Annotated in this window: 52 protein-coding genes, 2 pseudogenes and 1 riboswitch (1 of these 55 running past the window's edge); of the genes and pseudogenes, 40 read left to right on the top strand and 14 right to left on the bottom strand. The window is 73.1% G+C overall.

Annotated elements, in window-relative coordinates; genetic code table 11:
- Together ACIP98_RS06845 and ACIP98_RS06840 are read right to left on the bottom strand one after the other, a co-directional pair.
- Positions 1-589, bottom strand: the 5' portion of a protein-coding gene (locus ACIP98_RS06845) for an ABC transporter substrate-binding protein (RefSeq protein WP_401974113.1). Its footprint begins 326 nt before the window's first position; 589 of the gene's 915 nt are visible here — the first part of the coding sequence; it begins with the start codon at positions 587-589; its stop codon lies off the left edge, out of view.
- A gap of 90 nt (positions 590-679) precedes the next feature.
- Positions 680-1375, bottom strand: a complete 696-nt coding sequence (locus ACIP98_RS06840; protein ID WP_401974111.1) for a glycerophosphodiester phosphodiesterase — start codon at positions 1373-1375, stop codon at positions 680-682.
- Between the two features lie 233 nt (positions 1376-1608).
- On the opposite strand from ACIP98_RS06840, the gene ACIP98_RS06835 reads away from it, so the two are divergent.
- Genes ACIP98_RS06835 through ACIP98_RS06825 form a run of 3 tightly spaced genes read left to right on the top strand, consistent with a single transcriptional unit; the run spans position 1609 to position 4894 of the window.
- Positions 1609-3027, top strand: coding sequence for a DUF6421 family protein (locus ACIP98_RS06835; protein WP_401974110.1), 1419 nt, complete (start codon positions 1609-1611; stop codon positions 3025-3027).
- 26 nt (positions 3028-3053) lie between these two features.
- A complete protein-coding gene (locus tag ACIP98_RS06830; protein ID WP_319658353.1) occupies positions 3054-3818 on the top strand; it encodes an SDR family oxidoreductase in 765 nt (254 codons plus the stop codon).
- Complete coding sequence (locus tag ACIP98_RS06825; protein ID WP_319658225.1) at positions 3797-4894, top strand: low specificity L-threonine aldolase; 1098 nt, start codon at positions 3797-3799, stop codon at positions 4892-4894. The genes ACIP98_RS06830 and ACIP98_RS06825 overlap by 22 nt, the downstream gene beginning before the upstream one ends.
- A 126-nt stretch (positions 4895-5020) precedes the next feature.
- Here the strand turns inward: ACIP98_RS06825 and ACIP98_RS06820 are convergent, their stop codons facing one another.
- Both ACIP98_RS06820 and ACIP98_RS06815 read right to left on the bottom strand, forming a co-directional pair.
- On the bottom strand, positions 5021-5299 hold the full coding sequence (locus ACIP98_RS06820; protein ID WP_319658226.1) for a chaplin: 279 nt from the start codon (positions 5297-5299) through the stop codon (positions 5021-5023).
- An 80-nt stretch (positions 5300-5379) separates the two neighbouring features.
- Positions 5380-6552, bottom strand: coding sequence for a sialidase family protein (locus ACIP98_RS06815; protein ID WP_319658227.1), 1173 nt, complete (start codon positions 6550-6552; stop codon positions 5380-5382).
- 287 nt (positions 6553-6839) lie between these two features.
- Between ACIP98_RS06815 and ACIP98_RS06810 the strand changes: the two genes are divergently transcribed.
- Together ACIP98_RS06810 and ACIP98_RS06805 are read left to right on the top strand one after the other, a co-directional pair.
- A complete protein-coding gene (locus tag ACIP98_RS06810; RefSeq protein ID WP_401974107.1) occupies positions 6840-8243 on the top strand; it encodes a peptidase C39 family protein in 1404 nt (467 codons plus the stop codon).
- Between the two features lie 155 nt (positions 8244-8398).
- Positions 8399-9001 (top strand): nitroreductase family protein, encoded by a 603-nt coding sequence (locus tag ACIP98_RS06805; RefSeq protein WP_401974105.1) that lies wholly within the window; start codon positions 8399-8401, stop codon positions 8999-9001.
- A gap of 9 nt (positions 9002-9010) precedes the next feature.
- On the opposite strand, the gene ACIP98_RS06800 is transcribed toward ACIP98_RS06805, so the two are convergent.
- The gene (locus ACIP98_RS06800) at positions 9011-9931 is read right to left on the bottom strand and encodes a hypothetical protein (protein WP_401974103.1); all 921 of its coding nucleotides are present in this window, start codon (positions 9929-9931) and stop codon (positions 9011-9013) included.
- Between the two features lie 397 nt (positions 9932-10328).
- Between ACIP98_RS06800 and ACIP98_RS06795 the strand changes: the two genes are divergently transcribed.
- Positions 10329-10877 carry a hypothetical protein gene (locus ACIP98_RS06795; RefSeq protein WP_319658231.1) on the top strand — a complete coding sequence of 183 codons (549 nt, stop codon included), beginning with the start codon at positions 10329-10331 and terminating at the stop codon, positions 10875-10877.
- 9 nt (positions 10878-10886) lie between these two features.
- On the opposite strand, the gene ACIP98_RS06790 is transcribed toward ACIP98_RS06795, so the two are convergent.
- Positions 10887-12548 carry an IclR family transcriptional regulator C-terminal domain-containing protein gene (locus tag ACIP98_RS06790; RefSeq protein WP_401974101.1) on the bottom strand — a complete coding sequence of 554 codons (1662 nt, stop codon included), beginning with the start codon at positions 12546-12548 and terminating at the stop codon, positions 10887-10889.
- A gap of 134 nt (positions 12549-12682) precedes the next feature.
- On the opposite strand from ACIP98_RS06790, the gene ACIP98_RS06785 reads away from it, so the two are divergent.
- From ACIP98_RS06785 to ACIP98_RS06710, 16 genes and pseudogenes are all read left to right on the top strand, one after another.
- Positions 12683-13453: a CoA transferase subunit A gene (locus ACIP98_RS06785; RefSeq protein WP_401974099.1), complete on the top strand. Its 771-nt coding sequence runs from the start codon at positions 12683-12685 to the stop codon at positions 13451-13453.
- Positions 13453-14136, top strand: a complete 684-nt coding sequence (locus ACIP98_RS06780; protein ID WP_401974097.1) for a CoA transferase subunit B — start codon at positions 13453-13455, stop codon at positions 14134-14136. The genes ACIP98_RS06785 and ACIP98_RS06780 overlap by 1 nt, the downstream gene beginning before the upstream one ends.
- Positions 14133-15326, top strand: coding sequence for a thiolase family protein (locus tag ACIP98_RS06775; protein ID WP_319658235.1), 1194 nt, complete (start codon positions 14133-14135; stop codon positions 15324-15326). The genes ACIP98_RS06780 and ACIP98_RS06775 overlap by 4 nt, the downstream gene beginning before the upstream one ends.
- A 10-nt stretch (positions 15327-15336) precedes the next feature.
- Complete coding sequence (gene pcaH, locus ACIP98_RS06770; RefSeq protein WP_319658236.1) at positions 15337-16119, top strand: protocatechuate 3,4-dioxygenase subunit beta; 783 nt, start codon at positions 15337-15339, stop codon at positions 16117-16119.
- On the top strand, positions 16116-16685 hold the full coding sequence (gene pcaG, locus ACIP98_RS06765) for a protocatechuate 3,4-dioxygenase subunit alpha (RefSeq protein ID WP_401974095.1): 570 nt from the start codon (positions 16116-16118) through the stop codon (positions 16683-16685). The genes pcaH and pcaG overlap by 4 nt, the downstream gene beginning before the upstream one ends.
- Positions 16672-18096, top strand: a complete 1425-nt coding sequence (gene pcaB / locus ACIP98_RS06760; protein WP_319658238.1) for a 3-carboxy-cis,cis-muconate cycloisomerase — start codon at positions 16672-16674, stop codon at positions 18094-18096. Before pcaG ends, pcaB begins: the two co-directional genes overlap by 14 nt.
- A gap of 70 nt (positions 18097-18166) precedes the next feature.
- Positions 18167-19447, top strand: coding sequence for a 4-carboxymuconolactone decarboxylase (gene pcaC / locus ACIP98_RS06755; protein ID WP_401974092.1), 1281 nt, complete (start codon positions 18167-18169; stop codon positions 19445-19447).
- 7 nt (positions 19448-19454) lie between these two features.
- Positions 19455-20636, top strand: coding sequence for a 4-hydroxybenzoate 3-monooxygenase (locus tag ACIP98_RS06750; protein WP_401974090.1), 1182 nt, complete (start codon positions 19455-19457; stop codon positions 20634-20636).
- 73 nt (positions 20637-20709) lie between these two features.
- Positions 20710-21420: a molybdopterin-dependent oxidoreductase gene (locus tag ACIP98_RS06745; protein ID WP_319658242.1), complete on the top strand. Its 711-nt coding sequence runs from the start codon at positions 20710-20712 to the stop codon at positions 21418-21420.
- Positions 21404-22012, top strand: a pseudogene (locus tag ACIP98_RS06740) (cytochrome b/b6 domain-containing protein); the annotation flags it as partial. The gene ACIP98_RS06745 and the pseudogene ACIP98_RS06740, both read left to right, overlap by 17 nt.
- Before the next feature lie 374 nt (positions 22013-22386).
- Positions 22387-22827: a phospholipase gene (locus ACIP98_RS06735; RefSeq protein WP_401974088.1), complete on the top strand. Its 441-nt coding sequence runs from the start codon at positions 22387-22389 to the stop codon at positions 22825-22827.
- 137 nt (positions 22828-22964) lie between these two features.
- Positions 22965-23174 carry an HTH domain-containing protein gene (locus ACIP98_RS06730; protein ID WP_319658245.1) on the top strand — a complete coding sequence of 70 codons (210 nt, stop codon included), beginning with the start codon at positions 22965-22967 and terminating at the stop codon, positions 23172-23174.
- Between the two features lie 2 nt (positions 23175-23176).
- Positions 23177-23749 (top strand): Clp protease N-terminal domain-containing protein, encoded by a 573-nt coding sequence (locus ACIP98_RS06725; RefSeq protein WP_319658246.1) that lies wholly within the window; start codon positions 23177-23179, stop codon positions 23747-23749.
- A gap of 268 nt (positions 23750-24017) precedes the next feature.
- Positions 24018-25643 (top strand): Na+/H+ antiporter, encoded by a 1626-nt coding sequence (locus ACIP98_RS06720; RefSeq protein WP_401974086.1) that lies wholly within the window; start codon positions 24018-24020, stop codon positions 25641-25643.
- 33 nt (positions 25644-25676) lie between these two features.
- A complete protein-coding gene (locus ACIP98_RS06715) occupies positions 25677-26363 on the top strand; it encodes a pyridoxal 5'-phosphate synthase (protein ID WP_319658250.1) in 687 nt (228 codons plus the stop codon).
- 121 nt (positions 26364-26484) lie between these two features.
- Positions 26485-26583, top strand: a pseudogene (locus ACIP98_RS06710) (IS481 family transposase); the annotation flags it as partial.
- Between the two features lie 293 nt (positions 26584-26876).
- On the opposite strand, the gene ACIP98_RS06705 reads toward ACIP98_RS06710, so the two are convergent.
- On the bottom strand, positions 26877-28142 hold the full coding sequence (locus tag ACIP98_RS06705) for a D-arabinono-1,4-lactone oxidase (RefSeq protein ID WP_319658252.1): 1266 nt from the start codon (positions 28140-28142) through the stop codon (positions 26877-26879).
- Between the two features lie 216 nt (positions 28143-28358).
- A complete protein-coding gene (locus tag ACIP98_RS06700) occupies positions 28359-28856 on the bottom strand; it encodes a peptidylprolyl isomerase (RefSeq protein ID WP_319658253.1) in 498 nt (165 codons plus the stop codon).
- A gap of 97 nt (positions 28857-28953) precedes the next feature.
- Between ACIP98_RS06700 and ACIP98_RS06695 the strand changes: the two genes are divergently transcribed.
- The gene (locus ACIP98_RS06695) at positions 28954-29592 is read left to right on the top strand and encodes a GNAT family N-acetyltransferase (protein WP_401974083.1); all 639 of its coding nucleotides are present in this window, start codon (positions 28954-28956) and stop codon (positions 29590-29592) included.
- A gap of 39 nt (positions 29593-29631) precedes the next feature.
- Here ACIP98_RS06695 and ACIP98_RS06690 read toward each other — a convergent pair whose 3' ends face one another.
- Positions 29632-30639, bottom strand: coding sequence for an aldo/keto reductase (locus ACIP98_RS06690; RefSeq protein WP_319658257.1), 1008 nt, complete (start codon positions 30637-30639; stop codon positions 29632-29634).
- A gap of 667 nt (positions 30640-31306) precedes the next feature.
- A riboswitch (cyclic di-AMP (ydaO/yuaA leader) is annotated at positions 31307-31516 on the top strand.
- 4 nt (positions 31517-31520) lie between these two features.
- On the opposite strand from ACIP98_RS06690, the gene ACIP98_RS06685 reads away from it, so the two are divergent.
- The 3 genes from ACIP98_RS06685 to ACIP98_RS06675 all read left to right on the top strand — a co-directional run bounded on the left by ACIP98_RS06685 (position 31521) and on the right by ACIP98_RS06675 (position 35832).
- Positions 31521-32654, top strand: coding sequence for a transglycosylase family protein (locus ACIP98_RS06685; protein ID WP_319658261.1), 1134 nt, complete (start codon positions 31521-31523; stop codon positions 32652-32654).
- A 203-nt stretch (positions 32655-32857) separates the two neighbouring features.
- Complete coding sequence (locus tag ACIP98_RS06680) at positions 32858-33673, top strand: SAM-dependent methyltransferase (protein ID WP_319658263.1); 816 nt, start codon at positions 32858-32860, stop codon at positions 33671-33673.
- A 2-nt stretch (positions 33674-33675) separates the two neighbouring features.
- Positions 33676-35832, top strand: coding sequence for a putative bifunctional diguanylate cyclase/phosphodiesterase (locus tag ACIP98_RS06675; RefSeq protein ID WP_401974080.1), 2157 nt, complete (start codon positions 33676-33678; stop codon positions 35830-35832).
- Positions 35833-36289: 457 nt separating this feature from the next.
- On the opposite strand, the gene ACIP98_RS06670 is transcribed toward ACIP98_RS06675, so the two are convergent.
- Positions 36290-37105 carry an alpha/beta fold hydrolase gene (locus ACIP98_RS06670; RefSeq protein ID WP_401974078.1) on the bottom strand — a complete coding sequence of 272 codons (816 nt, stop codon included), beginning with the start codon at positions 37103-37105 and terminating at the stop codon, positions 36290-36292.
- A 141-nt stretch (positions 37106-37246) separates the two neighbouring features.
- Between ACIP98_RS06670 and ACIP98_RS06665 the strand changes: the two genes are divergently transcribed.
- From ACIP98_RS06665 to ACIP98_RS06645, 5 genes are all read left to right on the top strand, one after another.
- Complete coding sequence (locus tag ACIP98_RS06665) at positions 37247-38593, top strand: PLP-dependent aminotransferase family protein (protein ID WP_401974076.1); 1347 nt, start codon at positions 37247-37249, stop codon at positions 38591-38593.
- A gap of 135 nt (positions 38594-38728) precedes the next feature.
- Positions 38729-39112, top strand: a complete 384-nt coding sequence (locus tag ACIP98_RS06660; RefSeq protein ID WP_319658271.1) for a hypothetical protein — start codon at positions 38729-38731, stop codon at positions 39110-39112.
- A complete protein-coding gene (locus tag ACIP98_RS06655) occupies positions 39109-40023 on the top strand; it encodes a transcriptional regulator (protein WP_319658273.1) in 915 nt (304 codons plus the stop codon). The genes ACIP98_RS06660 and ACIP98_RS06655 overlap by 4 nt, the downstream gene beginning before the upstream one ends.
- Before the next feature lie 80 nt (positions 40024-40103).
- Positions 40104-40496, top strand: coding sequence for a roadblock/LC7 domain-containing protein (locus ACIP98_RS06650; protein WP_319658275.1), 393 nt, complete (start codon positions 40104-40106; stop codon positions 40494-40496).
- A 116-nt stretch (positions 40497-40612) separates the two neighbouring features.
- Positions 40613-40987: a hypothetical protein gene (locus ACIP98_RS06645; protein WP_319658277.1), complete on the top strand. Its 375-nt coding sequence runs from the start codon at positions 40613-40615 to the stop codon at positions 40985-40987.
- A gap of 89 nt (positions 40988-41076) precedes the next feature.
- On the opposite strand, the gene ACIP98_RS06640 is transcribed toward ACIP98_RS06645, so the two are convergent.
- Positions 41077-41541 (bottom strand): hypothetical protein, encoded by a 465-nt coding sequence (locus ACIP98_RS06640; RefSeq protein ID WP_319658279.1) that lies wholly within the window; start codon positions 41539-41541, stop codon positions 41077-41079.
- Positions 41542-41888: 347 nt separating this feature from the next.
- Here ACIP98_RS06640 and ACIP98_RS06635 point away from each other — a divergent pair, with 347 nt between their 5' ends.
- The gene (locus ACIP98_RS06635; protein ID WP_319658282.1) at positions 41889-43067 is read left to right on the top strand and encodes an acyl-CoA dehydrogenase family protein; all 1179 of its coding nucleotides are present in this window, start codon (positions 41889-41891) and stop codon (positions 43065-43067) included.
- 73 nt (positions 43068-43140) lie between these two features.
- Here ACIP98_RS06635 and ACIP98_RS06630 read toward each other — a convergent pair whose 3' ends face one another.
- Together ACIP98_RS06630 and ACIP98_RS06625 are read right to left on the bottom strand one after the other, a co-directional pair.
- The gene (locus ACIP98_RS06630; RefSeq protein WP_319658284.1) at positions 43141-43617 is read right to left on the bottom strand and encodes a hypothetical protein; all 477 of its coding nucleotides are present in this window, start codon (positions 43615-43617) and stop codon (positions 43141-43143) included.
- Positions 43618-43844: 227 nt separating this feature from the next.
- Positions 43845-44897, bottom strand: a complete 1053-nt coding sequence (locus ACIP98_RS06625; protein WP_401974073.1) for a LacI family DNA-binding transcriptional regulator — start codon at positions 44895-44897, stop codon at positions 43845-43847.
- A gap of 149 nt (positions 44898-45046) precedes the next feature.
- Between ACIP98_RS06625 and ACIP98_RS06620 the strand changes: the two genes are divergently transcribed.
- The 7 genes from ACIP98_RS06620 to ACIP98_RS06590 all read left to right on the top strand — a co-directional run bounded on the left by ACIP98_RS06620 (position 45047) and on the right by ACIP98_RS06590 (position 54005).
- Entirely contained in the window at positions 45047-46351 is a 1305-nt protein-coding gene (locus tag ACIP98_RS06620; RefSeq protein ID WP_319658286.1) for an extracellular solute-binding protein, read from the top strand.
- A gap of 16 nt (positions 46352-46367) precedes the next feature.
- Positions 46368-47297, top strand: coding sequence for a sugar ABC transporter permease (locus tag ACIP98_RS06615; RefSeq protein ID WP_319658287.1), 930 nt, complete (start codon positions 46368-46370; stop codon positions 47295-47297).
- A complete protein-coding gene (locus tag ACIP98_RS06610) occupies positions 47297-48115 on the top strand; it encodes a carbohydrate ABC transporter permease (protein WP_401974070.1) in 819 nt (272 codons plus the stop codon). Before ACIP98_RS06615 ends, ACIP98_RS06610 begins: the two co-directional genes overlap by 1 nt.
- 47 nt (positions 48116-48162) lie before the next feature.
- Entirely contained in the window at positions 48163-50469 is a 2307-nt protein-coding gene (locus tag ACIP98_RS06605; protein WP_319658355.1) for a glycoside hydrolase family 3 N-terminal domain-containing protein, read from the top strand.
- Positions 50466-52091, top strand: coding sequence for a glycoside hydrolase family 43 protein (locus ACIP98_RS06600; protein ID WP_401974068.1), 1626 nt, complete (start codon positions 50466-50468; stop codon positions 52089-52091). Before ACIP98_RS06605 ends, ACIP98_RS06600 begins: the two co-directional genes overlap by 4 nt.
- Before the next feature lie 19 nt (positions 52092-52110).
- On the top strand, positions 52111-53082 hold the full coding sequence (locus ACIP98_RS06595; protein WP_401974067.1) for an acetylxylan esterase: 972 nt from the start codon (positions 52111-52113) through the stop codon (positions 53080-53082).
- Positions 53083-53228: 146 nt separating this feature from the next.
- The gene (locus tag ACIP98_RS06590; RefSeq protein WP_401974065.1) at positions 53229-54005 is read left to right on the top strand and encodes a hypothetical protein; all 777 of its coding nucleotides are present in this window, start codon (positions 53229-53231) and stop codon (positions 54003-54005) included.
- Between the two features lie 116 nt (positions 54006-54121).
- On the opposite strand, the gene ACIP98_RS06585 is transcribed toward ACIP98_RS06590, so the two are convergent.
- Positions 54122-54916 (bottom strand): ArsR/SmtB family transcription factor, encoded by a 795-nt coding sequence (locus ACIP98_RS06585; protein WP_401974063.1) that lies wholly within the window; start codon positions 54914-54916, stop codon positions 54122-54124.
- A gap of 242 nt (positions 54917-55158) precedes the next feature.
- Between ACIP98_RS06585 and ACIP98_RS06580 the strand changes: the two genes are divergently transcribed.
- Entirely contained in the window at positions 55159-56115 is a 957-nt protein-coding gene (locus tag ACIP98_RS06580; RefSeq protein WP_401974061.1) for an anti-sigma factor RsbA family regulatory protein, read from the top strand.
- Positions 56116-56196: the final 81 nt, after the last annotated feature.

Here is a 56196-nt window from a genome sequence, read left to right as displayed (position 1 = left end):
CGTCGTTGATCACGTCGAGGCTCGTGGTGCCGATCTGGGCACCCAGCTTCACCTTCTTCAGCGCCGCGACGCTCGTGGCGGAGGCGGCCTTGGAGCCCTTGAGGGCGATGACCGCCTGACGGACGTCGTAGTAGCCGGAGGAGAAGTCCACGGCCTTGCGGCGCTCGTCGGTGATCGAGATCTGGTTGATGTCGAAGTCGAAGGTCTTGGCGCCGGGTGCGAAGGCGTTGTTGAAGGGGACCGACTGCCAGTCGATCGCGGCCCGGTCGTAGCCGAGTCGCCGGGCCACCGCGTAGGCGACCGCCGACTCGTAGCCCTTGCCGTTGGCCGGTTCGTTGTCCTCGAACCAGGGTGCGTAGGCCGGGTTGTCGGTGCCGATCGTCAGCTTGCCCGAGGTGCGTGTGCGCAGTGCGGAAGGCGGGCACGAGGCGGCGGACGCGGATCCCGAGGGCCCGGGCGTGACGGCCTTGGTGTCGCCCGAGGCGGAGTCCTCCTGCGGCGCGCACGCCGCCGCGGTGAGGACGAGGACGGAGAGGGCCGCCGCGGCGGCGAGGCGCGAGGACGCCCGGGAGGCGGGAGCGTGAGACATGGCGGGACCTTGGCACCGCCGGGCGGGCACTGTCCACGCCAAAACGCGGCGATCCCGTATGCCGGACGTTTGTGTCCGGCGTGTTGCCGGCTACCAGTCCGTGAGGCCGGTCTCGACCGCGCGCTTGACCTCGGGGACGTCGGTGACCGCGCCGTCCAGGCCCAGGGCGTGGGCGAGGGCGAGTTCGCGCGGGGTGTTGACCGTCCAGGCGATCACCGAGATGCCGGCGCGGTGGCACTCCTGCACCAGGGCGAGGCTGATGCGCCGCAGGCTGAGGCTGACGAGGCGGGCGCCGACGGCCTGGGCGCGCGGGATGATCTCGGAGCCCATCGGGCCCTCGGCGACCAGCACGGTGCGGGCCTCCGGCAGGCAGGCGCGGATCTCGGCGAGGGCCGCGTCGTGGAAGGACAGCACGTCCACCCGCTCGACCAGGTCGCGCTCGCGCAGCACGTCCGCGAGGACACGGGCGGCGGCGACGTCCTTGATCTCCGCCTGGATGGGCGCCGCGACCGCGTCGACGACCTCCTCGAAGACCGGCACCCGCTCGCCGCGGCCCGCGTCGAGGCCGCGCAGCTCCTCCAGGGTGAGATCGGAGACGAAGCCGGAGCCGTCGGTGGTGCGGTCGACCTTCTCGTCGTGCATGACGATCAGGGCGCCGTCCTTGCTGAGGTGCAGGTCGAGCTCGATCTGGTCCAGTCCCTCCCGCTCGGCGCGGACGAAGGAGCGGAGGGTGTTCTCGGGCTCGACGCCCATGACACCGCGGTGACCGACGGTGAAGAAGCTCAAGACGGTTCGTTCGCTTCCGGTGCTGGTGCTTGCGTTTGGTCCACGGACACCGCGCAGCCTAGCGGGCCCCTGAGGCGGCGGGCCGAACGCCGGGTGAACGGCGCGCCCGCCCGCAGGAAGAATCGCGGCGAGGGCCGCCCTGAGCGGAAGATTTTCCTCCGCCTGCACTTGAACGGAAGAAGCAGGCCTATATACGGTGGCCATACAAGAGGTTCTTCTGTGAAGGAGGGGTCATGACGGAAATCCTGTCGCCGGCGACGGCGTCGAACGACAGCGCGGGCACCAGCGGGACCGGTATATCCGGCGGCGGTGTTGTCCGGCACCCGGCCTGGGCGGTCCTGAAGCAGGCGGTGGAGGAGATCCGCCCCTGGCAGCTCAAGGACGGCTCCATCGACTTCTCCGCGCAGGACGCGCCGCAGCGCGCCGTCGTCGACAACGCGCTGGACCGCGTGGTCCGCGCCGTGGAGGAACTCTCCCCGCTGCTCCCGCACGACTCCGCCTACCACGAGGCCCTGGTCAAGGATCTGCGGCGCTGGTCGGACGGCGGCTACGCGGTGCCGGACTTCCTGGACTCCCTGCTCTCCTTCCACCCCGCCGCCGAGCGCACCGACGGCCTGGAGCACCTCGTGGTGTTCCCGATGTACACCCAGAACGGCAACCCCGACCGCAACCTGGAGGCCGTCGCGCTGCGCGTGGTGTGGCCGCAGTGGCTGTCCGAGCTGGAGCGCACCCGCTACGACAACCCGCTCTTCGTGCCGATCACCTTCGAGGACTTCACGCCCGGGTACGACACGAACTCCGCGGTGCTCTTCCCCGAGACCGTCGCCGTGCGCGAGGCCCCCGAGCGCTTCACCTGGGGCGGCATCTTCTGCGACCGCGAGGCCGCCCGCTTCCGCGCCGTGAGCCGCGCCGCCGTGGACACCCTCGGCGTGGCGCTGCCCGAGGACGCCGAGGAGCTGCTGGCGGACCAGGAGCTCAGCCAGCAGACCTTCGTGCTGTGGGACATGATCCACGACCGCACCCACAGCCACGGCGACCTGCCCTTCGACCCCTTCATGATCAAGCAGCGCCAGCCGTTCTGGATGTACGGCCTGGAGGAGCTGCGCTGCGACCTCACGACCTTCAAGGAGGCCGTGAACCTGGAGGCCGAGGGCCACGGCATGGGCCGCTACCTCCAGTACGCGATCCTCTTCGACCGCCTCTTCCGCTTCCCGGTCACCGGCGACCGCGTCCGCAACTACGACGGGCTCGGCGGCCAGCTGCTCTTCGCGTACCTGCACAAGCACGACGCCGTGCGCTGGACCGACAACAAGCTCCGCATCGACTGGGAGCGCGCCCCGCAGGTGACCAACCAGCTCTGCGGCGAGATCGAGAAGCTGTACCGGGACGGCATCGACCGCCCCAAGCTCGTCCACTGGTTCGCCGCCTACGACCTCGTCTCCGCATACCTCTCCCCGCACCCCGGCTCGGTGTGGGCCAAGGGACCGGACGCCCTGGACCTCGGCCTGCCGCCGCGCAAGCTCGTCGACGAGGTGCTGCCGGACGAGTTTCCGCTGAGCATGTTCTACGAGGCCCTGGCCAAGAAGCTCCGTGATGTGATCGCCTCGACCAAGGGCATCACGGCCCACGGCACGGGTCAGGTGGCCGCGTGACCGACGCAGCGGAGGAGGCGGCGCAGATGACGGAAGCAGGCGGTACGGCCGGAGGATCCCTGGCCGGGGCCGTGATCGCGGTGGCGGGGGCCGGCGGTCCCGCCGGACGCGCGACCCTGCAGCGGCTCGCCCGCGCGGGGGCCCGTGTGGTCGGCGCGGACGCCAATCCGGAGCGGCTCGCCGAGGCCGTCGACCTGGCGCGCTTCGACGCGGGCGGCGCGGTCATCACCGGCGACGTGGTCGACCTGCTGGACCTGTCCGCGACCAAGGAGTGGGCCGGCCGGATCGAGAAGGAGCACGGGCGCGTCGACGGGATGGTCCACCTGGTGGGCGGCTGGCGCGGTTCCGCGTCCTTCCCCGAGACCGACCTCGCGGACTGGGACTTCCTGGAGAAGCTGCTGATCCGCACCGTCCAGCACACCTCGCTCGCCTTCCATGACGCCCTGCTGGCCGCGCCCGCCGGGCGGTACGTACTGATCAGCGCGGCCGGCGCCAGCCGGCCCACCGCGGGCAACGCGGCGTACGCCGCCGCCAAGGCCGCCGCCGAGGCGTGGACGCTGGCGCTCGGCGACTCCTTCCGCAAGGCGGCGGGGGAGCAGGCGCCGACCGCGGCCGCCACCGTCCTGGTGATCAAGGCCCTCGTGCATGATGGGATGCGCAAGGAGCGCCCGAACGCCAAGTTCGCGGGCTTCACCGATGTGACCGACCTGGCCGACGCCGTCGCCGACGTCTGGAGCCGGCCCGCCGAGGAAGTGAACGGAACCCGCCAGTGGCTCACACCCCGCCCGTGACCGATACCCGTACGGACGCCGTCCGCCACCACGACCCGCGGACCCGCGGCTTCGCGAGCGACAACTACGCGGGCGTCCACCCCGAGGTGCTGGCGGCGATCGCCCTCGCCAACGGCGGCCACCAGGTCGCCTACGGCGAGGACGAGTACACCCTGCACCTGCAGGACGTCTTCCGCGCCCACTTCGGCCCGCGCGCCCAGGCCTTCCCGGTCTTCAACGGCACCGGCGCCAACGTGGTCGGTCTGCAGGCGCTCACCGAGCGCTGGGGCGCGGTGATCTGTGCGGCCTCCGCCCACATCCACGTGGACGAGGGCGGCGCCCCGGAGCGCATGGGCGGTCTGAAGCTGCTCACCGTGGCCACCCCGGACGGCAAGCTGACCCCCGAGCTGATCGACCAGGAGGCCTGGGGCTTCGACGACGAGCACCGCGCCCAGCCGCAGGTCGTCTCGATCACCCAGACCACCGAGCTGGGCACCTGCTACACCCCCGAGGAGATCCGGGCGATCTGCGAGCACGCGCACGAGCGCGGTCTCGCCGTCCACCTGGACGGCTCGCGGATCGCGAACGCGGCCGCCACCCTCGGCGTGCCCCTGCGCGAGTTCACCACCGACGCGGGCGTGGACGTGCTGTCCTTCGGCGGCACCAAGAACGGGCTGCTGTTCGGCGAGTGCGTCGTGGTGCTGAACCCGGAACGGGTCCGGGCGATGAAGCATCTGCGCAAACTGTCCATGCAGCTCGCCTCGAAGATGCGCTTCGTCTCGGTGCAGTTCGAGGCGCTGCTCACGGGCGACCTCTGGCTGCGCAGCGCCCGCCACGCCAACGCGATGGCCCGCCGCCTGGAGGCGGCCGTGCGAGAGGTGGACGGGGTGACGGTCGTCCGCCCGGTCCAGGCGAACGCCGTCTTCGCGCTGCTCCCGCGCGAGGTCGGCGAGCGGCTGCAGAAGCGCTACCGCTTCTACTTCTGGGACGAGGCCACCGGCGAGGTGCGCTGGATGTGCTCCTTCGACACCACCGAGGAGGACGTGGACTCCTTCGCGGCTGCGCTGGCCGAGGAAATGGCCGCGCAATCCGTGTGAGCGGTTCCCCGGGGGAGAATTTCCCGGGGAACGAATTCCCCGGGAAAGGCCGCCGCGGAACTGCTGGAGAACGCCGAGGGGCGTACCGGACGATCCCGGTACGCCCCTCGCGCCGTTCTCGCGGTGTCAGCGGTTGACGCAGACGTTGCCGGCCACCGGGTTGAGCAGCGCGACGGCGTTGATGCCGTTGCCGCAGACGTTGATCGGGATGTTGACGGGCACCTGGACGATGTTGCCGCTCAGAATGCCGGGCGAGCCGATGGCGGCGGCCCGCGCGTTGGCACCGCCACCGCCGTGGCCGCCGAAACCGCCGCCGTGGCCGCCGGCGACGGCGCCGGTGGCGGCACCGAGCACGGTCACACCGGCGACGGCGGACAGGGCCGCGGCCTTCGCGATGCGCTTCATGGCGTTCTCCTTCGAAATTCGTTGGTGACCCCGTCCGACGACGTGCGGCGCCACCCGAATGTGTGCGCCCGCCGGTCCGGTCACGTGGTGAACCGGGTGAAGGTCAGGGTCTCGTACGGAGAAGTGGTTCCCGTCTCGTAGAGCAGCCCCACCGTGCCACCCCCCAAGTCCACCAGGTCGGAGTACGCGGCCGGGTGACTACTCGTCAGCAGGGCCGGTTCCCAGTAGATGCCGCCGTCGGCGCTGGCCCGGACCTCCATGGCGGCGCGCGCCCCCGGATCGGACGGTCCGGAGTACAGCAGCAGCCCGCCCGGCAGCTGCAGGACGCTGCCCTGCACCTCCGGCCCCTCGATGGCCTCCTGGGGCTCGAAGCTGCCCTCCACGCTCTCTCCGCCGTCGGTGCTGTAGGCGTTGGCGCGCGAGGCGTTGGAGAAGCCGCCGTCGTCACGGCTGTTGATGTAGATCCGGCCGTCCGGCAGCTCGGCCATGGTGGTCTCGTTGAGATTGATCCAGCCGCCCGGGACCTCCTCGACGAACCCGATGTGCCAGGTCTTGCCGTGGTCGTCGCTGTAGAGGGAGTGGGCGCCGTGCACCACCTCGCCGTCGACGACGGCGGTGTGGTTGGCCGGCACGAGCAGGCGTCCTGCGTGCGGGCCGTTGCGCAGCGCGATGGCGTGGCCGGGCCCGGTGGCGTACCAGCGCCAGTTGTCGGGTTTGACGCTGCTGGTGATCTGCCGGGGCGCGGACCACTTGGCCCCGCCGGAGTCGCTGTGCAGTTCCCAGACCTGCCGGGCGTCGTAGACCGCCTTGGAGCTGCCGCCGAGTTGAGCCTTCGTCAGATTGCCGACGGTGCGGCAGATCAGCAGCACGATGCGGCCGGTCTTCGGGTCGGCCACCGGGGTGGGGTTGCCGAACGTCTCACCGGCGCCGCGGGCGACGACGCGCATGGCCTGCCAGGTGCAGCCGCCGTCCAGGGAGCGGCGCAGCACCACGTCGATGTCCCCCTCGTCGTCCGCCGACGTACGGCGGCCCTCGGCGAACGCCAGCACGGTGCTCTTGCCGATCCGCAGCACGGCCGGGATACGGAAGGTGTGGTAGCCGCCGGTGCCGGAGCGGAACGGCACGGACGTGGCGCATTGGGCGGTGGGTGCCACGGCCGCCTCTCCGGCCGGCGCCTGCCAGCCCGCCGCCCCGGTGAACAGGACGGCCAGACCGGCCAGTGTGCGCTTGCTTCTGACGGCACCGAGTGTCATCAGGCTTCCTCCGGACGGCGTCGACATGGCCAGAAGCGCAAGATTCTCATCCGCCATGCGGGGTGCGTGGATGACACTCCGTTCGCGTTTTTTCCGGTAAGTCAATATGAGTAATGCGCGCGAAACGGTGCGGATATCCTTGACACTTTTTTGGCGTGTCCCTTGGCTGCATTCCATGGTATCCACCACGGACCGTGCTCCAATGTGCCGGGAAGTGATGGTCGAGAGGCGCGCGCGGGACGACAGTTGAGAAACCGGCGTCCGTGCTCATGACAGGGGGACCGTTCATGACACGACCCGCCCCACGCCGTACGATGCTGGTCGGCGCCCTCGTGGCCGCGACCGCCGCGGCCACTCCGCGGGCCCTCGCAGCGACCGGCGGGGACCGCCGCCCCTGCGAGCCCGGCCCGTCCGGCGGCCGACCCGGCCGGCACCCGTACGGCGATCACGACGAGGCCTCCGTGGACCACCACGCATGGACCCGCTGGTCCGACTGGCACAGCGGTGACGGCAGCGGCACCTGCGTCGAGCCCGGTCCCCGCCCCGGGATCGCCATCGGCAGGCCCTCGGGCGTCCTGGAGTACGCCGACCCGCACACCGGGATCACCGAGACGTGGGAGACCGCCACGTGGACGTCACCGGTCCACACCCCGCGCAGTCCCGCGACCGAGATCGTCGCCTCCTGGAACGCCCGGACCCCCGCGGACACCTGGATCCAGGTCGAGCTGTGCGCCACCTACACCGACGGCAGCATGACCCCCTGGTACGTCATGGGCCGCTGGGCGTCCGGCGACGCCGACATCCGGCGCACCTCGGTGGACGGCCAGACCGACGCCAAGAGCAGCGTCTCGACCGACACCCTCGCGATCGACGACCCCGCCTCCGGCGTGCGCCTGGCCTGGTACCGCCTGCGCCTCACCCTCCTGCGCCGCCCCGGCAGCGACGCCACCCCCACCGTCTGGCGGGTCGGCGCGATGGCCTCCGACATCCCCGACCGCTTCACCGTGCCCCCCTCCGGGCCCGGTGTCGCCCGCGGCATCGAACTGCCCGTGCCGCGCTACTCCCAGGAGATCCACAAGGGCCAGTACCCCGAGTACGACAACGGCGGCGAGGCCTGGTGCAGCCCCACCTCCTCGCAGATGGTCATCGAGTACTGGGGCCGGGGACCGGACGAGGACGACCTCGCCTGGGTCGACCCCTCCTACGAGGACCCGCAGGTCGACCACGCCGCCCGCTTCACCTACGACTACCAGTACGAGGGCTGCGGCAACTGGCCCTTCAACACCGCCTACACCGCCACCTACCGGGATCTCGTCGCGACCGTGACGCGTCTGCACGGCCTGCACGACGTGGAGCGGCTGATCCGGGCCGGCATCCCGGTGATGACGTCCCAGTCCTTCCTCGCCACCGAGCTGGACGGGGCCGGCTACGGCACCTCCGGCCATCTGATGTGCGTCATCGGATTCACCCCTGAGGGCGATGTGGTCGTCAACGACCCCGCGAGCCGGGACGACGAGGCGGTGCGCCGGGTCTACCGGCGGGAGCAGTTCGAGACCAACTGGCTGAGGACGAAGCGCTACGCCGCCGACGGCCAGGTCCGCAGCGGCACCGGCGGCGTCTGCTACCTGTCCTGGCCGCTGTGGCCGTCCCCGGCCCAGAGCCGGGTGCTGCACCGGATCGGGGTGCTCTGAGCCCGGCCCGGGCCCGGCACTGTTGCGGCCGTGTGAAATCACCGCCGCGGGCCCTGGAAAGCAGCGGAAGCGGGAATTCCGGTGCGGGTCCGGCCCGCTGAGCGGATGGGGCACCACGATGCCCCGGCCGGCTCTCTGCCGACAGGAGTCCACACATGCCGCACCGCGCCCTCACCTCGGTCCCCGTGCACCCGCTGCTCGCCGAGCGCTGGAGCCCCCGGTCCTTCGACCCCGCGCACACACTCGGCGGCGGACAGCTCGCCTCCCTGCTGGAGGCCGCCCGCTGGGCGGCGTCCGCGTTCAACGTCCAGCCCTGGCGGTTCCTCGTCGGCCGGCGCGGCGACGCCACCTTCAAGGCGGTGCACGGTGCCCTCGTCGGCTTCAACCAGCGGTGGGCCGGCGACGCGTCCGTCCTGATCGTCGCCGTCGCCGCCGAGTCCGGGGCGGACGGCGCACCGGTCCCCACGGCCGCCTACGACACGGGGCTGGCCGCCGCCCAACTCACCACCCAGGCGCACGCGGAGGGCCTCCACGCCCACCAGATGAGCGGCTTCGACGCCGGCCGCCTCGCCACCGCCTTCGGCATCCCCGACGGATTCCGTCCGCTCGCCGTCATCGCCGTCGGCGCGGTCGCCGACCCGGAACGCCTGGACGACTCCCTGCGGGCCCGCGAGACCGCCCCGCGCCACCGGCGGCCCCTGGAGGAGAGCTTCTTCTCCGGCGCCTGGGGCGAGCCGGTCGACCTGCGCCCGGCGTGACGGGCCGCGTCATCCGCGCAGGGGCAGCCGTACCAGCGGAGCGAGTTCGGCGTCGGTCGCGGGCCGGAGGGTCGACAGCACGCGGCGGGCGGCCGGGAGTCCGGACCCGGGTCGGGGGCCGGGGCCGTACAGGGTCACGGTGCAGACCAGGCCGCCGCGCCGCAGCCGCAGTTCCTGTCGTTCGTAGGCGCCCTCGTACGTGACGAGCCGTCGGCCCCCGCCGTCGTCGGTGCAGCGGATCGTCCCGCCGAAAGGGACCGGGCAGCCGCGCGCGTCCACGCGCCGGGTGTCGTGGCCGGCGCGTTCGACGGCCAGGTGCATGGCCGTCGTTCCCGGGCGTTCGTAGTCGGCGCCGAAGCCGTCCTCGCCCGCGCCGAGGACCCGCAGCGTGTAGCCCGGCGGCGGGTCGCCCACGCGCAGCAGGCCGCGGTCCACACCGTTCGCGCGGATCCACGCGTCGAGGGTGGGCAGCCGCCCGGCATCCCACGCGGTCCAGGCCCCGGCGGCCGCGAACACCGCGGCCGCCGTGACGGCGGCGATCCGGGTCCGGGCGCCGGGCAGGAGAAGCGCGGCGGCGAGGGCGTAGCAGACCCCTCCGGAGACGCAGAGCACGAAGCCGTTCCGCAGCCCGTCGACATGCAGACGCACCGCCACGGCGATCAGCACTCCGGCCGTGCCCGCACCGAACACCCCGACCGCCCATGCCCACACCCCGCCGCGCCGGCCCGTCACCGGGCTCAGCCGGCGCGCCGCGAACCCCGGCGCCGCGAGCAGCGCCACCGCGAACGGCGCCCAGCAGGCGGCGGCGGCCACCCCCGCCGCGGCGCCACCGCTGAACAACCCGAACAGCACCGCCTCGAACCCGATCGCGGTGAGCGCACAGCCCACGAACCACACCGCGGTGAGGTGCACGAGTGCCGGCGCTGCCACGTTCTTCGGGATCACGTCCTGTGATCACGCACGCCCGGCCGGCGTGGTTCCCCCGGTGCGAGGGATCTTCCACCTCTGATCCTGACCAGTGCTCCGTCCTTTGGGGCGGGGGTGAAGGCCGTCCTTGGCCCGGAGCCGCGAGGCGGCGGATGCCGCTACGGCTCCGGCGTGACGGTCAGGCAGGCCGCTTCTGGCTCTCGATGTACCGGCGTACGACGGTCGTCGTCGCGAAGGCGGCCGGACCGGCCGTATCGGCCTGCGGAGCGCGGGTAGGACCGGTACTCGTACCGGCGCAGCGCGAAGAAACAGGGACCCACCCGAGGCCCCAGCCGGTGTCCACCGGCCGGCAGGCGGGAATCTCCTTCCTTCAGGACGGAGAGGATGTCAAGGTGACGCCGTGGACCAGGGGGTGCGGCGCTACCGCTACGTGGGACCGGCGGACCTGCGGGCCGCCGTCCGGCCCGGGGGCACCGGGCGGCCGATCCGCGACGCGGCCGACCTCGCCGCCTGGGCCGAGGAACAGACGGCGGCGGACCTGGCCGAGCCCTTCACCTACGTCGTCGACGTCGCCGGTGTGCTGCGCCTGGCGCCGCGCCGCAGCGAGCACGTCGCGTGCGCGGACGGCGGGGAGGTCCTGGGCGCCGGGGAGATCGCCTTGCGCGAGACCTCCGGGACATGGGCGGCCGCCGAGGTGAGCAACCTCTCGACCGGCTACTGCCCCGACACCCCCTCGTGGTCCTCCGTCGCCCGCGCCCTGGACCGCGCGGGTCTCGGCCGCCCGTCAGGTTTCACGCACGCGGTGGTCTTCCGCCGCTGCACCGGCTGCGGGGAGCGCGGCATCGTGCGCGAGGACGACTTCGTGTGCGTCTTCTGCGGGAGCGCCCTGCCCGGCGAGTGGAACGTGGATCCGTCCCACGGGGACGGCGCACCCTCGCCCCCGTCGTGAGGCGGCCGGTCACGAGACGGCGACGCGGGCGTAGCGGCCCACCACGCGCAGATCCTCCTCGATGCGGGAGGCGGCCGCCCGGAGCGGGGGGAGGAGGTCGGCGCGGGACTGCTCGACGGTGCGGCGGCTGGCGTGCATCGAGACGTTGACGGCGGCGACGACGCGACCGGTGCCGTCCCGGACGGGGACCGCGATGGACCGCAGGCCCTCCTCCAGTTCCTCGCTCACCAGCGCGTGGCCGTCGGCGGCGACCACGTCGAGGACGTCGTTCAGGGCCCGCGCGTCCGTGACGGTGTGCGGGGTGAGCGCGGCACGATCGGTGTGCGCGAGGAGCCCGGCGCGCTCGTGGGCGGGCAGGCCCGCGAGCAGGACCCGGCCCATGGCGGTGGCGTAGGCGGGGAAGCGGGTGCCGACGGTGATGTTGACGCTCATGATGCGGACGGTGGGGACCCTGGCCACGTACTGGATGTCCGCGCCCGACAGCACGGCCATGGAGGCGGAGTCGTGCACGCGCTCCACGAGGCCGACCAGGTGCGGCCCGGCGATCTGGGACAGGGTCAGCCGGGACAGGTGGGCGCAGCCGAGCTCCAGCACGTGCGGGGTGAGCCGGAAGAGCCGGTCCTCGGAGGCGACGTAGCCCAGGTGCTCCAGGGTGATCAGGGAGCGGCGCGCGGTGGCCCTGGCCAGGCCGGTCGCCTCGGCGACGGCGGTCAGGGACAGTGCGGCGCGGCCCTCGCCGAAGGCGGTGAGCACGGTGAGCCCGCGCGCCAGGGACTCCACGAACTCCGGTCCGAGTTCCTGCTTGGAGGCCCGCGTCCATGCCGCCGGGGTGGGGCCGGCCGGCACGGCGGCGGGCCGGCCGGCGGGGGCCGCGAGGGAGCGTTCCATCGCGGCGACGGTCTCGCGCAGCCGGGGCAGCACCGCTTCCCGCAGCGACGCGGCGCTGTGCCGGCTGGTGTGGCTGACCACGCTCACCGCGCACACCGCGGCGCCGGCCGGGTCGCGCACCGGTACCGCGACGGCGATCAGACCGGGCTCGATGAGCTGGTCGTCCGCCGACCAGCCGTGCTCGCGGGCGGCCCGGACGCGTTCCTCGAAGGAGTCGGCGCCCTCGCCGTGCCCGTCGGGCAGCGCGGGGAAGCCCGCGCCGTGCGGGTCGGACGCCCGGCGCAGCCGCCAGCCGTCCCACTCCGCCTCGCCCCACCCGGAGGCGAACAGCGCACCGGGGGCGCCCCGTTCGGCGGGCAGCAGATCCCCCAGCCGGAAGGTCAGCGACATGGCGCGGCGCCGGGTGACCTGGTGGACGAAGCGCACCCCGTCCCCGTCGGGCACCGCGATGGACACCGACTCGTCCAGGCCGTCCGCCAGCGCGTCGGCGAGCGGTCCCAGGACCTCGGGCAGCCGGCTGGCGGCCAGGTAGGCGTTGCCCAGTTCCATCAGCCGGGGCGCGAGGACCGCGTCCCGGCCCTCCAGGCGCAGGTAACCGGTGCGGGTGAGCGTGCTGACCACCCGGTCCACGGTGGAGCGGGCGAGCCCGGTGTCGCGTACCAGGTCGCCCACCGAGCGCCGTCCGTCGGCCGCCGCGAGCCCGCGCAGCACGGCGAGCCCCCGGATGAGGGGGCCCACGGCCTCCTGCGGCGGGGGAGCGGTCACGAGTGCGGGGGATGTCATCGGCGCTCCAGCATGGAGATATGTCGTCGAAACCGTACCGCCCCGAAACGTTGACAGAGCGGGCACCGAGGATCAGACTCGGCCACGGAAGATTGTGAACTTAAGTTCACTGGACGAACAAGAGGTGGCACAGGATGGACAAGGTGGTCGCCTCGGCCGCCGAGGCCGTGGCGGACGTCCATGACGGGGCGTCGCTGGCCGTCGGCGGTTTCGGGCTGAGCGGTGTGCCCGACACGCTCATCCAGGCCGTCCACGATGCCGGGACCGGCGGCCTCGCCGTGGTCTCCAACAACTGCGGCGCCCTGGAGTCCGGCCTCGCCGTCCTGCTCGCCGCCGGGCGCATCGCCCGGGTCACCGGCAGCTACATCGGCGCCAACAAGGAGTTCGCCCGCCAGTACCTGGCCGGCGAGCTGGAGCTCGAACTCATCCCGCAGGGCACCCTCGCCGAGCGGCTGCGCGCCGGAGGCTGCGGCATCCCCGCCTTCTACACGCCCGCCGGGGTCGGCACGCAGGTCGCCGACGGCGGACTGCCCTGGCGCTACGACGGCGACGGCGGGGTGGTGCTGGCCTCCCCGCCCAAGGAGGTCCGCGAGTTCGACGGCGTCGAGTACGTCCTGGAGCGCGGCATCACCACCGACTTCGCCCTGGTCAGGGCCGCCAGGGGCGACCGGCACGGCAACCTGGTCTTCGCCAAGTCCTCCCGCAACTTCAACCCGCTGGCGGCCATGGCCGGCCGGATCACGATCGCCGAGGTGGAGGAACTGGTCGAGCCCGGTGAACTCGACCCCGACCAGGTGCACCTGCCGGGCATCTTCGTCCAGCGGGTGGTGGCCCTCACCGCCGAGCAGGCCGCCGACAAGAAGATCGAGTTCCGCACGGTCACCGCGAGGGAGGCGTCGGCCTGATGGCCTGGACACGCGACGAGATGGCCGCCCGCGCGGCGCTGGAACTGCGCGACGGCGAGTACGTCAACCTCGGCATCGGCCTGCCGACGCTGATCCCCAACCACCTGCCCGCCGGTGTCGAGGTCGTCCTGGAGTCGGAGAACGGCATCCTGGGCACCGGCCCCTTCCCGTTCGAGGACGAGGTCGACCCCGATCTGATCAACGCCGGCAAGGAGACCGTCACCGTCCTGCCCGGCGCCTCGTTCTTCGACTCCGCGCTGTCCTTCGGCATGATCCGCGGCGGCCACATCGACACCGCCGTGCTGGGCGCCATGCAGGTCTCCGCCCGCGGCGACCTGGCCAACTGGGCCATCCCCGGCAAGCTGGTCACCGGCATCGGCGGTGCGATGGACCTGGTGCACGGCGCCCGGCGCGTGATCGTCACCATGACCCACACGGCCAAGGACGGCAGCCCCAAGATCCTCCAGGAGTGCGCCCTGCCGCTCACCGGCAAGGCGTGCGTCGACCGGATCATCACCGACCTCGGCGTCCTCGACGTCACCGACGACGGACTCGTCCTCGTCGAGACGGCCCCCGGCGTCGCCGTGGAGGAGATCCTGGAGAAGACCGCCGCCCCGGTCCGCACCACCCGAGGCGCCGGCAACGCCGCCGTCGCCGCCACCGGCCAAGGAGCCCAGTCATGAGCCAGCAGCTGCGCGAGGTCTACATCGTCGACGCCGTCCGCACCCCGGTCGGCAAGTACGGCGGCGCCCTGTCGGGCGTGCGTCCGGACGACCTCGCCGCGCACGTCGTCGGCTCGCTCATGGCCCGCACCCCCGACCTGGACCCGGCCCGCGTCGACGACGTGTTCTTCGGCGACGCCAACGGCGCCGGCGAGGACAACCGCGACGTCGCGCGCATGGCCGTCCTGCTGGCCGGACTGCCCGTCACCGTCCCCGGCACCACCGTCAACCGGCTCTGCGGCTCCGGCCTCGAAGCCGTCATCCAGGCCGCCCGCGCGGTCGCCGTCGGCGACGTCTCCGTCGCCATAGCCGGCGGCGTGGAGTCCATGAGCCGCGCCCCGTGGGTGCTGCCCAAGCCCGAACGGGCCTTCCCCGCCGGGCACCAGGAGATGTACTCCACCACCCTCGGCTGGCGCATGGTCAATCCGCGGATGAACCCGCAGTGGACGATCCCGCTGGGCGAGAGCGCCGAGCTGATCGCCGACCGGCACGGCATCACCCGCGAGCAGCAGGACGCCTGGTCCGTCGCCAGCCACGAGAAGGCCGCCCGGGCGTGGAAGGACGGCCTGTACGAGGCCGAGGTCGTGCCGCTCGACGGCGTGGACCTCGCCCGTGACGAGACCATCCGCGACAACACCTCCATGGAGGCGCTCGCCCGCCTGAAGCCCGCCTTCCGCAAGGACGGCGGCACGGTCACCGCGGGCAACTCCTCGCCGCTCAACGACGGCGCGGCCGCCCTGCTGATCGTCGACGAGGAGGGCCTGCGGGCCACCGGCCGCGAGCCGCTCGCCCGCATCCGCTCCTCCGCGGTCACCGGCATCGAGCCCGACTACTTCGGCCTGGCGCCCGTGGAGGCCGTGCGCAAAGCGCTGGCCAAGTCCGGCAAGGGCTTCGGCGACCTCAGCACCGTCGAGCTCAACGAGGCCTTCGCCGCCCAGGTGCTGGGCTGCCTGGCCGGCTGGCCGGAACTCGACCCGGCGCTCGTCAACCCGCGCGGCGGCGCCATCGCGGTCGGCCACCCGCTCGGCGCGTCCGGCGCCCGCATCGCCGGCGCCGTCGCCCACCAGCTCGCCGCCCGGGGCTCCGGCACCGGCCTGGCGGCCCTGTGCATCGGCGTCGGGCAGGGCCTGGCCCTGGTCCTGGAGAGGTAGGAGCCCCCGCATGGCCACCCCGCTCACGCAGGACGAGATCTCCCGCGAGATCGCGGAGGCGCACGCGGCGTACGCCAAGCGCCTCGCGGACGGCGCGGCCGCCGAGCACCACCCCAGGCGTGGCTACGCCCCCTACCGCAGCAGCGCGCTGCGGCACCCCAAGCGCCCGCTGGTCGCCGCCGGTCCGGCGGGCGGCGACCCCGAGGCCGTCGAGCTGTCCGGGCCGGTCTTCGGCGTCACCGACATCACCGCCCTCGACCACGACCTCACCCGGCAGCACCAGGGCGAGCCGCTCGGCGAGCGGATCCGGGTCACCGGGCGCGTGCTGGACCGGCGGGGCCGGCCCGTACGCGGCCAGCTCGTCGAGATCTGGCAGGCCAACGCCTCGGGCCGCTACGCCCACCAGCGCGACGACCACCCCGCCCCGCTCGACCCCGGCTTCACAGGGGTCGGGCGCACCCTGACCGGCGACGACGGATCGTACGAGTTCGTCACGATCAAGCCCGGCGCCTACCCCTGGCGCAACCACGTCAACGCCTGGCGCCCGGCGCACATCCACTTCTCGCTCTTCGGTACCGCGTTCACCCAGCGCCTGGTCACGCAGATGTACTTCCCCGGCGACCCGCTCTTCGCCCGGGACCCGATCCTGCAGTCGGTGACCGACGACTCGGCACGGCAGCGGCTGGTCGCGGCCTACGACCACGGGCTGTCCACCCCGGAACGGTCGCTCGGCTACCGCTGGGACATCGTCCTGGACGGCCCTGCCGCCACCTGGACCGAGGAGGGCCGATGAGCTCACCCCTGGCTCCCACCCCCTCCCAGACCGTCGGCCCCTTCTACGGCTACGCGCTGCCCTTCGCCAAGGGCGGCGAGCTGGCGCCAGCCGGGCATCCCGGCACGATCACCGTGCACGGGTACGTGTACGACGGCGCCGGGCGGCCCGTGCCCGACGCGCTGATCGAGATCTGGCAGCCGGCCCCCGACGGTTCCCGGCAGGGCGCACCCGGATCACTGCGCCGCGACCCGGTGAACGGCGCGGTCCTCGGCCGCGACGGACTGGTCTTCACCGGCTTCGGCCGCGTGCCCACCGACGCCGACGGGCACTACGCCTTCCGTACGCTGCCGCCCGGCGGCGTCCCGTACCTGTCGGTGATCGTCTTCGCCCGCGGCCTGCTGCACCATCTGCACACCCGCGTCTATCTGGACGACGCGGCAGACGACGCGCTGCTCGGCTCGCTGGAACCCGGGCGGCGTGCCACGCTGGTCGCCACTCCGGACGGTGAGGGCGTCCACCGCTTCGACGTCCGACTGCAGTACGACGGAGCGCACGAGGAGACGGTCTTCCTTGCCTTCGACTGAACCCTTCGCGGACACCGGCCTGCTCTCCCCGGGCCGGGCCGGCACGCCCGTGGAGGAGGCGACCGGCGACGCGGCGTTCGTCCGCGGCATGCTCGACGCCGAGGCCGCGCTGACCCGCGCGCAGGCCACGCTCGGCCTCGCGCCCGCTTCGGCGGCGGCCGCGGTCACCGCCGCCGCGGCCGAGACCGGCAGGTACGACGCGCGCGACCTCGCACTGCGCGCCCGCTCCGGCGGCAACCCCGTCATCCCGCTGGCCGCCGACCTGACGGCTGCCGTGGGGGAGCGGGACGAGGCCGCCGCTCCCTATGTGCACCGCGGCGCCACCAGCCAGGACATCGTCGACACCGCCGCCATGCTGGTGGCCTTCCGCGCGCTGGAGCCCGTGCTCGACGACCTCGCCCGCGCCGCCCGCGCGCTCGGAGCGCTCGCCCGCGAGCACCGGACCACGCCCATGGCCGGGCGCACGCTCACCCAGCACGCCGTCCCCACCACCTTCGGGCTCAAGGCGGCCGGCTGGCGCGCCCTCGTCCTGGACGCCCACGACCGACTGACGGCCGTTCGCCGCACGCTGCCCGCACAACTGGGAGGCGCCGCGGGCACGCTCGCGGCGTTCCACGCCTTCGCCGAGGCGGACGCAGCGGGCGGGGGTGGCGGCGCCGAGGGGGTGCCCGACCTGGGGGAGCGGCTGACGGCCGCGTACGCCGCCGAGACCGGGCTCGCCGAACCCATGCTGCCCTGGCACACCCTGCGCACGCCGGTCGCGGACCTCGGCGGAGCGCTCGCCCTCACGGCGGGCGCGCTCGGAAAGATCGCGGCTGACGTCCTGGTGCTGAGCCGCACCGAGATCGGGGAGGTCACCGAAGGCGCCGGCGGGGACTCCTCCGCCATGCCCCACAAGGCCAACCCCGTGCGCGCCGCCCTGATCGCCGCCGCGGCCCGCCAGGTGCCGGCGCTCGCCTCCGTCCTGTACGGCTCCCTGGCCGCCGAGGACGAACGGCCGGCCGGCGCCTGGCACGCCGAGTGGCAGCCGCTGCGCGAGGCCCTGCGCCTGGCCGGCGGCGCGGCGCGGGGAGCGGCGGAACTCGCCGAGGGACTGCGCGTCCACCCGCACCGCATGCGCGACAACCTCGACGCGACCGGCGGCCTGGTCGTCAGCGAGCGCCTGGCCGCCGCCCTCGCCGCCCTGATCGGCCGCGGCGAGGCGAAGGCCGCGCTCTCCCGGGCCTCGCTCCGGGCCGTCGAGGAGGGCATCGACCTCGACGACGTCCTCGCCGAGGACCCCGGCCTCGCGGCCCTCCTCCCCAAGGAGCGCCTGCGCGACCTCACCGACCCGACCCGCTACACCGGCTCCGCGGCCGCTCTCGTCGACCGGGCCCTGCGCCGCCCCGACCCGCCGGGCACCGCTTCGTGACCCTCCGGCCGCCGGAGCCCACCCGTACGCCCGCGCAGAGCCCGCACGAAGCCCGCACAGAGGAGGACGCATGAGCGGCAGCACATCGGCCGGCGGCGCGGAGCCGCGGCTGCTGCATCACCGGGTGGACGGGGCGGCCGGGCGGCCCGCGTTGCTGCTGGGGCCGAGCCTGGGGACGTCGCTGGCGGTGTGGGACGCCCAGGTGCCCGCGCTCGCCCGCGACCACCGGGTGATCCGCTGGGACCTGCCGGGACACGGCGGCACGCCGGCCGGGCTGCTGCCATCGGACCCGACGACGGCGGACCTGGGACGGCTGGTGCTCGAACTCGCCGACGCGCTCGGCGTCGAGCGCTTCGCGTACGCGGGCATCTCGCTGGGCGGCGCGGTCGGGACCTGGCTGGCGGTCCACCACCCGCGGCGGGTGACCTCGCTGGCGGTCCTGTGCGCCGCGGCCCGTGTCGGGACGCCCGGGCGCTGGCGGGACCGGGCCGCGCTGGTACGGGCGAAGGGCACCGGGCCGGTCGCCGACACCACGGCGGCACGCTGGTTCACGTCCGGCTCCGTACCGGGCCCCGCGGCCGAGGCGCTCGTGGACGATCTGCGGGCCGCCGACCCGGAGGCGTACGCGCGGCTGTGCGACGTGCTCGCCACGCACGACGCGCGGGCCGGACTGGCCGCGATCAGCACACCGACGCTCGTCGTCGCGGGCCGGGAGGACCCCGTCGTACCGGTGGCCGACGCCCGGGCACTCGCGGACGGCATCCGCGGCGCGAGCCTCACCGAGGTCGGGCACGCCGCGCACCTGGCCAACGTCGAGCGGCCGGCACCCGTACTGGCCGCGCTGCTCGGGCACTTGACACCCGGCCCCGCCGCCGACGACGGCTCCCGGCACGCCGCGGGCACGGCCGTCCGGCGCGCGGTGCTCGGTGACGCCCACGTGGACCGGGCGGTCGCGCGGACCACGGCCTTCACGGCGCCGTTCCAGGACTTCATCACCCGCTACGCGTGGGGCGAGATCTGGACCCGTCCCGGGCTCGACCTCAGGACCCGCAGCTGCGTCACGCTCACCGCGCTCGTGGCGCACGGCCACCACGAGGAACTGGCGCTGCACGTCCGGGCCGCCCGGCGCAACGGACTGACCCGGGAGGAGATCCAGGAGGTCCTGCTCCAGTCGGCGGTCTACTGCGGCGTGCCCGCCGCGAACACGGCGTTCGCCATCGCGAACCGCGTCCTCGAAGAGGAAGAACCAGAAGAACCAGAAGAGCCCGAAGTACCGGAAGAAGCACGGGAACACGTACGGGAACGAGTACGGGAAGAAACACCGGTAGCAGTACCTGAAGAGGGGGAGTAGCCCACCCATGCAGCCCCACACCACCGTCGGCATCGTCGGCGGCGGCCCCGCCGGCCTGCTGCTGGCCCGGCTCCTGCACCGCTCCGGCGTCGACTGCGTGGTACTGGAGAGCCGGGAACGCGCCTACGTCGAGCACCGTCAGCGGGCCGGCATCCTCGAACAGTCCACGGTCGACGTGCTGCGGTCCTCCGGTGCGGCCGGCCGGCTGGATCGCGAGGCCATGGTCCACGACGGCATCGAACTGCGCTGGAACCGGCGCACGCACCGACTGGACTTCCCCGCGCTCACCGGCGGCCGCCGTGTGTGGGTGTACGCGCAGACCGAGGTGGTCAAGGACCTCATCGCGCTGCAGATCGAGGACGGCGCCCCGCTGGTGTTCGGCGCCCAGGTGCGTGCGGTCGAGGGGGCCGACACGGACCGTCCGGTGATCCACTACACCCACGAGGACCGCGACAAGACCCTGACCTGCGACTACGTCGTGGGCTGCGACGGCTTCCACGGTGTGACCCGCCGCGCGGTCCCGCGGGGCGCGATCCGGACGTACGAGCGGGTCTACCCGTACTCCTGGTTCGGCATCCTCGCCGACGTCCCGCCGTCCTGCGACGAGTTGATCTACGCGCACTCGCCGCGCGGCTTCGCCCTGCACAGCATGCGCTCGCCCGAGGTCAGCCGGCTGTATCTGCAGGTGCCGAACGGCACCGACACGGACGACTGGCCCGACGAGCGGATCTGGGACGAGCTGGACGCCCGCTTCGCGATCGACGGCGACTGGAAGCTGGAGCGGGGGCCCATCACGGCCAGGGCAGTGCTGCCGATGCGCAGTTTCGTCACCGAGCCGATGCGCTGGGGCCGGGTGCTGCTCGCCGGGGACGCCGCGCACATCGTGCCGCCCACCGGCGCCAAGGGGCTCAACCTGGCCGCCGCCGATGTGGTCGTCCTGGCAAGGGCGTTCGCCCACCTGAGGGCGACCGGGTCGGAGGAACTCCTGGAGGCGTACTCCGCCACCTGCCTGCGCCGGGTGTGGCGGGCGGAGCACTTCTCCTGGTTCATGACCACGACCCTGCACACCGACCCCGCGCACAGCGACTTCGACGCCCGGCTGCAGATCAGCCAGCTCGACCGCATCGCTGCCTCCCGGCACGCGGCGGCGGAGCTGGCGGAGAACTACGCGGGCCTGGAGATCGGCTGACCGACCTATTACGCGTTGCTTACGGGGGGACCAGGCACTCTGTGGGCAGCGTCCACGGGATTACGGTGAGGACATGGAAAGCAAGGGCACGCCGGTCGGGCGGCGCGTGGTGCTCGGCATGCTCGGGCTGGGTGCCCTCGGCGTGGCGGTGGGCAGCCGGGTGCAGGACGGCCTGGACTCGGCGCTGTCGCAGGTGACGAGCAAGGACCCCACCGGTCTGACGGGACTGCTGCCAGGCGGCGGGGGGTTCCGCTTCTACAACGTGACGGGCTCGGTCCCGCACCGCGACGCCACGGACTACCGGCTGACCGTCTCCGGACTCGTCGAGCGCCAGGCCGGTTACACCCTTGCCGACCTGCGGGCCATGCCGCAGACGCACATGGTGCGCGATGTGCAGTGCGTGACCGGGTGGCGGGTGGACGACACCGCCTTCGAAGGGGTGCGGCTGTCCCATCTGCTCGACCTCGCGGGCGTACGGGACGGGGCCGGCGCCATCCGCTTCACGTGCTTCGACGGCGCGTACACCGAGAGCCTGACTCTCGAACAGGCCCGCAGGGACGACGTGCTGGTCGCGCTGAAGATGCAGGGCAAGCCGGTGACCCCGGCCCACGGCGGTCCGGTGCGGCTGTACGTCGCGCCGATGTACTTCTACAAGTCCGCCAAGTGGCTCTCGGGCATCGAGGTCACCGAGGCGGTGCAGCCCGGCTACTGGGAGCACTACGGCTACGACGTCGACGCCTGGGTCGGCCGCTCGAACGGACGCGACGATGCCCCGACTTCCTGAGTCCGTACGCCGTTTCACCCGGGCCGAGCGCTGGGTGCACCGCAGTACGGCGACGCTGATGATGATCTGCCTCTTCACCGCGGCGTGCCTCTACCTGCCCCCGCTCGCCGAGATCGTGGGCCGCAGGCGCCTGGTCGTCACCGTCCACGAGTGGTCCGGCATCGCGCTGCCGGTTCCGGTGCTCGCCGGCCTGGCCTCCCGGGCGTTCCGGCACGACCTGCGGCGGCTCAACCGCTTCGTTCCGTACGACAGGAGCTGGCTGCGCGCCGCGTTGCGCGGCCGGCTCTACCAGGGGCGCCCGGCGGGCAAGTTCAACGCGGGGCAGAAGCTCTACGCGGCCTTCGCGGCCGGAGCGGTGCTGGTGATGCTGGGCACCGGGCTGATGATGATGTTCCCGCGGCTGACGGCGGTCGTGTGGCGTACGGGGGCCACCTTCGTCCACGACTGGCTCGCGCTGGCCGTCGCGGTCGCGGTCGCGGGCCACTGGTGGATGGCGGCCCACGACGCCGAGGCGCGGCTGGGGATGCGCACGGGCTTCGTCACGCCGAACTGGGCGCGGCTGCACCATCCGCACTGGGACCACGCCGAGGACGCCGCGGACGGGGACACGGCGGTCGCCGGGCGGACGGCGTCCGCCGCCGTCCCCTCCGCCGGTTCCTCGGATGCCTCCGGTTCATCGGGTTCCTCGGGTTCCTCGGGTTCCGGTGGCCCGGCGGGCGGCCAGGACTCCTGATCCGCGGGCCGCGGGGCCGTTCCCCGCGCTCCTGAACCGTTCGTGATGCGCCGTCGACGATTGACGCCGACGGCGCTTAGGCATGTTCATGCAAATTTTGCCGTCCCAGGTCTACTCGCATAGACCCTCCCGGCGCGATTCTGATCCGGCACGTCCGCACCACCCGTGAGATTCCGCATCCGGTGCCACCCCCGTACCCGCGCGCCGCCCGCGCGCCCGTCTCAGGAGACCCCATGCGCCGAATCACCACCGGCTTCGCCGCCGCCGCGGTCGCCACCGTCGCCCTGACCACGCCCGCCAACGCCGTCCCCGCCGACAAGGCCCAGGTGCTGTCGAGCTGGACCCAGACCAGCGCCTCCAGCTACAACGCCTGGTCGGCCGCGCGCCAGAACCAGGCCGCCTGGTCGGCCTACGCCTTCGACTGGTCCACGGACTACTGCAGCACCTCCCCGGACAACCCCTTCGGCTTCCCGTTCGCGACCTCCTGCGCCCGGCACGACTTCGGCTACCGCAACTACAAGGCCGCCGGCACCTTCTCGGCCAACAAGAGCCGGCTGGACAGCGCCCTCTACGAGGACCTGAAGCGCGTCTGCGCGGGCTACAGCGGTGCCACCGCGACCGCGTGCAACGGCACCGCGTGGACCTACTACCAGGCGGTCAAGGCCTTCGGCTGACCGGCGCCCCCCGCCGCAACCCGCTCCGGCGCGCGCCCGGCCCTCCGTCGACACGGAGGGCCGGGCGCGTTGTCGTCGCCCCGCGCCCCCGTCAACTCTGGTTGACGTGCGGCGTCTGTCAACGTAGATTGACAGGCATGACCGAGGCAACCGATCTCGCCGAGCGTGCGGGAGACCGTGATCCGCGGATCGGGCTGCGGGCCGTCGCCGCACTGCGGCGGCTGCTGGAGCAGCTCGAGGCCGTGCAAGTCAGGAGCGCGCGGGCCAAGGGGTGGTCCTGGCAGGAGATCGCCCACGAACTGGGCGTCAGCAGGCAGGCCGTGCACAAGAAGTACGGGAGGAATTGACGATGTTCGAGAGGTTCACCAAGAGCGCTCGCGACGTGGTGGAGGGCGCGCTCGCGCGCGCCGACAAGGTGCGGGACGAGGCGGTCGCCGAGGAGCACCTGCTGTTCTCGATCCTGGACGCGGACGGTACCCGGGCCTCCGGCGTGCTCGCCGCGCTGGGCGTGGACCGGCGTCGCGAGGAACTGGCGCAGGCACTCGCGCAGACCCGGCGCCGCGGCGGGGTCTCACGGGCGGACGCCGAGGCGCTTGCCGGGCTCGGCATCGACGTCGCCGAGATCGTCGCCCGCGTCGAGGACGCCCACGGGGCCGGAGCGCTGGCCGTCGGCCGCAAGCCCCGGCGGTGGCGCCCGGCCGGGCGCCCGCCCCTCACCCGCGGCGCGAAGACCGTGCTGGAGCGCTCGCTGCGGGCCGCGCTCGCCCGCGGCGACCGCCACATCGGTGACGAGCACCTGCTGCTGGCGCTCGCCACCGGTCCCGGCGTGGTGGCCGACGTGCTCGCGGAGTTCGGGGCCTCGTGGGCCGACATCGAGCGGGTGCTCGGGGAGGGCGACGAGGGCCGGGCCCGGGCGAGCTGACGGGCCGCGGGCGTGGCCGCGGTGCCGTCCGCGACCGCGTACGACCGCGTACGACTGCGTTGACGTGCCGAACGCACCCCGGGCGCGCCCAGGACGCCCTGATCCGCGGGGTGCGCACGTTCGGCCGAAGGCCCGGGGGAGGGCGGTCTTCGGGGGCGCCTCCCAGCGGGGGCCGGGCAGGCGCCTCCCTCGGACGGCGCCGCCTGCGGGCAGCAGGTCGCGCGGGGCGAGCCGATGCCACGGCCCTGAGCACCGCCACGGTATGACGGTGCTTCGGACGAGCTGGGCGGAGGTGGCCTCGGTGCGGGGCCTGGAGATCGTCGTCGTGGTCCTCACGGCGGTACTGGTACTGACCTGGGTGGCGCGGCGGCTGCGGCTGAGCGAGCCGCTGCTCCTCGTCGCGGGCGGCTGCGCCATCGGGTTCGTCCCGGCCCTCGGATCGGTGGAACTCCCCTCGGACGTCGTGCTGCTGCTGTTCCTCCCGGCGCTGCTGTACTGGGAGTCGCTGTCGACGTCGCTGCGGGAGATCCGGACCAACATCCGCACGATCTTCATGCTGTCGACCGTCCTGGTGCTGGCCACCGCCGCCGCGGTCGCCTCCGTCGGCAACGCGCTGGGGCTGTCCTGGGCGATGGCGCTCGTCCTGGGCGCGGTCGTGGCCCCCACCGACGCCACGGCGGTCGCCGCGGTCGCCAAGGGCCTGCCGCGCCGCACGGTGACCATCCTGCGTGCGGAGAGCCTGGTCAACGACGGCACGGCACTCGCCCTGTTCGCGGTCGCGGTCGGCATCGCCACCGGCGCGCACCCCTTCGGCTGGGGCAGCGCCCTCCTGCGATTCGCCGTGGGATACGTGGGCGGCGTGGCGGTGGGACTGGCGGTCGCCGCCCTGGTCGTCGTCGTGCGCGGGCGCGTACGGGACCGGCAGGTGGAGACCGCGCTGAGCCTGCTGACCCCTTTCGCGGCCTACCTGCCGGCCGAGGCGCTGAACCTCTCCGGTGTGCTGGCCGTGGTCGCCTGCGGGCTGGTCCTCAGCCAGGCGGGCCCCCGGCTGATCCCGGCCGGGACGCGGATTCGGACCGAGGCGTTCTGGGAGACGACGACCTTCGTGCTCAACGGGGCGCTCTTCGTGCTGGTGGGCATGCAGGTGCCCGGCGCCGTCCGGGGGATCGCCTCGGTGCGTCCCGTCGAGGCGCTGCTCGGGGCGCTGGCCACCGGCGGGGTCGTGATGGCGACCCGCCTGGTGTGGACGTACACCGTGCCCTATCTCATCCGGCTGATCGACCGGCGGGCCGTGCAGCGCACCCTGCGCATGGGCGCCCGCGAGCGGATGCCGCACGCCTGGGGCGGCATGCGCGGCGCGGTGTCGCTGGCGGCGGCTCTGGCCGTACCGATGACGGCCGTCGACGGCAGCCCGCTGCGCGGCCGTGACGCGGTGGTCTTCGCCACGGTCGTCGTGATCATCGTGACGCTGCTCGTGCAGGGCCAGACCCTGCCGCACGTGATCCGATGGGCGCGCCTCGCCCCCGACACCTCGGTGGCGGACGAGGAACTGCTGGCCCGCCGGGAGATGACCGACGCCGCCCTGCACGCCCTGGAGGGCGCCACGGACCGGCCCAGTGCCCACGCCGAGGTCGCCGAGTCCCTGCGGCAGGAACTGCTCGCGCAGCGCGACGCGTTGTGCGACGACAGCGTCGGCCGCTCCTCACCCCGCGCGGTGCTGCGCGCCGACCGCGAGCTGCGCCGCCTGGTGGTCGGCGTCAAGCGGACCACCGTCGTGCGCCTGCGCGACAGCGGCCGCATCGACGACATCGTCCTGCGCCGTGTGCAGGCCGCCCTGGACGCCGAGGAGATGCGCCTCGACATCGCCGAGGCGGCCTCGACGCGGGAGCCCTGACGCCAGGGCACGCCGACCGTGTACGTTCGGCACGTGAACGATCACGAGGGTGACAGCACGTCCGGCGCGGCCGGTGTGCGTGAACTGCTGCGGAGCATCGAGGTCTTCGCGGGGGACCTGCCGGGCTTCGACCCCGCGGCCGCTCCGGAGGACCCGGTGGCCCTGTTCACCGAATGGCTGCTGGCGGCGGTACGGGCCGGGGTGCGGGAACCGCACGCCATGACGCTGGCGACGGTGGACGCGGACGGGAATCCGGCCGCCCGGGTGCTCATCCTCAAGGACGTGGGCGAGCGGGGCTGGCAGTTCGCCTCCGACGCCGGCAGCGCCAAGGGCCGCGACCTGGCCGCCCGCCCCAGCGCGGCGCTCACGTTCTACTGGCCCGCGCTCGCCCGGCAGGTCCGGGTCCGCGGTCCCGTCGTGGCCGAGGACCCGGAGCGCAGCGCGGCGGACTTCCTGGCCCGCGGTCCGGGCGCGCGCGCCGAGGCCCTGCTCGGCCGGCAGTCGCAGCCGCTGGCCGACCTGGCCGAACGGGACGCGGCCGTGCGGGAGTCCTCGGCACGGCTGGCCCGCACGCCGGGCCTCGTGGCGCCGGGCTGGACGCTGTACGCGCTGCGCGCGGTCTCCGTCGAGTTCTGGCAGGGCGACAAGGAACGACGGCACACCCGTCTCGTCTACCGCGCGTCCGCCCAGGGGTGGACGAAGCAGCTGCTCTGGCCCTAGGTGTCCTGTCCGGGGAGGTCGTGGACGGTGAAGCGGACCCCGGTCGAGGGATCTCGACACGGGTGAGGGCCTTCGGGCCGGTGGTGGATCGCGACTCCGCACCGCGACCGGAAAGGCCTTCGTGCCCCACCGGAACGCACCCCTGACCGAGACCGGGCGGCCGCGCCCGGCCCGTTGTGCCGCGGACGACGGCCGGCTGCGCACCCGCGGCCACGACCGCGGACACACCGCCCCGAACGGCACACCACCAGCGGGCCGTAGCGGCATGCGCGCCGCGGCCGCGGGACGTGTGCGTCGACGTGGCCGGGCGTGCGGGCGGGCTCGAGCGGGCGTGCATCCCGTCGGCGCCGGCCGGCCCGGAGGCGCTTCGCGGTGGGACGCCGCGGCCTTCCGGCGGCCGGTGGGGGATGTGGGCATCGCCCCCGGACCGCCGGGAGGCCCACGGCACGTGTCCCACCGACGTCCCGGGACGGCACACCTCAGCCCGGCGGCCCCGGCCGGGCCGCCTGCCGGTCAGCGGCCGGGGAAGAACTCCCGCAGGTAGTCGTTGCGGAAGGTGCCGTTGGGGTCCCGGCGCGCGGCGAGCGCGCGGAAGTCGTCGTAGCGCGGGTAGAGCGCCGGGAGGTCGGCGGCCGGGGTGGTGAAGAGCTTGCCCCAGTGCGGGCGGGCGGAGAACGGGCGCAGCGCCTGCTCGATCGCCTTGAGGGCGGGCAGGACCGCCGCGGTGTCGGGGATCCAGGTGAAGTGGAAGGCGACGCTGTCGCGCCCGAACGCGGGGCTCAGCCACAGCTCGTCGGCCGCGATGGCGCGGATCTCGCCGATCTGCACGGCGGGCGCGAAGTGCTCGCGCACCTCCCACAGGGCGTCGAACGCCGCCGGGGCGTCCGCGCGGTCCACGAAGTACTCCGACTGGATCTCCTCGCCGCTGCTGGGCGTGAACTCCATCCGGAAGTGCGGCAGCCGCTCGTACCAGGAGCCGACGTCGCCGTTCTGCGGAGTGCAGTGCGCGGCGGGCATGCCCGGGACGGGATGGCGGGGGCCGTCGGCCAGGACGGCGCCGTACCACTCGCGTGGCGCCGGGGCGGGGGGCGCCGAGGGGTCCTCGACGCGCTCCTTGAGCCACACCTGCTCCAGCACGGGGTCCTGCCAGCGCGTGAAGGCGGACACGCTGTACCCGGCGGACATCACCTCGGCGAAGTTCCGCCCCAGCTCCTCGCGCGGCATGTCGTCGTACACCCACTGCCGCACGGAGAAGGCGGGCAGCAGGTCCAGCGTCAGGTGCGTGACGATGCCGAGCGCGCCGAGGGAGACGACGGAGCCCTCGAAGTCCGGGTCGCCGCGGCGGACCTCGACCTGCTCGCCGTCGGCGGTGACCATGTTGAGCGCGCGGACGGCCCCCGCCAGGCACGCGTTCGCGGTCCCCGAGCCGTGGGTGCCGGTGGCGCACGCGCCGGCCACGGAGATGTGCGGCAGCGAGCCGAGGTTGTGCAGCGCGAAACCCGCCCGGTCGATGGTCCCGGCGATCTCGCCGAAACGCAGGCCCGAGCTCACGGTCGCGGTGCGCGCGGCGCTGTCGACGTCGACCACGGGCGGCAGCGCCGCGGTGGAGACGTGGTCGCCGTCCGTGTCCGCGACGGTGCTGAAGGAGTGCCGGGTGCCCAGCGGCCGGATGCGCTCGGAGCGGGCCACGATCTCCTGCAGTGCGCCGACGGACTCCGGGCTGTGGAGCCGCCGCGCGTGGAAGGCGATGTTGCCGCCCCAGTTCCTCTCCGCGGACATCGTGGTCGTTCCTTTCCGTCGTACGGCGCCCGGCGTGCCGCCAGGCGCCCGGACTGGTCGGCGCGCGCACCAGCGGTGAGCAGCGCCGATGGGGATCGTACGCCGCCCGCGGTTCGGCCGGGACGGGGGCCGGTCGCGGACCGGGACCGGGAAAGCCGGGCGCCCGGCACCGGAGGCCGCGCGGGGCGGCCCGGGTGCCGGGCGGCGGGACGTGGGTCAGGCGACGGTGCCGGACTTCGCGATCTCGATGCGGGCACTGGTGGTGCCGCTGCGCGAGCCGAGCGACTCGATCTTCTTGACCACGTCCATGCCCTCGACGACCTCGCCGAAGACGACGTGCTTGTTGTCCAGCCAGTCGGTGACGATGGTCGTGATGAAGAACTGCGAGCCGTTGGTGTTCGGGCCCGCGTTGGCCATCGACAGCTGGCCCGGCTTGGTGTGCTTGAGCTGGAAGTTCTCGTCGGCGAACTTGGCGCCGTAGATGCTCTTGCCGCCGGTGCCGTTGCCGGCGGTGAAGTCACCGCCCTGGAGCATGAAGTCCGGGATGACGCGGTGGAAGTGCGAGCCCTCGTAGCCGAAGCCGTTCTCGCCGGTGGCGAGCTCGCGGAAGTTCCGCGCGGTCTTGGGCACCACGTCGTCGAAGAGGGTGAAGACGATCCGTCCGGCGGGCTCGCCGTCGATCGTGATGTCGAAGTACACGTCGTTGTTGCTCATGCCGACATTTTCACATCCCCGCTCGCCACTCCCGACCGCGCCCCGCGCGGGACACGCAGTTGACCAGCCGCGCGGCGGTGCGCATAGCATCCGGGGCATGCCGGAAACCGTGACCTTGCGAGGCGGGTACGTCCGCCTGGAGCCGCTCACCGCGGACCACGCGGACGGGCTGCTGCGCGCCGCCCAGGAGTCCCGCGACACCTATGGATTCACCTTGGTGCCGGACGACCTGCCCGCGATGGAGCGGTACATCCAGGGGGCACTGGCGGACCAGGCCACCGGCGCCGCTCTCCCGTTCGCCGTGGTCGACATCGCGGGCGACACCCTGATCGGCTCGACGCGCTTCCTGGACCTCGACTACTGGACCGCCACGCCGGCCTGGCCCGCGGGGCGCACCGCACCGCGCCCGGACGGGGTGCCCACGGTCGCCGAGATCGGCAGCACCTGGCTGTCCGCCTCCGCCCAGCGCACCCCCAGCAACACCGAGGCCAAGCTCCTGCTGCTCACGCACGCCTTCGAGACCTGGGGCGTGCTGCGCGTCACGCTCAAGACCGATGCCCGCAACGCCCGCTCGCGCGCCGCGATCGAGCGCATCGGCGGACGCTTCGAGGGCGTCCGCCGCGCGCACGTTCCCGCGACCGACGGCACCGTGCGCGACAGCGCGTACTACTCCGTCCTCCAGGACGAGTGGCCTGGCGTCAGGGCGGCTCTGGAGGAGCGTCTCCGGAGGTCCTGACGGCGGCCAGGACCTCCGGGGCGCCGAGGCCCGGGGGACCTACGGGATCTCGACGCCGGCCTGCGCCGACAGGCGGTCGATCTCGGTGAGTTCGGCCTCGGTGAGGGGCGCGGCGTCGAGGGCGGCGAGGTTCTGGTCGAGCTGGGCCACGCTGCTCGCGCCGATGAGGACGGAGACGACGCGCGGGTCGCGCAGGACCCAGGTGAGGGCCAGCTGCGCGAGGGTCTGGCCGCGTTCGCCGGCAAGCTTGTTGAGGGCGTGGAGCAGCGTGAGCTTCTCGTCGGTGAGGGCGTCGCGCTTGAGGAAGTGGCCGAGGGCCATACGGGAGTCCGCGGGGACGCCGTCGAGGTAACGGTCGGTCAGCTGGCCCTGGGCGAGGGGTGAGTAGGCGATCAGGGCGGTCTCGGTCTCGCCGACGGCGTCGAGGACGCCGGCCTCGGGGCTTCGCTGCAGGAGGCTGTAGGCGGCCTGGTGGATCAGCAGCGGGGTGCCGAGCTCGCGCAGGATCTCGGTGGCCCGGCGGTGGGCGTCCGCGGGGTAGTTGGAGATGCCGGCGTACAGCGCCTTGCCCTGGCGGACCGCGGTGTCCAGGGCGCCCATGGTCTCCTCCAGGGGCGTGTCGGGGTCGAAGCGGTGGGAGTAGAAGACGTCGACGTAGTCCAGGCCCATGCGGCCGAGGGACTGGTCGAGCGAGGCCAGCATGTACTTGCGGCTGCCCCACTCGCCGTACGGGCCGGGCCACATGTCGTAGCCCGCCTTGCTGGCGATGAACAGCTCGTCGCGGTACGGGCGCAGGTCCTGGGCGAAGAGGGTGCCGAAGTTGGCCTCGGCCGAGCCGGCGGGCGGCCCGTAGTTGTTGGCGAGGTCGAGGTGGACGACCCCGCGGTCGACGGCACGGCGCAGCACGGCGCGCTGGGTCTCCAGCGGCGAGGTGTCGCCGAAGTTGTGCCACAGGCCCAGGGAGACGGCGGGGAGCAGGACCCCGCTGCGGCCGGTGCGGCGGTACTGCATCGAGGCGTAGCGGTCTTCGGCGGCGAGGTAGGGCACGCGGGGGCTCCCGGTCGAGGTGTCGATGTAAGAAAATGTTCGGGATTGGGAGGCTACCCCTGGGGCTTGGCCGTGTCACCCGGGTTCCGGACCGTCCCCTGCCCCTGCCCGCGGGGCAGGTCGGACCGCCCGGGAGGTGCCGCCGGACGCGGGGTCGGCCCGTGCCTTCGCGGTGCGGCCGAGCGCGGAGCGAGAGCCGCGGTCACCGGTCCCGGAGGGCGGCGACGCCGTCGGGAATCGACGCGGGCCGGTCGTCGGTTGTCCTGCTGGACACGACGACGTGTGCGGGCGCCACGACGCCTTCCTGGAAGGCGGGTTGGAACGCCCCATGTCATGCCTTATCCGGCATCGAAGGTCGTAAGCGGACATATGTATCCACAGTGCATGCGTAGGCAATAGGCACGTGATGGGTGTCACGCGGCGAACACGCTCCGGCAGGTTTGAACCACCGAGCGTCGATTTATCTTCCCCGTATTCACCGCCTGTGCAATGCCGTTCGCCCGGGGTCATTATTTCGCCTACGCAGAGCGGACACTTCTCACGTAACGTCACGGAATTCATTGATCGACTTGCCGGTCCGGGATTGCTGTGATTCGGGACCTTGCCGGGGCGCGATTGCGTCGTCTAGCTTCCAAGTCCCGCAGGCCGGATGCCGGCGGGAATTCTTCCGAGTGGAACGCCTAATCCTGCCGCCACTCGTAAGCCGGATGACAAGACCGCACGGCAGGAGCGGGGGACCCAGGTAAGTGCCGTTCCGTGTCACGGGACGGCTTGGGGTGAAGTCGCAGCGACGTGCCTTTAGTCGGCATGCCTCGAAGCGGCCGGGCATCTCCAGCCCGAACCCGACAGCTCACCTCGTAGGCGTCGGAGAGGAATTCCCCATGCCCGCAAAGGGAAAGCACCGTCGTCAGCGGACCAATCGATTCGTCCGTCTCGGCGCATTCGCCGGCACCACGAGTGCCGCGATCGCCCTCCCGGTCGTCGGCGCCACCGGCGCCCATGCCGCACCGGTGAGCGTCTGGGACAAGGTCGCCAGCTGCGAGAGCACCAACAACTGGGCCATCAACACCGGTAACGGTTTCTACGGCGGGCTGCAGTTCACCCAGAGCACCTGGGCCGGTTTCGGCGGGACCAAGTACGCCGCGCGTGCGGACCTCGCCACCAAGTCCGAGCAGATCGCCGTCGCCGAGAAGGTGCTGGCCGTCCAGGGCCCGCAGGCCTGGCCGGTGTGCGGCCCCAGGGCCGGTCTGACCAAGGCGATGGCCGACACGTCGGCCACCCCGGAGAGCGTCGCCGGTACCGGTACCACCACCCCCAAGCCCGCCACCCCCGCCACCCCGGCGAAGGACACGCAGGCCTCCAAGCCCGCCACCGGCGACACCTACAAGGTCGTCGTCGGCGACACCCTCTCCAGGATCGCCGACGCCCAGGACGTGACCGGCGGCTGGCACGAGCTCTACGCGGCCAACCGGTCCGTCATCGGCGCCGACCCCAACCTGATCCGCCCCGGACAGGTCCTGGCGCTGAGCGGCAAGGCCACGGTCGCGCTCCCGGACAAGCCCGCCGCGAGCACGCCCGCCCCGGCCAAGCCCTCCTCCTCGTCCGCCTCCGGCTACACGGCCCCGCTGGACCACGTCACCCTGGGCACCCCGTACCACCAGGCGGGTTCCATGTGGTCGAAGGGCTACCACACCGGTGTCGACTTCATCGCCTCCACCGGTACCAAGGTGAAGGCGATCGCGTCCGGCACCGTGGTCTCCGCGGGCTGGGGCGGCTCCTACGGCAACCAGGTCGTCATCAAGCACGCCGACGGCAAGTACTCGCAGTACGCCCACATGTCCTCGCTGTCGGTCTCGGCCGGCCAGACCGTCTCCGAGGGCCAGCAGCTGGGCCTGTCGGGCGCCACCGGCAACGTCACCGGCCCGCACCTGCACTTCGAGGTGCGCACCACCGCGTCGTTCGGTTCCGACATCGACCCGCTGGCCTACCTGCGCGCGCACGGCGTCAGCATCTGAGCCCACTGGTCACCCGTCATCCGGCGGTAGCATGTGCCCTGTTCCCCGCATTCCGGGGGCAGGGCACTTGCCGTTGGCGAGTGACCGAAACGGATCGAATATTTCCATTTCTGGTTTCCTCTCGAACGAACGATCAGTAGCCTCTGAGCCACGCGGCCGTCCGCACGGCCCGCTGTCCTGATCCCGACGAGCTGGAGTCGTTGATGGAGCGTCCTGCCTGGGCCCCCCACGGAATCGACCTGTCCGTGCCGAGCGTGTCCCGCATCTACGACTACTACCTGGGCGGCTCGCACAACTTCGAGGTCGACCGGGAGGCGGGGCGACGGGCGATCGAGGCCTTCCCGGGCCTGCCCAAGATCATGCAGGCCAATCGCGCCTTCATGCGCAGGGCCGTGCGCTTCGCGGTGAACGAGGGCGTCACCCAGTTCCTCGACATCGGCTCCGGCATCCCCACCTTCGGCAACGTCCACGAGGTCGCCCAGGCCGCGAGCCCCGGCGCCCGCGTGCTCTACGTCGACAACGATCCGGTCGCGGTCGCGCACAGCCGCGCCGTGCTGGACGGCAAAGAGGACGCCGTGGTCGTCGCCGCCGACCTGCGGTCCCCGCGCGACATCCTGGACAGCGAGGAGGCCGGCCGGATGCTGGACCTGGACCGTCCGGTGGCGCTGCTGCTGGTGGCCGTCCTGCACTTCCTCGAGGACGCCGACGATCCGGCCAAGGCCGTCGCCGAACTGCGCGACGCCCTCGCTCCGGGCAGCCTGCTGGTCCTCACCCACGCCTCCATGGAGGGCGGCCCGCGCCGGCCCGAGGAGGGCGAGGGGGTGCAGAACGTCTACCGCAGCGCCAGTTCACCCTTGATCATGCGGTCACGGGACGAGGTGGAGACGTTCTTCGACGGCTTCGACCTCGTCGAACCCGGTCTGGTCCCGGCACCGCTGTGGCGGCCGGACGGCGCGGACGACGACGAGCCCGACCCGGTCGTCTTCAGCGGGTTCGCGGGCGTCGGCCGCAAGGCGTGACCGTGGCCACGGAACCCGACCCGGAACCGGACCCGGAGTCCGCCGACAGCCTGCGGCGCTTCGCGATCATCTGGAGCCGGGCGATCTATCCGGCCACCGCCACCTCCATGACCCGCGGCGAGTTCGAGGAGTACCTGCTCCCGCTCGCCGCGCGGCTGGAGGCGGCCCTGCACGCCCAGCCCTTCGACCCGCGCGCCGGTGCGGAGATCGGCGCGGCGCTGGTGGCCGCGCACTGCACGGACCCCGAGTCGCTGCCCCGCATCCTCGGCGTCGTGGACGCCTACCTGCTGCTGTACTCGCCGCTGGACCCGTCGCTGCCGGCCGACGAGGGCCGCACCCGCTCCGCCCGGCTGCAGCACTGGATGGCCTCCGGCTACGCGCGCGCCCTGCAGGAGCGGACCAGGACCGAGCAGGAGGCACTGTCCCGGGCCGCGCTGGCCGCCCGCATCGCCGTCGAACAGGCCCTCCACGAGAGCGAGGTGCGGTTCCGCGCCGTCTTCCAGGGCGCCTCCATAGGCATCGGCATCGCCGACATGGAAGGCCGCATCCTCGACGTCAACGACGCCCTCACCGCCATGTTCGGCGGCATGGAACGCCGCATCCTCAGCAGGAACGTCTACGACTGGGTGCACCCGGAGGACGCCCCCGAGGTCTGGGAGATGCAGCGCCAGCTCAACCGGGGCGAACGCGACCGCTACAGCGTGGAGAAGGCGTACTACCGCCCCGACGGCACCGCCCTGTGGACCAATCTGACGGTCTCGCTGCTCCGCGACCACGCCGGCGTCCCGCAGTACATGCTCGCGCTCACCGAGGACATCACCGAGGAACGCCTGCTCAACGAGCGCCTGCGGTACGAGGCGACACACGACGCGCTCACCGGGCTGGCCAACCGGAACCTGTTCTTCGAGCGCCTGGAGCAGGTGCTCGGAGGCCCGGACGGCTCGCGCGTCGGGGTCTGCTACCTCGACCTCGACGGGTTCAAGGACGTCAACGACAGCCTCGGCCACGCGGTCGGCGACCGGCTGCTGGTGGCCGTGGCCGAGCGGCTGAAGGCCTGCGTCACCTCGTCCGACCAGCTCGTCGCCCGGATCGGCGGCGACGAGTTCGCCGCGCTCGTGGTCAACCCGGCGAGCCGCGCGGACGTCACCGGCCTCGCCGACCTCGTGCTCGCCGCGCTCGCCGACCCCATCCGCGTCGACGACCGCGAACTGTCCGTGCGGTGCAGCATCGGCATCGTCGAGGGCCAGGCCGGCAGCCTCGGCCCGGCCGAGGTGCTGCGCAGCGCCGACATCACCATGTACCGCGCCAAGGCCGCGGGCGGGAACCGCTTCGAGCTCGCCGACCCCGACTCCGACGCCCGCGCCATCACCCGGCACGGACTCACCAACCGGCTGCCCATCGCCCTGGAGCGCGGTGAGTTCTTCATCGAGTACCAGCCGCTGGTCCGGCTCGCGGACGGCAGCGTGCGCGGCGCGGAGGCGCTGGTGCGCTGGTGCCACCCGGTGCACGGGGTGCTCGGTCCCGACCGGTTCATCCCGCTGGCGGAGAGCACCGGGCTGATCGTGCCGCTCGGCCACTGGGTGCTGGAACAGGCCGCCTGGCAGGCCCGCGACTGGCAGTTCCCGCGCAGCGATGGCCACCCGCTGCGGATCAACGTCAACCTGTCCCCGGCGCAGTTGAGCCACCGCGGGCTGGTCCCGGAGACCCTCGCCGTCATCAAGGACGCGGGGCTGGAGCCGACCGCCCTGTGCCTGGAGGTCACCGAGAGCGCCTTCATCGGCGCCGACGAGGAACTGCTCCGACCGCTGCGGGAGTTCGCCGACCTGGGCATGGCCATCGCGCTGGACGACTTCGGCACCGGCTACTCCAACCTGGCCGCGCTGCGCCGGCTGCCGATCACCACGCTCAAGCTGGACCGCTCCTTCACCCGCGGCATGCAGCAGCACCCGGCCGACCCGGTCGACGTGAAGATCGTCGAGGTCGTCGTCGACCTCGCCCACACGCTCGGCCTGTCGGTGACCGTCGAGGGCGTCGAGACCGGCACCCAGGCCGAGTACCTGCGGGCCCTCGGCTGCGACACCGCCCAGGGCTGGTACTACGCCAGACCCGGCCCGCCCGACCGCCTCCACTCGCTGTCGCTGGTCGACGCGACGGCCTGAGCCCGGGCGCTGCCGCGGGCCGTGAGGTCGCGCGGGGGTGCCGCGCGATCGCCGCCCTTCGCTGCCGCTGGACGACGCGACGGCCTGGGCGCGGGAGGTGGGGCGGGGGGCACGCGCCGGCGGAGTCCCTGTCGGGGAGCGTGCGGTTCGCGGTGCGGTGGGTTGTGCCGTGGTGGGGCCTCTGGATGTGATGGCCCGGACGAGGGTGGGACGGCCGCTGGGGGCCCCTGTGGTGGTGCTGCGGGCTGTGAGGGGGTGCGCGGGGCCGCCCGATCGCCTTCCCCTCGCTGTGCCCGGTGGACGCGAACGGGGTCGTGAGCGGCGGTGCGGTGGCGGCCGTGCGTGGTGCCGTGGCGTGTGACGCCGTGCAGGCCCGTGCCCGTGCGGCAGCGGCCGGGTCTGGCGGCGAGGGTGCCGTTCCCGTCGCAACCCGGCCCGGGACGTGGCGGATGCGCTCCTATTCGTCCAACTCGCCGAGAAAATCGCGCAGTACGCCCTCGAAGGCCTCGGGACGTTCCAGGTTGGGCAGATGCCCGGCCTCCTCCACCACCGCCAGCCGCGAACCGGCCACGGCACGGTGCATCGCCTCGGCCTCGGCGACGGGGGTGAACACGTCGTCCCGGCCGACCACGATCAGGGTGGGCACGCGGACGGCGGCGAGCACGTCGCCGTAGTCCGGACGGATGGCGCGCCCGCGCAGCGCGGCGGCGGCGCCCCCGGGCGGGGTGCCGCGCATCATGCGCAGCACATGGGCGGCCACTTCGGGCCGCCCGCTGACGTTGTACGGCGCGAGCATCCGGTCCAGCACCTCGTCGGCGTACCCCGCCATGCCCTCGCCGAGCAGGCGCTCGGCCATCGCCTCGCGGGCCTTCCTGCCGTCCTCGGTGTCGGCGCTGGGGAAGGTGTCCGCGAGGACGAGCGCGGCGACCCGTTCCGGGAAGCGCCGCTGGAACTCCATCACGATCTGGCCGCCCATCGACAGCCCGCCGAGCACGACCCGGGCGACTCCCAGGTGGTCCAGCAGGGCGGCGAGGTCCTGCGCGAAGGTCCCCAGCGGCGTGATGCCGGGGACCACTTCGCTGGCCCCGTAGCCGCGCAGGTCGGGGGCGATCACCCGGCGCCCGGACGCGGCGGCCGCGGCCAGTTGGGGGGCCCACATGGTGCGGTCGAAGGGGTGCCCGTGCACGAGCAGCAGCGGGAGCGCGGCGCCGTCCCCGTGCCCGCCCTCGTCCTCGTAGGCGACGGTGATGCCGTTGACGTGCGCGGTCGCCACAACCGTGCCCCTTTCCCGCCGGAGGATTCCCCGATCGCCCGACGGTGCCGGGCCGTTGGCCGTGATGCTAGGCGCCCCCTCTCGCTCCGAGCAATAAGCTCTTTGCTCTCGGTGCAATACGGGCTTCGCTCTGGAGGGGACATGCCGACGGAGGACTACCGCACGGTCGCCGACGCCGTGGCGGCCGACATCGCCGCGGGCCGGCTGCGTCCGGGTGACCGGCTCGCGCCGCAGCGCGCCTTCGCGCGGCGGCACGGCATCGCCAACTCGACGGCCGTCCGCGTCTACGCCGAACTCGCCCGCCGCGGGCTGGTCGTCGGCGAGGTGGGCCGCGGCACCTTCGTCCGCGCCACCGCACCGGCGGCGGGCCCCGCGCTCGCCGAACCCGCGCGGCAGCGCGTCGACCTGGAGCTCAACTACCCCGTCGCCGAAGGCCAGTCGGAACTGCTGGCCGCAGGCCTCGCCCCACTCCTGCGGCCGGACGTCCTCGGCGCGGCCCTGCGGCCGCTCACCGCCGACGGCACGCCGGCCGCCCGGGAGGCGGTCGCCGCGCTGCTGTCCGGCCCGGCGTGGCGGCCGGACCCGCGGCGGCTGCTGTTCGCGGGCAACGGGCGCCAGGCCATCGCCGCGGCCGTCGCCGCCCTGGTCCCGCCGGGCGGCCGGCTCGGCGTCGAGCCGTTGACGTACCCCGCGATCGCCTCCGTCGCGGCACGGCTCGGAGTGAGCCTCGTCCCCGTTCCGTGCGACGAGGAAGGCGTGCGGCCCGACGCGCTCGCCGCACTCCACGCCGCCGCTCCGCTGCACGCCCTCTACCTGCAGCCCACGCTCCACAACCCGCTCGGCGTCACCATGTCCGGCGACCGCCGCGCCGAACTCGCCGCTACCCTCGGCCGGCTGGGCCTGCACGCGGTCGAGGACGCCGTCTGGGCCTTTCTGCGGCCCGACGCACCGCCCCCGCTCGCCGCGTACGCGCCCGGGCACGTGATCCTCACCGACAGTCTCTCCAAGCGGCTGGCCCCCGGCCTCACCGCGGGCTTCGCCCTCGTCCCCGGGGCACTGACCGCCCCGGTCGCCGCCGCCCTGCGCTCCGCGGGCGGTCTCGCCACCGGCTTCGCCCTGGAGGCGGCCACGCGGTGGATCGGCGACGGGACGCTCGACACCGTGATGAGGGCCAAGCGGCACGACGCGGCCGCCCGCGCGCGCCTGGCCGCCGAGCGGCTGGCCGGCTTCGCGGTGTCCGCCGACCCGCACGCCTACTTCTGCTGGTGGCGGCTGCCCGGCCGGTGGCGGGCCGACACCTTCGTCGCCGCGGCCGCCCGGCACGGCATCGCCGTCACCCCCGCCGCCGCCTTCGCCGCCGGGAAGGGCGGTGCCCCGCACGCCGTGCGGATCGGCCTCGCCTCACCGTCCCCGCAGGTCCTCGGGCGTGCGCTGGACACGCTCGCGGTGATCGCCAAGGGGGCACCGGAGGACAATTCCGCCGAGTGAGCGCAAGCGGTTCGGAATCCTAGCGAGTCCGTCGCACGTGCCAATGGAAAATGCCGTAACTCACCTGATTCGCGTACGGCTTGAGTAACGTTCCGTGCTGTTCCGTATACCAGACGTGGCGGCGAAGGGGTGCGCGTGCCCGGCATCGACGAATGCCTTTCCGAGGCGTTGGCCATACCCGGTGTGCTCGGGGCGAGCGTGGTCGACTGGAGCAGCGGCCTGATCCTCGGGGCGGTCGGGCAGGAACCGGGCCACGGCCACGAGGCCGCGGCCGCGGACACCACCGAGGCGGCCCGGGCGGTCGTGGAGGGCGCCACCTTCACGGCGAAGGAGCCGGGGCGCATACCGGTGGAGGACATCATCATCACCGCGCCGGGGAGCTATCACCTGATCCGCTTCCTGGACACGTCCTTCGACAGCGACGTCATCCTGTACATCTGGCTGGACCGGGCGATCGCCAACCTGGCCGTCGCCCGGATCGGGCTCCAGTCCATCGCCGACCGGCTGGTGCTCGTATGACCGGGGCCGAGGCCGCGCGGCCTCCGCTTGCGCTGCGTTCGCTGCCCCGCCGGACGCCGTCCCGCGGAGGCGTCCCGGCTCCGGACCCGGTCGCCGGCGGCCCCGGCCGGTTCGGGGCGTACGCCTTCGGCGCCGCGCTCGCCCGGCTCGCCGACGCGGGGGCCAGCGGCGCGCTGTACGGGTCCGCGGGCGCGGTCTACCTGCGCGACGGCGCCGTCGTGCACGCCGAGAGCCCGTGCGCCCCCGACCTGGGGGTGCGGCTGATGGCCTGCGGCCGTCTGACTCCCGACCAGTGGCGTGAGGCGGTCACCACCGCGGACGTCGGCCGCGGCGTGGGCCCGCACCTGGTGGACACCGGCCGGGTGGCCCGCGGCGAACTCGAACTGTGCCACCTGCTCGCGCTGTTCGACGCCGCGTACTTCACCCTGCTGCCCGATTCGGAGCCCGACCGGTTCCAGCCGGGCGCCACCTCCCGGCTCGGCCCGATCTCCCGGCCGGTCCCGGCACAGCGGATCGCCAGGGAAGCCCAGCGCAGGCGCACCCAGCTGGAACGCGCCTGGCCGTGGGACGACACCGACGCGGGCCCCGTCGTCCCGCGCCCCGGGGAGGAGTTCCGCGGCGGGCGGGCCCGCGCCCCCACCCGGGGTCAACTGGCCGTGCTCGCGGCGGCGGACGGCTGCCGCACCCCCGTCCAGATCGCGTGGCACCTGGGCCGCTCCGCCTTCGCCACGCTGCTGGACGTCCGGCGGCTGGCCGCCGGGGGCCGGATCGCCACCGCGGCCCGGGCCGAACCGTCCACCCTCGCCCCACCCCCGGCGGCCGCCGGACCGCAGCCCGCGGCGTCGGCGTCCACCGATCCCTCCGTCGCCCTCTTGCTCCGACTACGTGCCGCCCTGGAGGCCCGCCTGTGAGCGCCCTGCCGACCCGCCCGGCGCCTGCCGACCGACCGTGGAGGAAGGCTCTGCGGCAGCTCGCCGGAAGGAGACAGCTCGTGGCACTCGAAGCCGATGTGCTGGCCGAACTCCGGAGTCTGCGGACGAGGGTGCCGCACCTGACGGGCGGGCTCGTCGCCAGTGCCGACGGCCTGGTCGTGGCGCACGACCTCAGCGGGCCGGAACCGGAGGGCGTCGCCGCGCTCACCGCCGCCGCGCTGGGCGTGGCGGCGAGGATCACCGAGGCGACCGAACGGGGTGCCTTCCGGGAGCTGATCGTCCGGGGGGACAGCGGATACGTCGCGGCGTACGCGGCGGGCAGCGCGATGGCCCTCGCCCTGGTCGCGGGTCCAGGTTCGAACGTGGGCCGGCTGCACCTGGAGGCCCGCCGATCCAGTCGACGGATCGAGGATCTCGTCGACCTCGCGCTCCAACGTCAGGAGCGGAAGTGACCGTACGACCACCTTCACCAGCCGACAAGCCGTCGGGCACCGGACGCGGCCGCGCCGCCACGGGTCCCAGGCATTCATCACGCAACAGAACTCAACGACAAGGAAGCGAGACCGTCATGGCCAACACCGAGACCGCGCTGAAGGATGTAATGACGTCGATCGAGGGCGTCCTGGGCGTCGCTCTCGTGGACTACGGCAGTGGCATGGCCCTGGGCACCCTCGGTGGTTCCAAGGACCTCGACCTGACCGTCGCGGCCGCGGGCAACACCGACGTCGTCCGCGCCAAGATGCGCACGATGGAGATGCTCAACCTCAAGGAGCACATCGAGGACATCCTGATCACGCTCAACACCCAGATCCACATGATCCGGCTGCTGACCGGTCGCTCGGGCAAGGGCCTCTTCCTCTACGTCGCGCTGGACAAGGACCGCGCGAACCTGGCGATGGCCCGCCACCAGCTCAAGCGCATCGAGGCCGACCTGGAGATCTGACCCCGTCCGACCCGACCACCCCGCGGCCGGTGACGGCCCGGCACACGGCGGCGACGCCACGTGTGCCGGGCCGGTCCCGTGGGGGGAGATCAGCCCTTCGGCGAGTCCGGGGACGCCGAGGAGGAAGAGGGGGCGGAGGGAGCCGAGGCGCCGGGGTGGGAGGCGTGCCCCCCGTGGTGCTGCCCCTCCTCGACCGTGCCGCCGAGCTCCTTGCGGACCGGCTCCAGGGCGTCGGGCTCGGCCTCGACCACCCAGCGCTCGCCGACCAGGTACGAGCCTCCGTACGGCTGCGCCTCGTCCAGCCAGGACTGCTGCCCCGCGGCGCTGGTGAAGGTCACCATCACGTACGCCCCGCGCTCCGTCGTGCACGCCCCCTGGCGCAGCTCGTCGACATCGGTCTGCACCTGCGGGGTGCAGCCGATCGCCCGGCCGATCCGTTCCAGCGCCACCGGGCCGTCCGGCGTCCCGGAGCCCTGGCCGCCACAGGCCGTCACCAGCAGCGCCACCGCCGCGGCGGCGGCCGCCCGCGGACCCCACGTACGGATCACGGACACCCGCATCACCCTTCCCCAGCGTCTGTGCCGGCCGCACGGATCGCACGGCCCTCGACGCGCACCGCGCGCCCGCAGACGGTATCCCGGACCCCGCGCAACCCGTGCGGCCTTGCGAAAGCCGTGCCTGGGCGGCGCGCGATATGACAAAATCCGCCGCTCCCGCTCAGCCGACCGGCAACCCGTGACGCCGGCACCTCCGATCGGGCATACTCCATCGCGCCGAAGCCGCAGGTCGGACCATGCCGTGACCCGGCGGGAGACCATGGGCGGAGGGTACGTATACCGGTAGCGCCGCCACATCCTGGGCGGACGCCACCGCCGCGCCCGACAGGGAGGAGAGCGCCGCCATGACCCACGACGGCCCCCAGCCGGTGGAACGCCAGCTACCCACCGAGGAGGCCCGCGACCTGCTCGCGCTCGTGCGTGAGCTGGCCCAGCGGGAGATCAAGCCCAAGGCGGCCGAGGAGGAGGACGCGGGGATCTTCCCGCGCGACACCTTCCGCCTGATCGGAGAGGCCGGACTGCTCGGCCTGCCCTACCCCGAGGAGTACGGCGGCGGAGGCCAGCCGTACGAGGTGTACCTGCAGGTGCTGGAGGAACTGGCCGCCGCCCGGCTCACGGTGGGGCTCGGCGTCAGTGTGCACACCCTGGCCAGCCACGCGGTCGCCCACTACGGCGCCAAGGAGCAGCGCACCGAGTACCTGCCCGCGATGCTGGAGGGCTCGCTGCTCGGGGCCTACTGCCTGTCCGAGCCGGCCGCCGGTTCCGACGCCGCCGCGCTGCGCACCCGGGCCACCCGGGTGGGCGAGGGCTGGCGTATCGAGGGCACCAAGGCGTGGATCACGCACGGCGGCGTCGCCGACTTCTACACCGTGCTCGCCCGCAGCGGCGTCGAGGGTGCGCGCGGCATCACCGCCTACCTGGTCCCGGGCGACGCCGAGGGGCTGTCGGCGGCGGCCCCGGAGAAGAAGATGGGCATGAAGGGCTCGCCCACCGCACAGGTGCACTTCGACGGGGTCACCGTTCCCGACGCCCGCCGGATCGGCGAGGAGGGGCAGGGCTTCACGATCGCGCTGTCCGCCCTGGACTCCGGGCGCCTCGGCATCGCCGCGTGCGCGATCGGCATCGCACAGGCGGCCCTCGACGAGGCGCTGGCGTACGGCATGAACCGGCAGCAGTTCGGCCGGCCCGTGGTGGACTTCCAGGGCCTGCGCTTCATGCTCGCCGACATGGCGACCCGGATCGAGGCGGGCCGGGCCCTGTACCTCGCGGCGGCCCGGCTGCGCGACGCCGGCCGGCCGTTCTCCCGGCAGGCCGCCATGGCGAAGCTGTTCTGCACCGACGCCGCGATGCAGGTGACCACGGACGCGGTCCAACTGCTCGGCGGCTACGGCTACACCGCCGACTTCCCGGTCGAGCGGTACATGCGCGAGGCCAAGGTCCTGCAGATCGTCGAGGGCACCAACCAGATCCAGCGGATGGTCATCGCCCGCAGCCTCGCCGGGCCGGAGAGCAAGGCCCCCTGAGCGGCACCCGGTGGTGCTCCGGTGCCGCGCCGCTCCTCACGGGTGGCGCGGCACCGCGGCCGGCGGGGCGCGGTCAGGCGGCGCGCTGGAACGGCAGCCGGATCGGCTGCGAGCCCGGGCCGCCGACGTGCGAGAAGGGCTGCGTGCGCCAGTCGAGGCTGTCCGGCAGCGTGAGCAGCTGCCCCCAGTCCTGGTCCTCGGCCGCGTCGTCCCCGTCGGCGGACGTCGCGTCCGCGGCGGGCCGGCCCGAGCCGGGGCAGACCGTCAGCCCGAAGGGATTCCAGGGCGAGGAGCACAGCGCGTGCTCCGGCAGCAGGTCCTCGTCGGCGAGCAGCGCGATCGGGCGGGCACAGTCGGGGCAGTGCACGCGGAAGATCTCGTAGCCCTCTTCGTCGAAGGCGTCGAGGCCGTCGGCGGCGTCATCGGTGGAGTCCGGAGCGGCGTCGGAGTCGTCCGCCGCCAGGAGCGCGAGCACCTGAGTGCGTTCGTGCTCCTCCCCGAGCGCGGCTGTCGTGCGCTCGCCGCGACTGTGTCGTGCGTGGGTACGCATGGGTGCATCTCCCCCTCAGAAGAACGCCCATCAGTGGGGCCGGCCAGGGCTCTCGGCCGCGGCCATAGCGAGCATTTCCCGCCACCCGCCCGTGGTAATCGCCGCCGCTCCGAAGACCGTTGACATTGGGTGTGGCCTTCGTCACACCTCCCCGCCGGAGGGTCCTCCGTGCTCACGCCGACGCTGCCGTGCGCCCGCCGTGCGCCCTGCCAGCGGCCGCCGCCGGCTCAGCCGGCGCCCGGACCTGTGGAGTCGCGGGGCGGGGCGGTGCTCTTCCTGACGACCAGTCGGACCCCGAGCTCCACGCGCATGGTGCCCGCGTCCGCGGTGTCCCCGGAGTGGGCCATGCGCAGCAGCATCTGGGTCGCCTCCTCGGCCATTTCGAGCAGCGGCTGATTGACGGTGGTGAGGGCCGGGCTCGCCCACTGCGCCAGCGGGATGTCGTCGTACCCGACGACGGACAGGTCCCGGGGCACCTGCAGCCCCTTCACCCGGGCCGCCTCCAGGACGCCGAGCGCCTGCAGGTCGCTGCCCGCGAAGATCGCGGTCGGCGGGTCGGGCCGCTCCAGCAGGTCGAGCGCGCCGTCGTGGCCACCCTGGACGTGGAAGTCCCCGTACCGGATGAGATCGGGGTCGACCGCGAGCCCGGCCATGCCCATGGCCGAGCGGAAGCCGTCCAGGCGGGCGAGGGAGCAGAGCATGTCGTCCGGGCCGGTGATGATCCCTATGCGGCGGTGGCCGAGCTCGATCAGGTGCCGGGTGGCGGCGACCCCGCCGGCCCAGTTCGCCGAGCCCACGGAGGGCACATCGGGTTCCGGGTCGCCCGCGGGGTCGATGATCACGAAGTTGATGGCCCGTGACCGCAGTTTCCGCTTCAGGTCGTCCGGGAGCGTGGAGAACACCAGGACGACGCCCAGCGGGCGGCGGCGCAGCACCCCCTCGATCCACTCCGGGCCGGGGGCGTGCCGGGTGCCGCTCTCGGTGAGCACCACGCTCATGTTGCGGCTCTTGGCGACGTTCTCCACACCGCGGATCAGCTCCATCGCCCAGATGCTCTCGAGCTCGTGGAAGACGATCTCGATCAGCCGGGACTCGGGCTGGGTGGGCGCCGGGCGCTGGTAGCCGTTGGCCTCCAGCAGCCGTTCGACCTTGCTCCGGGTCGGGGCGGCGACATCGGGACGGCCGTTGAGGACTTTCGAAACTGTCGAAAGTGACACGCCGGCTTTCGAAGCCACGTCGGCCAGCGTGATCCGGCCGCCCGCGATCTCATCTTCATGCATGGCGCACAGGATAGGGCACCGGGAGCGCCGCCGTTCGATAACGGTTTGGTCCCGGCGATTCCACCCTGTTGACCCCGGGCTGAGGGAAGCCTACGGTCCGTCGTCAGGCGAATTTCGGCAAAGTGGCCGAAACTTTCGAGAGGTCGAAGATGAAGAAGCGTGCGTGGTTTCCCCGTGCCGTCGCCGGCGGTGCGGCACTGGCACTGGGCCTGACCCTGAGTGCCTGCGGCGGCAGTGACTCCTCCGCGGGCGGCGGTTCCGGGACGATTCACGTCCTGGTGTACGGCGACTCCGCCAACAAGGTGGAGAAGGCGCTCGTCGCCGAGTTCAACAAGACCTCGAAGGTCAAGGCGGTCCTCGACACCATCCCCGGCGCGGACTACCAGCAGAAGCTGCAGACCGTCATCAACACCAAGCAGGCCCCCGACGTCTTCTTCAACTGGGGTGGTGGCAGCATCCAGCCGTTCGTCAAGGCCGGTCTGCTGCTCCCGCTCGACGACTTCATCCAGAAGGACCCGGGCCTGAAGGACAACTTCCTGCCCTCGGTCTTCAACACCGCGGTGATCGACGGGAAGGCCTACGGCGTGCCGATGCGCGGCACCCAGCCGGTGCTGATGTTCAACAACAAGAAGGTCCTCGCCGACGCCGGCATCCAGCCCCCGCAGACCTGGGACGAGCTCGTCGACGCGGTCAAGAAGCTCAAGGCCAAGGGCGTCACCCCGATCGCGCTCGGCGGCGGCGACAGGTGGCCGACCCTGATGTGGTTCGAGTACCTCTACGACCGCGTCGCGGGCCCGGAGCTGTTCTCGAAGGCGCTCAGCGGCGACAAGAGCGCCTGGGAGAGCGAGGACAGCAAGAAGGCGCTCGACATGCTCAAGCAGCTCATCGACGCCGGCGCCTTCGGCACCAACTACGACTCGGTGAAGTTCACCGACGGCGGCTCGCCCGCCCTGCTGGCCGCCGGCAAGGCAGGCTTCGAGCTCATGGGCTCGTGGGAGTACTCCACGCAGCAGGACGCCAACCCGGACTTCGTCAAGAACGACTTCGGCTACACCAGCTTCCCGACGATCCCCGGCGGCAAGGGCGACCCGGCGAACGTCGTCGGCAACACCAACAACTTCTACTCGGTGCTGAAGAAGACCGAGCACCCGGACGCGGTCGCGGACTTCCTCAAGCTCATGTACTCCGACAGCTTCGTGAAGCAGCAGCTGGCCATCGGCAACCTGCCGACCACCACGAACACCACCAAGTTCCTCGACACGACCGACCACCCCGAGTACCTGAAGTACCAGTTCGATCTGGTCCAGAAGGCCCCCTCGTTCCAGCTGTCGTGGGACCAGGCCTACCCGCCGGCGGCCGGCACGCCGATCCAGCAGGCCGTGCAGCAGTTCTTCAACGGCCAGCTCGACGCCGACGGTTTCATCAAGGCCATGCAGGCCCTGCCCGCCTCCTGAAAGCGACGTCCCCCGCATGGCTTCCCTCGCCGCCACCGTGACGGGCAAGCGACAGACCCAGCGCCCGGCCGGCCGCACCGTCGGCCGGCCGGGCCTGGCCTGGGCGCTCCCCGCCACCGTGTTCTTCGCGCTGTTCGCCCTCGTTCCGCTGGTGATGGTCGCGGTCCTGTCCTTCACCGCCTGGAACGGCCTCGGCTCGCCCGAGTACGCCGGCTTCGACAACTGGGTCCGCCTCTTCCAGGACCCGGTGATGATCAAGAGCCTGTGGCTGAGCGTCCTGCTCACCGTGCTCGGCGTCGTCGTCCAGACCCCGCTGAGCATCCTGCTCGGCGTCTGGGCGGCGGGTCCCGAGCGCAACCGGGCCGTGCTGTCCGCGATCTTCTTTGTACCGCTGCTGCTGTCGGCCACCGCCGTGTCGGTGCTCTGGCGGGCCCTGCTCGACCCGAACTTCGGCGTGCCTTCGCAGGCGCGCTGGCTGTTCGGCGACGGCAACCTCTTCGGCACGCAGACCGCCGCCATCGGGGTGCTGGTGTTCGTCAGCACCTGGCAGTTCACGCCGTTCCACGCCTTGATCTACCAGGGCGCCACCCGGGCCATCCCGCAGGTGCTCTACCAGGCGGCGGAGATCGACGGGGCGGGCACCGTACGGAAGTTCTTCCACATCACACTGCCGCAGCTGCGCAACTCGATCATCACCTCGGTGATCCTCATGGTCGTCGGCGGCCTCACGACCTTCGACACCGTGCTGATCCTCACCCAGGGCGGGCCCGGCACCGACACCACCATCAGCGCCTACTACATGTACGACAAGGCCTTCAAGGGCTTCGACTTCGGCGCGGGCGCCGCCATCGCGCTGATGCTCGTCGTCGTCGCCACCGTGATCTCGCTCGTCGTGGTCAAGGTCTCCGGTTACGACAAGATGGCCGGCACCAAGGAAGGGCTCTGATGAGGCGCCGCCCCAATTACCTCGCGGGCCTCGGCGCCCTGGTGTGGCTCGCACTGGTCGGCCTGCCGCTGTACGTGATGCTGGGCGCGACCGTGCAGTCCCGCTCGGCGTACAGCGCCAACGGCCCGCTGTCCTTCCCCAAGTCCTTCACCCTGGACAACTACGTCCAGGACTTCAGCAACGGCTTCGGGCAGTACTTCCTCAACACCGTGGTCGTCACCGTCAGTGTCGTCGCCATCGTCGTGCTGCTCGTGCCGCCGCTGGCGTTCACGATCGTCCGCAACCGGGGACGCGGCACCTCCGGGGTGTTCCGGCTCTTCCTGCTCGGACTCGCCATCCCCGCCCAGGCGGTGATCGTCCCGATGTTCTACGTGATCAGCAAGGCCGGGCTCTACGACAACCTTGTCGGCGTCATCCTGCCCACGGCCGCGTTCTGCCTGCCGGTCTGCACGCTGATCCTCACCGGCACCATGCGCGACATCACCACCGAACTGTTCGAGGCGATGGCCGTCGACGGCGCCTCGGTGCGCCGCACCTTCTTCCAGCTGGTGGTGCCGCTGTCCAAGAGCGGGCTGTCGACGATCGTCGTCTTCTCCGCGCTCCAGGCGTGGAACGGATTCCTCTTCCCCCTGGTGCTCACCCAGTCCGACGAGACCAAGGTGATCACGCTGGGCCTGTACAACTACCGGACCCAGTACGGCATCAACATCCCCGGCCTGCTGGCCGCCGTGGTCCTGTCGACCATCCCCGTCCTGCTCGTCTACCTGTTCGCCCGCCGTGCCCTCGTCCAAGGGCTGATGGGTGTCGGAGGAAAGTGAACGACAACGTGACCGCCGACTCCCGCGTCGAGGCGCTGATCCGCGACATGACCCCGGACGAGAAGATCGCGCAGCTGTACGGCCTCTGGGTCGGCGCGTCCAACGAGGGCGCCGAAGTCGCCCCGCACCAGCACGACATGGACCAGCCCCCCAGCCTCGACGACCTTCTTCCGTCCGGCCTCGGCCAGCTCACCCGGCCCTTCGGCACCGCCCCCGTCGACCCCGCCCTCGGCGCGCTGTCCCTGATGCGCACCCAGGAGCGGATCGCCGCCGCCAACCGCTTCGGCATCCCCGCCATGGCGCACGAGGAGTGCCTCGCCGGCTTCGCCGCCTGGGGCGCCACCACCTACCCCGTACCCCTGTCGTGGGGCGCCTCCTTCGACCCGGACCTGGTCCGGGTCATGGCCGCCGCCATCGGCCGCGACATGCGCGCCGTCGGCATCCACCAGGGCCTGGCCCCCGTCCTCGACGTCGTGCGCGACGCGCGGTGGGGCCGTGTGGAGGAGACGATCGGCGAGGACCCGTACCTGGTGGGCACCATCGCCACCGCGTACATCCAGGGACTGGAGTCGGCCGGCATCGTCGCCACCCTGAAGCACTTCGCCGGCTACTCGGCCTCCCGCGCCGGGCGCAACCTGGCGCCCGTCAGCATGGGACCGCGCGAGCGCGCCGACGTCGTCCTGCCGCCGTTCGAGATGGCGGTCCGCGAGAGCGGCGTCCGGTCGGTGATGCACGCCTACACCGACACCGACGGCGTGCCGTCGGCCGCCGACGAGGAACTGCTGACCGGACTGCTCCGCGACACCTGGGGCTTCGACGGCACCGTGGTGGCCGACTACTTCGGCATCGCCTTCCTCAAGACCCTGCACGGCGTCGCCGCCGACTGGGCCGATGCCGCCGGCACCGCGCTCACCGCCGGTGTCGACATCGAACTGCCGACCGTCAAGACCTTCGGGCAGCCGCTGCGCGACGCCGTCGCCGCCGGCCGGATCGACGAGAAGCTGATCGACCGGGCCCTGCGCCGGGTCCTGACGCAGAAGGCGCAACTCGGGCTGCTCGACCCCGAGTGGAGCCCGGTGCCGCCCGCCCTCGCCGGTTCCGACCTCACCGACCCCGAGAGCCTGCGCGGCACCGTCGACCTGGACTCCGCGGCCCACCGCGAGCTGTCCCGGCAGCTCGCCGAGCGGTCGGTGATCCTGCTGAGCAACGACGGCACCCTGCCGCTCCACCGGCCCGCCAGGATCGCGCTCGTCGGCCCCCAGGCCGAGACCCCGGCCGCCGTCCTGGGGTGCTACTCCTTCCCCGTCCACGTCGGGTCGCAGCACCCGGGCACCCCGCCCGGCATCGACCTGCCCACGCTCCGCCAGGCGCTGGTCGCGGAGTTCCCCGGCGCCGAGATCGTCACCGTCGCGGGCTGCGGCATCGACGACCCCGACACCAAGGGCTTCGCGGCGGCCGTGCGCGCCGCGCGGGACGCGGACGTCGTCATCGCCGCGCTCGGCGACCGGGCCGGCCTGTTCGGGCGCGGCACCAGCGGCGAGGGCTGCGACGCCGAGTCGCTCACCCTCCCCGGCGTGCAGCAGCAACTCCTCGACGCGCTGCTCGACTCGGGCACCCCCGTGGTGCTCACCCTGCTCGCCGGACGGCCCTACGCCCTGGGCCGGGCCGTCACCGAGGCCGCCGCGATCGTGCAGTCCTTCTTCCCCGGCCAGGAGGGGACTCCGGCGCTCGCCGGCGTCCTGGGCGGCCGCATCGCCCCCTCCGGGCGCCTGCCGGTCAGCGTGCCCGCACACCCGGCCGTGCAGCCGTCCACGTATCTGGCCGCACCGCTCGCGCGGGCCAGCGAGGTCTCCAACATCGACCCGGCCGCCGCGTTCGCGTTCGGCCACGGGCTGACCTACACGGCCTTCGAGTGGGGCGATCTCGACGTCGCGGGAGCGGGCGCCGCGCAGGACGGCCGGGCCGTCACCGGCACCGACGGCGAGGTCGAGCTGTCCTTCACCGTCCGCAACACCGGTGCCCGCGCGGGCAGCGAGGTCGTCCAGGTCTATCTGCACGACCCGGTCGCCTCGGTCGTGCAGCCCGTGCAGCGGCTGGTGGGGTACCTGCGGCTCCCGCTGGAGGCGGGCGAGGCGACCCGCGTCCGGGTGACCGTCCCCGCCGACGTCGCGGCGTTCACCGGCCGGGACGGCCGGCGCGTCGTGGAGCCCGGCGCGCTGGAACTGCGACTGGGTGCCTCCAGTGCCGATGTCCGGCTCACGGCACGGGCCGAACTCACCGGCCCGGCACGGCAGGTGGATCACACCCGCAGGCTGCACGCGCGGGTCACGGCCGCCTCCGGGGCGACCGGGTGAAGCCGTCCGACGGTACGGGGGAGGTGGCGGGCGGCTGTGACCAGGCTGCCGCCCCCGCCGCCCCCGTACTGCCGGGCTGCCACCCCGACCCGAGCGTCTGCCGGGTCGGCGACGACCACTACCTGATCACCTCGACCTTCGAGTACTTCCCCGGCATCCCCGTCTTCCACAGCCGCGACCTGGTGCACTGGCGGCCGATCGGCCACGTCCTGGACCGCCCCGCGCAGGTGGACCTCGGCGGCGTCGCCTCCTCCGAGGGGATCTTCGCCGCCACCATCCGGCACCACGACGGGCTCTTCTGGGTCATCACCACCCTGGTCGGCGGCACGGGCAGGAACGGCACCTTCGTCGTGACCGCCACCGACCCCGCCGGGCCGTGGAGCGACCCGGTGTGGCTCGACGACGCCCCCGGCATCGACCCCTCCCTCTTCTTCGACGACGACGGCCGCGCCTGGTGCACGGGCACCCGGCTCGCCGAACCGGGGGAGTGGGACGGCCAGACCGACGTCTGGCTGCGGGAGTTCGACCCCGTCGCGGTCGCCCTCACCGGGCCCGAGCACCTGCTGTGGCGCGGAGCGCTGCACGGCGCGGTGTGGGCGGAGGGGCCGCACCTGTACAAGGTCGACGGCCGCTACTACCTGCTCGCCGCCGAGGGCGGCACCGAGCACCGGCACGCCGTCAGCGTCGCCCGCGCCGACCACGTCACCGGGCCCTGGACCGGCAACCCGGCCAACCCGGTGTTCACCCACCGGCACCTGGGCCGCGACTTCCCCGTCGTCGGCGTCGGCCACGCCGACCTCGTGCACACCGCGGCGGGGGAGTGGTGGGCGGTGCTCCTCGGCAGCCGCCCCTACGGCGGCTACCACCCCAACCTCGGGCGGGAGACCTTCCTCGTCCCCGTGACGTGGGAGGACGGCTGGCCCCTCTTCGCGCCCGGCGTCGGCACGACCCTCGGGCCGTTCGCCCCGCCCGCGGTCGCGGGCCCGCCGGCCGAGCCGTACCGGGAACCGGCCCGCGACGACTTCGACGGCCCCGCGCTGCGCCCGTCCTGGAACCAGGTCCGCACCGGCCCGCCGTTCTGGTCGCTGACCGCACGGCCCGGCCACCTGCGGCTGCCGCTCGGTGCGGCGTCGCTCGCCGACACCGCCACGCCCTGCTTCCTCGGACGGCGGCAGCAGCACCAGCGCGTCAGCGTCTCCGCGCTGTTCGACGTGGCGCCGCGGTCGCCCGGCGAGTGGGCGGGCCTGGCCGTCCGCCAGTCCGAGGCCGACCACCTCGTGCTGGCGGTCGCGGGCGACGGCCGCGGCGGGCGCCGCGTGCTCGCCGCCGTCCGCGAGCACGGTGTGCAACGCGTCGTCGCCGAGGCACCGCTGCCCGCGGGCGGTCCTGTGGTGCTGCGCATCCACGCCGAGGGCCAGCGCCTCGGGCTGCGGTACGCCCCGGTGGACGGCCCCGAGCCGGTGGAGACCGAACTGGCCGCGGTGGACGGGGGATTCCTCAGCTCCCCGCGCGCCGGGGGCTTCCTCGGCGTGTGGTTCGGCCCCTACGCCACCGCGCACGAGGCCGCCTCCGCCGGCGTCGCCGACGTCGACTGGTTCGACTACCGGCCCCTCACCCCCTGACCACCCTGGAGCCACAGCCGTGTTCACCGATCTGCCCGAGCCGGAACTGCGGGCCCACCGCAGCACCCAGACCGCGCCGGACGACTTCGACGACTTCTGGGACGGCACGCTCGCCGCGGCGCGCGCCGCCGCGCCGCCCGGCGCCGTCACGGTCGAACCGGTCGACACCGGCCTGCGCACCGTGCACGTCTTCGACGTCACCTTCCCCGGGTACGGCGGCGAGCCGGTACGCGCCTGGCTGCGGCTCCCGCGCGGCGCGGAGGGCCCGCTGCCCGCCGTCGTGTCCTACGTCGGTTACGGCGGCGGCCGCGGGCACGCCCTGGAGTCGCTGCTGTGGGCGTCCGCGGGCTTCGCCCACCTCCACATGGACACCCGCGGCCAGGGCTCCGGCTGGAGCCGCGGCGACACCCCCGACTCCGGGTCCGCCGGCCCGCAGGCACCCGGCATGATGACCCGCGGCATCGAGGACCCCCACCGGTACTACTATCGGCGGCTGTTCACGGACGCCGTGCGCGCCGTCGACGCGGTACGCACGCTGCCCTCCGTCGACCCCGACCGCGTGGCGGTGCTCGGCGCCAGCCAGGGCGGCGGCACGGCCCTCGCGGTCGCGGCCCTCGTCCCCGACGTCTCGGCCCTGGTCGCGCACGTGCCGTTCCTGTGCGACTTCCCCCGCGCCGTCGTCGTCACGGACGCCGACCCGTACCGCGAGATCGGCCGCTACCTCGCCGTGCACCGCGACCGCGCCGCCCGCGTCCACCGCACCCTGGCGTACTTCGACGGCGTCAACTTCGCCGCCCGCGCCCGCGTCCCCGCCCGCTTCTCGGCGGCCCTGATGGACGAGATCACCCCGCCCTCGACGGTCTTCGCCGCGTACAACGCCTACGCGGGTCCCAAGGACATCGCCGTCTGGCCCTACAACGGCCACGAGGGCGGCGCGATCGACGACGACGAGGCCGCCCTGGCGTTCCTGCGCACGCGGCTGGGAGCGTAGCCCCGCGCCCTGTGCCCCCGGTGTCGCCGGTCCACCTCGCGGCAGTCCAGCCGTCGGACCCGAACCCGTGCGCGGCGCCCTGAAAGCACGGTAGCTTCCAGCGGTCCGCAGCCGCGGGTCGCAGGTCACGTCTCGAGGAGAAGCCGGTGGAAAGACGACCCACGTCCGGTCCGTTCACGCCTGTCCTGCAGGTGCTGACAGGCCTCCTGGGTGCCCTGTCCTTCGGGACCGGGGTGTTCGCCGTCTTCGTGACGCAGAACGGCACGGGCACGGCTGTGCTGTTGACCTTCGGCGGTGTGCTGCTGGTGTTCGGGCTGCTCGGCAATCGCGTCGAGAGCTTCGAAGTCGGGGGATCAACCCTCAGGCTGCGCGCCGCGGCAGCGGAGAGATACGCGTTGGCGGAGGAGTCGGAGCAGCGCGGCGATACCGCGGAGGCGGCCCAACTGCGCCTGGAGGCAGAGGCGCTGCTCCAGGCGGCCGGTCCCATCGCGGCGGACTACCGGTCCGTCCGCGGTTCGATGCGCCCCGGCCGGGAGCGCACGCGCGCGATGGAAGCGGTGATGAGTCAGGCGCGGCGACTCGCCGCGGAGCAGGAGTTCGAGCCCGGCCAGGTGCTGCGCTGGCTCCAGGAGGGAAGTGACGAGGAGCGCATCACCGCGTTGGCCATGATGCAGGCCAGGCCGGAACTGCGGAACTTCGACGCGGCGCTCGGCACCGTCGCGGACTCGCACAGCGCCTTTGAGCAGTACCAGGCGATGTGCCTGGTCGAGGAGATGGTCGACGACCTTGACGCGGTGCAGCGGCAGCGGCTCGCCGGCGTCATCAGGGCCGGACAGCGGACGCGCCTCGTCCGCGACTCCGACAGGTGGCGGCTCGGCGAGGCCATCCTTCGCCGCGTGGACGCACACGCGGACGCCCGGTGATGCGTCGCGGACCCGGGACGGGGCGTCCCGTCCCACGGCGCGGCGACGCCTGACAGGCCCTGTCGTCACATTCCTGCCCGCCCTCCGGGCGGCCGGCGGCCATGTGACGACCGGGCCTAGCGCGGCTCGGGAAGGGTCTCGCCCGTCTCCAGGAGGGTCTTGAGGCCCGAGACGAGGGCGGGCCAGCCGTGCCGGACCATGTCGAGCGCGGTACTGCCGGGGTCGTGGGCCTCGTGGATCACGGTCAACTTGACCGTGTCGCCGAGCGGTTCGATCTCGAACGTCACGTGGGACCGCTGTTCGCGGGCCAGCCGGGCGAGCACGTCCGCGTCCACGCCGGCGTTCGCGGCCCACTGGGGGGTGAAGGCGTGCCAGGTGTACGACAGCCGCCGGTACGGTTCGGACTCCAGGACGACCTGGTCCGGGTCGGCGGTCCGGGCGCCCTTCTCCTCCCAGACCATGGCCGACCCCGGGCGCCAGTCGGTCTCGAAGGCCACGCCCCAGTAGCGGCGCGTGAAGGCCGGATCGGTCAGCGCCTGCCAGAGGCGTTCCGGCGTCGTGCGGATGTAGGTCGTGTAGACGAACGCGCTCTCGCTCATCGCCGGCAGCTCCCATGCCCTGTGCAGGTCCGCGAGCGCGCGGGCGCGTTCGCGGTCGTACTGGCCGATCCATCGCTCGGCGATGGCGTTGACGGGGGCGGCGTCGAGGAAGTGCAGCTTCTCGCGGCCGCGGCGGGCGGTCGTCACCAGGTGCGCCGCCTCCAGGACGGCGAGGTGCTTGCTGACCGACTGCCGGGCCATGTCCAGTCCGGCGCACAGCTCCCGCAGGGTCTGCCCGTTGCGGGCGTTGAGGCTGTCGAGCAGCGTGCGCCGGCTCGGGTCCGCCAGTGCCTTGAAGATCGCGTCGTCCATTCCCCGCCGTCCCGGACAGGCAGCCGGGCGGCTGCCTGTGCCATCGACGATAGGCAGCCGTCCGGCTGCCTGTCAACGCGGGATCCGGGCGTGCCCGCACAAGCGCAGGCCGTCCGGCCGGGCAGGACGCGCACGTCGCGCCGCACGCCCCGGGCACGGGCGGCTTCCGCCGGACCCGCGCTGCCGCGCCCGCGGCGCGCGAGCGGTTGGTAGGGTCGCCGGGGGCGGCGGAAGGTGGCAAGGTGCGGGACGAGGTGCGGAGCGAGGCTTCCGGCGCCGGGCCGTTCGTGCACCCGGCGCTGTTCTACCGGAGCATGCGCGAGTACATGGAGGGCACGGTCCCCTTCGTCCTGGAGGGGCTCTACAGCGGGGAGCCGGTCGCCGTCGCCGTGCCCGGGGCCCGACTGGAACTGCTGCGGGCCCAGTTGGGAGCGCGGGCCGACCAGGTCCAGTGGCACGACATGCAACGGGCCGGCCGCAACCCGGGCCGCATCATCCCCGGCGTGCTGCGGGCCTTCGCCGACGAGCACCCGGACCGCCGCGTCCGCATCATCGGCGAGCCCGTCTGGCCGGGACGCACGGCCACGGAGTACCCCGCCTGCGCCCAGCACGAGGCACTGATCAACCTGGCCTTCGCCGACCGCCCCATGACGATCCTGTGTCCCTACGACGCCGCCCGCCTGGACGCCACCGCGCTCGCCGACGCCCACGCCACGCACCCGGTCACCGTCGGCGGCGGACGCCTGTCGCGCAGCGCGGCGTACGCGCCGGACCGCGTGGTGGCCGCGTACAACACCCTGCCGCCCCCGCCGCCCGACACCGTCCCCGACCCCTTCGACGCCGAGCACCTCGCCGACGCCCGCCACCTCGCGACCGAGCGGGCCCGCCGGCTCGGCCTGAGCGGGGAGCGGCTCGGCGACTTCTCTCTGGCCGCCGGGGAGCTGATCACCAACAGCGTGGTGCACGCGGGCGGTTCCGGGAGCGTAGGGGTCTGGACCGAGGACGGCCATGTGGTGTGCGAGGTCGCCGACGCCGGTCGCCTGGACGACCCGCTCGCGGGGCGCCGCCCGGCGGTCCGCGGTATGCCGCACGGACGCGGATTGCTGATGGTGCACCACCTCGCCGACCTGGTCCGTACGCGGACCGGCGCCGACGGCACCCGGGTCCGCTTCTACCTGCGGCTGCCTTCCCCGGCATAGCCGTGGGGGGGGGGGGCGCCCCCCCCCCCCGGGCCCCCCCCCCCCCCCCCCCCCCCCCCCGCGGGGGGCGGCCGCGCAGGG

Origin of the sequence: Streptomyces sp. NPDC088354 (assembly GCF_044753585.1) — a bacterium.
Lineage (GTDB): Bacteria > Actinomycetota > Actinomycetes > Streptomycetales > Streptomycetaceae > Actinacidiphila.
Note: the sequence above shows the minus strand (reverse complement) of the source record. Positions and strands in the feature narration are given on the sequence as shown.

What these genes read in the sequence shown, in the direction of transcription:
- ACIP98_RS06835 (WP_401974110.1), top strand. Translation starts at nt 1,609, where the DNA reads ATGACGGAAATCCTGTCGCCGGCGACGGCGTCGAACGACAGCGCGGGC.
- ACIP98_RS06830 (WP_319658353.1), top strand. Translation starts at nt 3,054, where the DNA reads ATGACGGAAGCAGGCGGTACGGCCGGAGGATCCCTGGCCGGGGCCGTG.
- ACIP98_RS06820 (WP_319658226.1), bottom strand. Translation starts at nt 5,299, where the DNA reads ATGAAGCGCATCGCGAAGGCCGCGGCCCTGTCCGCCGTCGCCGGTGTG.
- ACIP98_RS06815 (WP_319658227.1), bottom strand. Translation starts at nt 6,552, where the DNA reads ATGACACTCGGTGCCGTCAGAAGCAAGCGCACACTGGCCGGTCTGGCC.
- ACIP98_RS06810 (WP_401974107.1), top strand. Translation starts at nt 6,840, where the DNA reads ATGACACGACCCGCCCCACGCCGTACGATGCTGGTCGGCGCCCTCGTG.
- ACIP98_RS06805 (WP_401974105.1), top strand. Translation starts at nt 8,399, where the DNA reads ATGCCGCACCGCGCCCTCACCTCGGTCCCCGTGCACCCGCTGCTCGCC.
- ACIP98_RS06790 (WP_401974101.1), bottom strand. Translation starts at nt 12,548, where the DNA reads ATGACATCCCCCGCACTCGTGACCGCTCCCCCGCCGCAGGAGGCCGTG.
- ACIP98_RS06785 (WP_401974099.1), top strand. Translation starts at nt 12,683, where the DNA reads ATGGACAAGGTGGTCGCCTCGGCCGCCGAGGCCGTGGCGGACGTCCAT.
- ACIP98_RS06780 (WP_401974097.1), top strand. Translation starts at nt 13,453, where the DNA reads ATGGCCTGGACACGCGACGAGATGGCCGCCCGCGCGGCGCTGGAACTG.
- ACIP98_RS06775 (WP_319658235.1), top strand. Translation starts at nt 14,133, where the DNA reads ATGAGCCAGCAGCTGCGCGAGGTCTACATCGTCGACGCCGTCCGCACC.
- pcaH (WP_319658236.1), top strand. Translation starts at nt 15,337, where the DNA reads ATGGCCACCCCGCTCACGCAGGACGAGATCTCCCGCGAGATCGCGGAG.
- pcaG (WP_401974095.1), top strand. Translation starts at nt 16,116, where the DNA reads ATGAGCTCACCCCTGGCTCCCACCCCCTCCCAGACCGTCGGCCCCTTC.
- pcaC (WP_401974092.1), top strand. Translation starts at nt 18,167, where the DNA reads ATGAGCGGCAGCACATCGGCCGGCGGCGCGGAGCCGCGGCTGCTGCAT.
- ACIP98_RS06750 (WP_401974090.1), top strand. Translation starts at nt 19,455, where the DNA reads ATGCAGCCCCACACCACCGTCGGCATCGTCGGCGGCGGCCCCGCCGGC.
- ACIP98_RS06745 (WP_319658242.1), top strand. Translation starts at nt 20,710, where the DNA reads ATGGAAAGCAAGGGCACGCCGGTCGGGCGGCGCGTGGTGCTCGGCATG.
- ACIP98_RS06735 (WP_401974088.1), top strand. Translation starts at nt 22,387, where the DNA reads ATGCGCCGAATCACCACCGGCTTCGCCGCCGCCGCGGTCGCCACCGTC.
- ACIP98_RS06730 (WP_319658245.1), top strand. Translation starts at nt 22,965, where the DNA reads ATGACCGAGGCAACCGATCTCGCCGAGCGTGCGGGAGACCGTGATCCG.
- ACIP98_RS06725 (WP_319658246.1), top strand. Translation starts at nt 23,177, where the DNA reads ATGTTCGAGAGGTTCACCAAGAGCGCTCGCGACGTGGTGGAGGGCGCG.
- ACIP98_RS06705 (WP_319658252.1), bottom strand. Translation starts at nt 28,142, where the DNA reads ATGTCCGCGGAGAGGAACTGGGGCGGCAACATCGCCTTCCACGCGCGG.
- ACIP98_RS06700 (WP_319658253.1), bottom strand. Translation starts at nt 28,856, where the DNA reads ATGAGCAACAACGACGTGTACTTCGACATCACGATCGACGGCGAGCCC.
- ACIP98_RS06695 (WP_401974083.1), top strand. Translation starts at nt 28,954, where the DNA reads ATGCCGGAAACCGTGACCTTGCGAGGCGGGTACGTCCGCCTGGAGCCG.
- ACIP98_RS06685 (WP_319658261.1), top strand. Translation starts at nt 31,521, where the DNA reads ATGCCCGCAAAGGGAAAGCACCGTCGTCAGCGGACCAATCGATTCGTC.
- ACIP98_RS06680 (WP_319658263.1), top strand. Translation starts at nt 32,858, where the DNA reads ATGGAGCGTCCTGCCTGGGCCCCCCACGGAATCGACCTGTCCGTGCCG.
- ACIP98_RS06665 (WP_401974076.1), top strand. Translation starts at nt 37,247, where the DNA reads ATGCCGACGGAGGACTACCGCACGGTCGCCGACGCCGTGGCGGCCGAC.
- ACIP98_RS06655 (WP_319658273.1), top strand. Translation starts at nt 39,109, where the DNA reads ATGACCGGGGCCGAGGCCGCGCGGCCTCCGCTTGCGCTGCGTTCGCTG.
- ACIP98_RS06645 (WP_319658277.1), top strand. Translation starts at nt 40,613, where the DNA reads ATGGCCAACACCGAGACCGCGCTGAAGGATGTAATGACGTCGATCGAG.
- ACIP98_RS06635 (WP_319658282.1), top strand. Translation starts at nt 41,889, where the DNA reads ATGACCCACGACGGCCCCCAGCCGGTGGAACGCCAGCTACCCACCGAG.
- ACIP98_RS06630 (WP_319658284.1), bottom strand. Translation starts at nt 43,617, where the DNA reads ATGCGTACCCACGCACGACACAGTCGCGGCGAGCGCACGACAGCCGCG.
- ACIP98_RS06625 (WP_401974073.1), bottom strand. Translation starts at nt 44,897, where the DNA reads ATGCATGAAGATGAGATCGCGGGCGGCCGGATCACGCTGGCCGACGTG.
- ACIP98_RS06620 (WP_319658286.1), top strand. Translation starts at nt 45,047, where the DNA reads ATGAAGAAGCGTGCGTGGTTTCCCCGTGCCGTCGCCGGCGGTGCGGCA.
- ACIP98_RS06615 (WP_319658287.1), top strand. Translation starts at nt 46,368, where the DNA reads ATGGCTTCCCTCGCCGCCACCGTGACGGGCAAGCGACAGACCCAGCGC.
- ACIP98_RS06610 (WP_401974070.1), top strand. Translation starts at nt 47,297, where the DNA reads ATGAGGCGCCGCCCCAATTACCTCGCGGGCCTCGGCGCCCTGGTGTGG.
- ACIP98_RS06605 (WP_319658355.1), top strand. Translation starts at nt 48,163, where the DNA reads ATGACCCCGGACGAGAAGATCGCGCAGCTGTACGGCCTCTGGGTCGGC.
- ACIP98_RS06585 (WP_401974063.1), bottom strand. Translation starts at nt 54,916, where the DNA reads ATGGACGACGCGATCTTCAAGGCACTGGCGGACCCGAGCCGGCGCACG.